Below are 57440 nucleotides of genomic sequence, written 5' to 3'. Positions count from 1 at the left end.
TACACAAATAGCCACATCTGCTTTTTCTACAATATACTGATGTAATTTCCCTAACATATGCATATAGCTATATGTGGGCTCCTCTAACACACCCGCTTCAAACAGTTCATTAGATACTAGCACGACCGTCTGAGACTGCGCAAACAGCTTATCGAGCGCTTTTATCATATGACGAAAAACCTCTTGTTTGCCTTCTTTTGTTTGCCACCTTTTTTCTGTTAAAAAAAGCTCATTGGCAAGCCAGTTCGTGACACAATCCAAAAGTACAGCATCATCACTTTGAAGATTTGGAAGAATTTGTTGTAAATCTACAGACTGTTCGATCGTTACCCAAGACGTATTCGCTGCCTGGCGTTCTTTTTGGTGAAGCTGAATGCGTTTTTGCATTTCATTATCTGTTTGCCGGCTTGTGGCAATATAAACAGCGCGCTTTGTACAAAAAGTTTGAACCATATTCTCCGCTGCACGTGATTTTCCGCTTCGAACGCCTCCGCTAATAAAGATGATCATATTTCATCGAGTCCTTGTTTGATTACTTTAAGTAAATAGTCATTTTCTTCTTTCGTTTTCACAGCCAAACGGATATAGCGTCCATTTAAAAATGGGAAGTTTTCAGTATGTCGGGCTACCACACCGTGGCTTGCTAAATAGCCAAGCCATTCACGCGTTTTAATAGGAGACGGAACGCTGCAAAGATAATAGTTTGTTTGAGAAGGAGAAACCAAAAGCCCCCATTCCTTGAGTTGACTCAAGATCCGTTTTCGTTCTTGTTTAATATAATGTACGGTGTTTTTCACAAAGTCTTTTTCATCTACACATATCATCCCTATTTGCTGCGACAATCCATTTACACTCCAAGGAGGCTGCTTTTTAGACATCTCGCTGATGACTTTTTCATTTGCCAAGATATAGCCAAGCCGAAGCCCGGCAATATTAAACATCTTTGTCATCGAACGCACAATAATGATATGTTCATAATCCAGAATAAGAGAATCAAATGAAGGCTGATGTTCGACAAAATCAATAAATGCCTCATCAATCATTAAGTATGTACCATGATGAGCAGCAGCTTTTACTACTTTCATCCACTCCTCATGATTATACATAACGCCCGTTGGATTATTCGGGTGACAAATCCACAGTACTTTTATGTCCGGTAGAATACTCATAACCAATTCTATATCCCAGCTCCAGCCACTTTCTTCAACCAAAGGAACGTACGTCACTTCACATCCATAAGCTTTACTTGCCTGTTCGTATTCAACGAAAGTCGGCTGTACAATCCCTGCTTTCTCTTCTGAAAATAAAGAAGCAATAAGGAAAAACGCTTCAGCAGCGCCATTTGTAGGCAGCACTTGAGCAGCTGAAACACGATGGTGAGCTGCAAGTTTATTTTTTAGCTCTATTACTTGAGGATCAGGATAACTAAACGCTGCATCCTTGAATTCGTTCCACTTTTCGTGAAGCACAAGGGGAGCCCCTAAAGGATTTGTGTTCACGCTAAAGTCTTTTAGATGCGACAAATTCTCTGCCCCTATTGCTTTTAAAAAGACATGAGGATTAGCTCCATGTGTAGGTAATAGCACTAATAATTCCTCCTAACAAAAGATATAATAACCACGTAGCATAGACCGTCCTTTTCATAATGAAAACAGCTTGTTCAATATGACCGGCTTGCAGGGGAATGAGTGGTTCACCCATTTTTGCACGATTAGATTCTATGCCTTTATATGTATTAAGCCCGCCGAGTTGAATACCTAAAAGAGCAGCCACTGCGCTTTCCCCGTATCCGCTATTTGGACTTGGATGCTTTTTAGCATCGCGCTTAATCAAACTCGTTACATGCCAAAGAGAATATTGGCTTTTTGCTACATTAACACCCGTCATCACTACTGCAGTTAACCGACTTGGAATATAGTTTAATACGTCATCGGTTTTTGCACTAAAGTAGCCGAACAGAAAGTAGCGGTCATTTTTGTACCCAACCATCGAATCACATGTGTTAATAGCTCGGTAAAAAAAGGCTAGGGCTCCTCCTCCTATAAATGCATAAAAAAGCGGAGCTGTAATACCATCACTTGTATTTTCAGCCACGGTCTCTACCGTCGCTCTGGCAATTTCTCCTTCTGACAAACGATCTGTATCTCGTCCCACAATCATGCTTACTTCATATCTAGCTTTCTCCATATTTCCTAGCTGAAGCGGCTTTTGCACCTTATAAGCAGCTTCGCTTAAGGAACGAGTGGATATGGTAGTTGCAATTATTACGCCCTCTACTAAAACACCTAGTATAAAATGAACTCCGTACAAAGCATCGAGGAGTAAGAAAGGAACAACTCCTGCGAGCACCACCATACTTATCACAAGAAGCAATCCTTTGAATCGTTTTCCTGCACCTTTATTTAATCTGGAATCCATCCAATAAATCCACTTGCCAAACCAGCGAACGGGATGCGGCCAATTTTCTGGGTCGCCTATGATTCGGTCAATGAGTAAAGCAATCGTCATGGCCGTCAGGTGTGCAATTATCGCTTGCATAATACTCATTTCTTCACCTCTTTCCCTTAAGTGCCTGCTCTAAGCTTATTTTTACCAGCTTGGCTACCGCTTGACCTAAAGCGGTCATAGAGCCTGCATATTCATATAATGGTCCTTGCTGAGACGCTGCAACTGAGATGCTGTCCGTAGATGTTCCCGTAGCAATCGTCTTTGTAGCTGGATCTATGACACCCAGCTGTGACAGCGTTTTTGTTTTGGCTTCTGTAGCCGCAATAAAAAGCTGTAAAAACGCAGCATCCGTAAGCGTGCCTTCCACGAAAAAAAACATATTAATTGTACCGGGAGAGGAATAGAACGGGACAGCTTCATCAGCTGTAATATCCACTGCGTTTCCTACGCCAGCCGTTATCACGGAAGCTACTCTTACTCCGTAGCCTTCATAACAGTAAATTGCTCTTTCTTTTAACCAAACGGCTGTCATCAACCCTACGATTTGCTCATGGCGAACATTTTCTTTCATCAAATATTGCTCATACTCTAAAGAAGGCGTATCTGAATAATAGTCTTTATGAACAAATCGATTGTAAAAGGTGTCCGTTTCCGTGATGCCTGTTCCTAAAACGCCTGAGCTGTATGTTTTATAAGAAGTCTCGGTTTTCATGATTAAAAGCTCAGGCCGTTCTTCAATTTTAAGATGTGAAAAGGGACCAATCCCCTTTTCAATTCGAACTGGAATATGGTCCCTCTTTTTATTTATTGTACACCTCAGGGTATACTGCTTTTGCTAAGTCCTCTAAGCCATCTACAATACGAGGTCCTAAGCGGTTGATTTTGTTTTGATCAACCTTCTCGATGTTACCCTCTTTTACAGCAGTCATGCTGCTCCAAGCGGGACGCTTCATAATCTCATTTTTGTCTGCATCATACGTTGCGATAATAACGTCAGGGTTTAACTTAACAACTTGCTCTTCAGAAAACTTAACCCAACCCTTTTCACTAGCAGCTACGTTATCAGCACCGATCATAGTAAGCATTTCGTTCATGAACGTACCTTTTCCTGTTGTATAAATCTCAGGAGCTCCTGATACCTCTATCCATACTTTTTTACGATCTTCTTTTGAAATCGTTTTTGCTTTTTTCTCAATTGAAGCTACTTTTTCTTTCATGTCTTTAATTGTTTGATTAGCTTCTTTTGTTTTACCCGTTAATTTACCGATTTGCGTAATAGAATCATAAACCGTATCAAACGTTGTTGAATCTTTTACAACAAATACCGGAATACCCGCACTTTCAATTTGTTTAAATACTTCATCCGAAACGCCCATACTTGAAGCGTGTGCCAGGACTAAATCAGGATTTAAAGCGATAACTTTTTCTGCATTAACGTTCATATCTCCCACCTGCGCTTTTTTCTTTACGCTTTTAGGATAGTCATCGTTGCTTGTGACACCGACTAATTCTTTTTCAAGGCCAAGGGCATATACAATCTCCGTATTACTTGGCATTAATGAAACAATTTTCTTAGGCTGTTTTTTCAACGTAATTTCTTTATCACGTGCGTCTTTTACCTTTACTGGAAACGCAGCTTGTGACGTTTGTGCTGTATCTTGCTTCGTTTTTTTATCACTGTTGCTTTGGCTGCCTGCACCGCATGCAGCAAGTACGATGACTAACAGTGCAATAATGGAATACGAAAGCCATTTTTTCATTTAAATACTCCCCCTATATATTGTTCATTGTGAATACGAAACCTCCACGTTAAAGAAAAAGCAAATGATCATGCAAAAAGCAGCGCTATCCCGTTTTTCCGCTTTGACTATGTATACTGCTCGCCGGCAGCTTCAAAATAAAAAAGCTTTACTTTCAATTGAAAGCAAAGCAGGTAACGTCAAGATAAGCAGGAAAAGAATCCGTTCACTATACTTGATATGTATGTTCATTACCCTGCTTCACCCTTCCTCGAAGGTTTCACAGCTAACAATAAGGCAGGTCTCCTGACTTACGCACAAAGCGCTTACAGTGGCGGGACCGCGCTGGTTTTTCACCAGACTTCCCTTTTCACTCAATCTTTAAATTGAGACCTTATTGCTTTACGATTATTCACTTGTCCTAGTATACCCCACTCATCGAAAAATGGAAATAGCCATTCTCATAAAAAAAAGCTGCGAGAATGCTCTCGCAGCTTAGGGAATTAAAGAGTTGCTAAAAATTCACGGACCGCTTCAGGCGTTTTAGCATTTGCACTGTGCAGGTGCGCAATTTTTTTACCGTTTTTATATACAAGAAGAGAAGGAATACCCATTACATTGTTTTCAGCAGAAAGTTCTTCAAACTCATCCTTGTCAATTTTAAACCATGCTTTATCTGTATTTTCGTCAACGATTTCATCAATGAACATATCCAAACGTTTGCAATCAGGACACCACGTTGTCGTAAAAATCCCAACGCTTAGTGTTTCGTTCTTAATTTGTTCGCGAAATTGTTTTTCTTCCGTAAATTGTTTCATTGTGTTACCTCCGGCATCTATTCGTTCCTTCTCACTATTCTATGGTAAGAAGTCTGACTTCATTATAAACGATTTTTTTATCGTTGTGCTAATGTTTCAGCTTATTTAGACCATAACGGTTTTAGACGCAAAAAAATGCTAGCTTAAAAAAAGCTAACATTTCGAAATCGTAGAATGTTGTGTCTATTATCAGCTAAACCATTTAGGCGGCATGTTTCGGTTCCAATAAATTTTCCCTAAATCATAATGCTTTTGAAAATTATCTGCAGCCGCATGATAGTGAAAATTAAACCAGTATCCATCTTTTGGAGGATTTTCGCGCCGTACATGAAACCGTATTAAGTCCTGACCGGTTTCCCGGTCATATACATGGAAAATCTTTTCACCGTAGCCAGCAGCAGGATGCTCGCTTATCTCGAGATTCTGAATTGACTGTTCACGTTCAGTGCCAATGTCGGTCAGCACTTCTTCAATTTTAGGTAACACTGCTTGACGAAATTCATCTTCAATGACAGGCCCAATTTTTGTTCCGAATTTTTCCACTGACTGTTTTTCAGCTGATTCCATTGCATACGTAACAAATGATGAAACGTCTTCATATTTTGGTTCTTCATATGGCAAATGAATATCTTCTATAACAGCTGTGACAGGAGTTGTTTCTCTTACATACCCTGCTTTATGTTGCTTGTCCGCTTTTGCATCATCAACGTATAAATATTCTGGTGGAGTGACAAGCCCAAATGTAAATACTGTAATAAATACAACTAGCATTCTTTTTATCCATCTAGGCATTCGTATCTTTCCTTTCTCATCTTTTCCCATATGGTCTTTTCATATCGTAAAATTCATTATCATAACTCACTAGGTATTGTAACATACTTATTAATTTTTTACCTATATTTGCTTATTCATTTATGCTGTCTACGGGCATTCGAAGACTTTTTAGTTAGCACCTTCCTTCTTCTGTTTGAGGTTGTCACACCGAGCGGAAACCTATACAAGATATTCCTTTTTTGCTGGATGCTTAAACACAAAAGTATTTTTATGTTCAAAAATATATCATACTTTTATGAACTTTAGATGAAATTCATAAAAAAAACTTCCAAAACTTTTTAATTCCTAAAAGGTTTTGGAAGTCTTTTCAATGAACGTTATCCATTTTACTTTTTTGTTTATTTTTGTATATCAATTGTCCCGTAATGAAATTTTGATGTTTTTCGTTTTTGCACGGTAAATCCGTGTTCTTCAAAACGACTGCTTTTCCAATGATCTTTGAGCACGACCTTTTGTTTGGCTACTCTTTTTGCTTCTTGTATAGCCATTGGTGTCAGCGCGGTATACAGTGCTATTGCTTTAATACCGTTAATTCCATTCGATCCATCAATTTGCTCTTGAAACATAGGGTCAAAGTAGACAACATCAAAAGAATTATCTTCACAACACGCCAAAAACGATTCAAAATTTTGATGAACCACGTTTATACGCTTCATTGCATCATTCAACTCTTGTACGTCACTTTCCCAATTTAAAAGTCCTTGTTTGACTAAATAAGCTACATAGCGGTTGCCTTCTAGTCCGACAACTTTTCCACTTTTCCCTACCGCTGCGCTCGCCATCATACTATCCGACGCAAGACCAAGTGTACAGTCAAGCACGCTCATTCCGTTTTCCAAACTAGCAGCTTCAATAAACGGATCACGTTCTCCGCGCAGCCATCTCTTCACTCTAAACATAGCGGAATTTGGATGAAAAAAAATAGGTTCTTCTTCATTTTGGACGTGCAATTCTACTCTATTTTTACCGACAACCAGCACGTCTGCAGCTTCAAGATTTTGAAGATCTGCGACAGATTTCTTCTCTCTTGTTACAAAAGGTATACTTAAATCAGCGGCTACCTGCTTGGCTTTTACAATCATCTGTTCATTTGTTCGACCAGCAGTCGTAACAATCACTTTCATAACTCCCCCCTACACTGTTTGGCTATTTACATAAAGAAAAAGGATGCCCATAGACATCCTTTTTCTTATAAAGTATATGCGATTTTTCTTTAAAAATCTATATACTAGATGTGACAAAAGCAGGACATTTTATGAACAGTGCTGCTTAAAGCCATTTAAAATGTTTTCAAAAATAACTTCTAACGGCTGACCTTCAATTTCGTGTCGAGGAATAAAATGAACGACTTCTTTTCCTTTTAAAAGCGCCATAGACGGTGATGAAGGCTCAATGTCTCCGAAATATTCACGCATTTTAGCTGTTGCTTCCTTATCTTGACCGGCAAAAACTGTTACCACTTGATTTGGTTTTTGCTCAGACTGTAAATACGCTTGCGTTGCTGCAGGACGTGCTAAACCAGCAGCACACCCACAAACTGAATTAACGACAACAAAAGTTGTTCCTTCAACATTTTCCATAAAATCAACTACGGCTTCTTCTGTTGTTAATTCTTCATAACCAGCTTGAGTTAATTCTTGACGCATTGGTTTAACTAACTGACGCATATATTCTTCATATGCCATTGACATATTAACATTCCTCCTAACAATCATTCACGCTAAAAGCATACTATAAAACCCAGGAAAAATCTAGCTACTCACCTTTCAAATCCTCATCGTTGTCCCATTCCCCTTTTCCATTTGACAAAAAAAGATTAAAACCGGGTCATATCATCTAATTTTTTTCCATAAAAATGTCGATTTTTACTATTAATATTCCATTTTTTGTACTATAGTAGTAAATAGTAGTTTAGTAGAAAGGATTTTCAAATTGAACCAACGATTTAAGCCAAACAAACGATTTTATGCATTCTTGTCTCTAGTGTTAGTGATCGTCGCTTCTTTGTTTTTTATTACAGAAGCCAAAGGAAGTGAATCCGCTGCATCTCAGCAAATCTTAGCATCTACTGCGTTGCCGCTGAAAGAAGCTGCATCTTCAGCACAGCCTGAGAAGCTGCTTAATACACTTCACCATAATATGTATGTAGCAAATACGGTCAACGATCAGAATCAAGCTCTTACAAAGCCTGTTTACCTTACGTTTGACGATGGTCCAACGCCCGATACTCTTCATATTTTAGATGCTTTGCGACAATATAACGTAAAAGCAACTTTCTTTATGTTAAAGTATCAAATTGACGCTCACCCTGAAATTGCTAAAAAAGTAGCACAAGAAGGACATGCCATCGGCTGTCACGGCGTCTCTCATGATATTCATGTCATGTATAGTGAAGACGGCGCTGCATTAAAAGAAATGCAGGAGTGTCAAGCGACAGTTAAGAAAGTAACCGGTGTTGACAGTAAGTTAATCCGCGTTCCTTACGGCAGCGTTCCTTATTTAAAAGAGCCGCACCGTACAGAGTTGCTAAGCCACTTTAAATTATGGGACTGGAATGTAGACAGTGAAGACTGGGCACTTCGTTCTGCACCTAGAATTATTCAGGGCCTTGAACCTCATATTCAAGGGGTTAACTCCAATGGAAGAACACCCGTCATTTTATTTCATGACAAATCCTTTACGGCACAGTCTCTGCCGACTATTTTGACTTACTTAAAACAGTCCGGTTATCAGCCTATTCAAATTGATAACACCATGCAGCCTATGCAGTTTCCAACTCCCGCTGCAAAACAGTCATAAAAAAAGATCATTCAAGTGAATGATCTTTTTTTATGCTTTTCTGCTTTCCGTCATTTGTTTCCAAACGGAACCTTTTGCTTCTTCTCCGCCTTCGATACGTTCAATTGCTAGCTTGATTTGTAAATCTACCTCAAATTCTTTATCATTCTCTGCTGCTTTTAATGCAGGAAGAGCCGTCTCGTCCCCTACCTCGTATAAATACATAGCTGCACGCCAGCGCACAAGCTTGTTTTTATCACCAAGAGCTTCACACATTGCCGGAATACCTTCTTCAAAACCTAAATCTGACATGCAGTCTCCAGCAGTACGGCGCACAGTGACTGATTTATCTTTTAATGCTTTGTATAAATAAGGCAGTACCGCTTTTGATTCAATCATTCCTAAGTAGACCGTAGCTAAGCGGCGAATAGATGCTTTTTCATCATCAAGCGCTTTATTTAAAACGTCTAAATCAGCTTCTGTTGGATCCATTTGTTCTAAATGGGCATAGCGCACTGACCAATCTTTGTCTTCTAGCATCTCTTCTGTAACTTTATAGGTTTTACGCGGCTGTACCGTTTTTCCGCCTTCTTTTTCTTCTTGTGCATTAGATACAAGGCGAGTTAATCTTTCTTGCGGATATGCCGCTGCTAATTCTTCCACTACTTCGTCTCCGATAGCCGCTAACTCTCCGTAACGAACGCCTTGTTCCTTCCATTTCCGTTCTAATACTACGTTATCTGAAAAGCTTTGAAGCTCTGCTACCGCTTTGGCGAATCGTTCGGGCAGACCAAAGCGCTTTTCTTCATTTCCGTCCGTTAGCTTAACTTGCATTGGTACGTTTTTGAACATTTGAACGGACACATTGACTTCACCAAAATGCTCATTCATTTTGTGCTGTTCACTGTCACTTTGCAAATCTTCACCAAATGCTGCACGAACTTGCGGCAAAATTTGCTTCCAATCATATTTAGCATTTCGCTCTACTGCTAAGAAGTCCGCTACATGGTAGACTCCTTTTACCCCTTCTACTTTTAAAATATCTTGAACAACTTCCGGGGCCGCTTCAGCATTCTTTTCCGTATAGTTATTGCTTTTTCCGCCTGATAATACTTCGTCTAAATTAATTTTCATTGTATTCGGACTTGGCGTTGGCTCAATTGATTTAATGTTCATGTCGTATCGTACTCCTCTCATTAAAATTGTAGCATGTGGCTTATACTCAGTCTAACGACTTGTTTACGCATTTTCAATTTCTTCAATCAGCTCTGAAAGCTCTGCCCAGCGATCAAGCAGTGCACTTAATTCTTCATTTGCTTTTTCTTGTTCTAACGATAGGTTATGCGCTTTTGTATAATCGCTGCCCACCTGTTCAATTTCACTTGTTAAGCGTTCAATTTCTTCTTCTTTTGCTGCAATATTATCTTCGATTTCTTCCCATTCTTTTTGTTCTTTATAAGTCAAGCGACGCTTTTTGGTTTTCTCCGGCTGTTTTGGCTTTTCTTCTTTCACTTTAGCCTGCTGAGCTATTGCCTGCTTCTTTTTCACCGCTTCTTCTAATTGATCTGTATAAGCGCCAAAATAAGTCGAAATGTTTCCTTCTCCTTCAAAGACAAGTAAGTAATCTGCTACTTTATCTAAGAAATAACGATCATGTGATACGGTGATAACGACACCTGGAAATTCTTCAAGGTAGTCTTCAAGCACCGTTAGCGTTTGAGTATCCAAATCATTAGTCGGCTCATCTAGCAGCAAAACATTTGGCGATGTCATCAACAATTTCAATAAATATAAACGACGGCGCTCTCCTCCGGACAACTTTTGAATCGGTGTTCCATGTGTATGTGAAGGAAATAGAAATCTCTCAAGCATTTGCGATGCAGAGATCATTTTTCCATCCGTCGTATGCACAACTTCTGCGGATTCTTTAATATAATCAAGCATGCGTTGATTCAAGTCCATATCGTCGCTTTCTTGAGTATAGTAAGCAACTTTAACCGTTTGTCCTCTGTCAATTTCACCGCTGTCCGGCTCGATTCTCCCTGCAATCATATTCAACAGGGTAGACTTTCCGCTTCCATTTTTTCCGACAATCCCAATTCGATCTTGTTTTTTAACGATGTGCGTAAAGTCTGAAAGAATGATTTTATTTTCATACGTCTTAGACACATCTTTTAATTCAAACACTTTTTTCCCAAGGCGGCTGCCTGCTAAACTTAAATCTAGTGATTCTTTTTCAGAAGAATCGAGTTTTCCTTCTAATTCATCAAATCGCTGAATACGCGCTTTTTGTTTAGTCGTACGCGCTTTTGCTCCTCGGCGAATCCAAGCCAATTCATTGCGATATAAGTTACTTAATTTTGCTTGAGTTGCTTTTTCCTGCTCTTCTCGAATCGCTTTTCCTTCTAAAAAAGCAGCATAGTTTCCTTTATAGCTGTATAAATTTCCACCGTCTAACTCAAAAATTCGGTTTGTAACAGCATCCAAGAAATAGCGATCATGAGTAACAAGCAATACGGCTCCTTGATATTTGGATAAATATTCTTCGAGCCATTTAACGGTCTCATAGTCCAAGTGGTTAGTCGGCTCATCTAAAATCAATAAATCAGGTGTTTGAATCAGACTTTGGGCAATGGATACCCGCTTTTTCTGTCCACCTGAAAGCTCACCAATTTTTGCACTCATATTTGAAATTCCAAGCTTCGTTAAGATCGACTGTGCGTTAGAATTGGCTTCCCACGCGTTCATCGCATCCATTTTCTGCTGTAAATCATACAGTGTTTGCTGGTTTTTTTCGTTTGCAGAATCTTGCTCTAACGCATACAGAGCCAGCTCATAGTTTTTTAGTAAGTTAAGAAGAGGCGTATCTCCGCTGAAAACTTGCTCTAAAACCGTTAAGCCTTCATCAAAATCCGGATGCTGCGGTAAATATGTCACGCTGTAGTCTTTAGCATGAACAATATCCCCTTCATCTCCAAGCTCTAGACCTGCGATAATTTTAAGAAGCGTCGATTTCCCTGTTCCATTTACACCAATTAAGCCGATTCGCTCGTTTTCTGTAATGGTAAACGTTAGCTGATGAAACAGCTCTTTTTCTCCGTATGTTTTTGTTAAGTTTTCAACAGTCAGCATTTTCATAATGATAATTCCACTCTTTCTTAAATTGAACTAAAAATTCTTTCATATATGTATGTCGCTCTTGCGCTAGAGACCGTGCTGTTTGAGTATTCATTAACGCAGTGAGCTTTAATAACTTTTCATAAAAATGTGCAATAGCCGTTGATTTCCCGTGTCTGTATTCTTCTTCCGTCATCTCACTTCGTACAGCAATGTTTTCATCATACAGGGCCGTGCCTTTAGCACCTGCATACATAAACGTACGTGCGATACCAATTGCACCGATCGCATCTAAACGATCTGCATCTTGAACAATTTGACCTTCAAGCGTAGCCATAGCCGGACGGTTTCCGCCTTTAAATGACATCGTTTGTAAAATGTGAACGATATGCTTGCAGTTCTCTTCTTCTACGCGCTGACTCTTCAGCCACTCCCGCACTTCTTCGTACGCCTTTTCAACATCTTCCACTAGCTTATCATCTACAACGTCGTGTAAAAGCGCGGCTAGTTCAATCACTTCCCGATTGCCGCCTTCTTTTTTATATAAAAGCACTGCATTTCGACGCACACGATCGATATGCTGCCAGTCATGTCCCGTCGTGTCATGTGCAAGCTTTGCTTGAACCCACTTTTCCGTCTTTTCTATTTTGTTCATTTGCTCACCTCAATTATATCCACCATTATTTTAGCACAAAGTAAGGCGCTCGTCTCACTGACAGCTGAGCACCCTTTGAAAACCCTGGCTGAAAAACAAAAAACAGATGGAGATCCACCTGCTTTTACAGCAATTCTTTTATATCTTTTTGAATATCTTTTGGTGCAGTTTGAGGTGCGTATCGCTTCACGACTTCACCTTGACGATTCACTAAAAACTTTGTGAAATTCCACTTTATCGCTTTAGAACCTAGTAGACCCGGTGCTTGTTCCGTTAAGTATGTAAATAACGGATGTGCATGCTCACCTTTTACATCTACTTTTGCAAACATTGGAAACGAAACGCCGTAGTTTAACTCGCAAAATTGTTCAATATCATTTGAACTTCCTGGCTCTTGACCACCGAACTGATTGCAAGGAAAACCTAGAACCGTTAGACCGTTTTCTTTTTCTTCTTCATACAGCGCCTGTAAATCTTTATATTGAGGGGTGAAGCCGCATTTGCTAGCTGTATTCACAATCAACAGTACGTCACCTTGATAGTTAGATAGTGATACGTCTTCGTCTTTAATTGTTTTTGCAGAGTATTCATACACGCTCATTAAAACGCCTCCTTTTCTCTATTGTAATTCACTTTATTTCTAGAGTACAACTGAAACGCTCTTATGATTTGTCGTAAAGAACCTTTAGCTGGTCAGTCGTTTGCAGCATATAATCAATCATTTCGATTAAATCTCCCACTTGATCTTCGTAAATAAATCGGTTAAAGGTCACCTCAATATTGTTTTCATATTCGTTTGCTCCGACTTCATGAGTAACACGCTGCTTAACAACTCTTGTTGTTCCCCAAATCCGCTCACACATCTCCTGGATGTTTTGAAACTCCGCTTCCTCAAACGGTTTTTGTTTTTTCAGCTGAAAATGAATATAAACTGTACAACCTGGTTTTTCTACACGGGAAGGCGTTAATTCCGCATGAATATTATCTAAGTCGGTTGATAAAGTTAGCGACGCGGTACAGCAAAAATGCTGTTGAAAAGAAATGCGGTACGTTCGAGTAAACTGAGCTAAGTCTACAAAATCTTCGCGATTCGTAACAGATACTTGCCCAGATAAGTCAAGATCATAGATCTCTCCTTCTACAACTGCTTTTAAATTATCAAATACAATTGGATCAAACATTTCAACTACTTCCTTTTTTATAAAATACGAACAGTCAACTCTTCTTCTTTCTTGCCAAATTAATTCATAACATACCTGTTATTTTGTTTTGTATCATAAGAAAAGCGATGCCAAGGCATCGCTTTTCTCTTAAAAAATACCTAGTGCATGTCCATTCTCGTCAATATCCATATTGAGCGCAGCAGGTTTTTTTGGAAGTCCAGGCATTGTCATAATTGAACCTGTTAGCGCCACGAGAAAACCAGCGCCGAGCGAAGGACGGAATTCCCTCACTGTAATCTTAAAATCAGTTGGTCGCCCCAGCTTCGTCTGATCATCACTTAACGAATACTGCGTTTTGGCCATACAGATCGGCAGGTGATCCCATCCGTTTGCTTCAAATTGCTGTATTTGCTTTAACGCTTTTGGAGCAAAATCTACGCCTTGTGCTCCGTATACGGTTTTAGCAATAGCTTCTACTTTTTCTGGAATCGAAGCTGACACATCGTAAAGAGGAGAAAACTGACTTTCCGTCTCGTTCATGACTTCAAGAATTTTTTCAGCAAGCATGACGCCGCCTTCTCCACCTTTTTCCCATACTTCTGTTAAAGCAACTGGAACATTCTTTGAAGCACACCAATTCATAAGCGCTTCTACTTCACCTTTTGAATCTGTTACAAAACGGTTCACGGCTACAACATAAGGAACACCGAATGCCTGAATCGTTTCAATATGTTTTTCAAGATTTTCAATTCCTGCTTCTAAAGCCTCAATGTTTTCTTCATTTAAACGCTCTTTAGGAACACCTCCATGCATTTTCAGAGCGCGAATTGTCGCAACGATTACCACCGTTTCTGGTTTAATATCTGCCATACGAGCTTTAATATTTAGGAATTTTTCTGCGCCTAAATCTGCTCCAAATCCCGCTTCTGTTACTACGTAGTCGCCTAGTTTTGCAGCCATTTTTGTTGCAATGACGCTATTGCAACCGTGGGCAATATTAGCAAAAGGACCTCCGTGAATGAGGGCTGGAGTATGTTCCAATGTCTGTACAAGGTTGGGCTTAATCGCGTCTTTTAAAAGAAGAGTAAGCGCTCCTTGTGCACCTAAGTCGGCAACCGTTACAGGCTCATTATCCATGTTGTAAGCTACAACAATAGACGCTAAGCGACGCTTTAAGTCTTGTAAATCTGACGCTAAGCAGAAAATAGCCATAATTTCTGACGCAACCGTAATATCAAAACCATCTTCTCGAGGAACACCTTGCATAGGGCCACCTAATCCAATGACAACCTGACGCAACGCGCGGTCGTTTAAATCAACCACTCGTTTCCACGTAATTTTACGTGTATCAATGCGCAGTTCATTGCCTTGATGTATATGGTTATCCAAAATAGCGGCCAGCGCGTTGTTAGCTGTTGTAATGGCATGCAGGTCTCCAGTAAAGTGCAAGTTAATATCCTCCATTGGAAGCACTTGAGCATAACCGCCTCCAGCGGCACCTCCTTTAATTCCCATTACCGGACCAAGAGATGGTTCACGCATGGCTACAATTGCTTTTTTACCTAATCTATGTAATGCCTGAGCTAAGCCAACCGTCACTGTCGACTTACCTTCTCCTGCTGGAGTTGGATTAATAGCTGTAACTAAAATCACTTTTCCATCTTGTTTTGTGTGTAAACGTTCCATAACGGATAAAGAAAGCTTGGCTTTATAATGTCCATACGGCTCTAACTCGGCCTCTAAAATATCTAGCTGCTCGGCAATCTCTTTAATCGGTTTAATCGTTGCCTCTTGTGCAATTTGCAAATCACTTTTTATTTGCTTCTTAGTTGTCATATAAAAACCCCTTTTCTGCTGAGAATTCTTTTTAAACACTTCATCAAAAAAGGATAAAATCCATTTTCTGGGGGAGATATGAAGTTTAATAAATACAGGAACGACTGTGCTATAAATTTTACTGAGTTTCAGTCAAGCTAAAAAAGCATAGCAACGCTCCAGTTTAACCTTATTGTACCATTTCATTTTAGCCATTACGCATATTAATGCTCTTTTTTTAAAAAATTCAATTGCTTAATATTCTGTATATTCCTATAATAGTATATTGTACATAAATGTTGAACCTCATCTTCACGTGAGAAAGAACATTTATACGTGTCATTACTTCGAAATCGAATAGGAGGAATTTTATTGCCTATTAATATTCCACGTGATCTTCCGGCAAAAGAAATTTTAGAAAAAGAGAGAATTTTCATCATGGACGACGTGCGCGCGGTTAACCAAGAAATTCGCCCGCTTAATATTGTTATCCTAAACTTAATGCCGGAAAAAGAAAAAGCTGAAACGCAATTATTACGTTTACTCGGGAATTCACCGCTGCAAGTGCATATTACACTTCTTTACACGGCAAGCCATAAAGCAAAAACAACGAGTAAAAATCACCTAGATCAGTTTTATAAAACGTTTGAACAAATTAAAGAACGAAAATATGACGGAATGATTATTACAGGAGCACCTGTAGAACATATACCATTTGAAGAAGTAAACTACTGGAAAGAACTTCAAGAAATTATGGATTGGTGTAAAACAAATGTGACTTCTACCCTTCATATCTGTTGGGGAGCTCAAGCCGGACTTTATCATCACTTTGGCATTGACAAGCGACCTCTTTCTGATAAATGCACGGGTGTATTTACACATGTTGTATCGAGTGAAGAACCCATTAAGCTGCTGCGAGGATTTGATGATGTCTTTTATTCTCCTCATTCGCGTCACACTGACGTCGACATGAATGAAGTACAAAATCATCCTGACCTTGAGCTTCTTTCCTACTCTGAAGAAGCTGGTGTTTATATGGCTATGTCTAAAGACGAAAAGTTTGTTTTCGTTACAGGTCACCCAGAGTACGACGTTCAAACACTGCAAGAAGAATTTCTTCGAGATACAGAAAAAGGGCTAGAACCAAAGCTTCCGGAACACTATTTCCCAAACAATGATCCTGACAAAAACCCTTTAAAAACATGGCGTTCTCATGCCAACCTGCTGTTTATGAATTGGTTAAACTATTATGTTTACCAAGAGACTCCATATCTGTGGGAATGAAAGAACCGCTCTATCCCAGTCCTTAATTAAATAACGCTTGCTCTTTTTCATATTGAAACTGCAGCGAACAAGAAACAAACTAAAAAACCTGCTACTCCAAACAAGTAGCAGGTTTTTTATTACTAATCCTTCTTTATTCCGTAATTAAAGCTTTCTTTCAGAAATTTCGCATCAACAACACTGACCTTAGAACCCAAAGGTTTTGCTCTCCTATTCACTCTCCCTTTTCATCTCCATTTAGGTTGGTACCCATCTCCTTCTTTTGTTCTTCTATCATTGTGTCCAGCCATTCAGGCGGCTTTTCACCTTGGTTTTCATTGTATACTTCTGAAGCATCTTTTTCCTCTAAAGAGGATAAGATGTCATGTATATCATTTTGATTGCCCAAAATATTGCCAAATCCCTGACTCACTTTTTTATGACTTCTAAAATTTGTCGGAAAGTTATTGCCAAAGTTTACAGCTGAAGCATCTTCGATTGTGCCAATATGAATGTCACCTATGCTAAAGGTTGATTCTAGAGCCTGATTAGACTCCCTCATTTCTTCTGTATGGATTAGTTTATAAGGGACACTTCTTTCATTAATTTTAACTGATATTTCAGAAGGACCCTTTTCTTTATTTTTTGCTTTATTATTCTGACTACCCGATTTCCGTTTGACATCAGAGTCATTTTTTGTTTTTTCACCTTTCTTTCTCGGCGCTTGATATTGATTCGTTTGCGCAGGAAAAGTATTACCAATATTCAACGTTCCACTAAGTTCCTTTACATCAATATGTTCTAAATAATAAGACAGTTCGTCCAAGTTCAGTGTTTCAACGTTCTTTATATCTAAATGAAAAGAGTGGACCTTTTCATTTGAAAGTTCATGCAGGTTTTTTTCTAAACTTGTGAGCCTTTTTTCAATGTTTTGGAGTATATTCAGCACCTTTTCATCCATAGAGTTTGACCCCTTATTTGATTTAACACTTTTAGCCCATCTACAACATATAATAGTGTATTAGATGACTTCTGTTAATGTCTCATATGTACAAGGAGGAATTATGAAAATAAATCTCCGTTCTCCACAAATCATTTTTGATGACCTCACCGTAAATACGGTTAAAAACAACGCAGGAGTGTTTATAGGAAAAAATACGCAAAAAAATTGGGAAACTACAATCAGCAGCAGCAATTCAGGTTTCGGCACAATTTCGGGAGATGATAATCAACTATCCTACAATACACATCTTGTTCTTGGTGAAGATGATGTAAATGACTCTTTTAAGCAGGCTGCAAAAGAAGCTTAACTCTACGATTTTACTCATCATTTTTTTTAGGGGTTTTCGCCACGGTGGTATTATTTAAAATTTTATTAGAATCACCAACTATTTTTCCGAAACCGTCAGAAATTCGACTTTTATGACTCCATTTATATTGAATATTAACGCCATAAAATAGGCCTGAACTGTTTTGGATTTTATTTACTTTGATGGAATGATAGTGAATATTAGACATAAAAACACCTCACAGACAGCAGTTTACTTCATCTGATTCAATATAAAACTGAAAATACATTATCTTATGTTTAAATTCTTATTTGTTCGTCTCAAATTGAACGTCTCTTTAATCATTTAAGCTTTTACGCCTTTTCTATGATACTTACTCCATTTACTATAAAAGTATTCCTCTCATTCCCCTTGCAGTGTATATTAATAGCTTTCCCTCTAAAATAAGCTAGCAAAAAAACCATCTGTATAAAAGATGGTTTAAGCCTGTTACTCATATATCCTCGCCACTCTGCCAAAACAACCGATTGATAGAATGCCTAGTTACTTTTACTTCTTTAACTTTGTGTAACAGGAGCATTGTTGAAATCTATGTGTTCAGAAAAATTGGAATCAACGACGTCATTATCGTTAATAACATTTACCATTTGAGAGGCAAAGTTATTATAGCCGATTATTTCACCAAACCCCGTATTACTTTTCCAATTCACTTCCCAATCTGATTGAGTATTTTCTCCTGTGAAAATACCAGAGTTATTAGAAATATACGTAACATTAAGATTAGTAAATTTTATAATCAACTTTTCTCAACTTCTTTCATCTTCTTTTTCCTAGAACTGAGAAACTGGCTGAGGATTAATATTTTCAGGCTGAGTAATTGGCGTATCACAAACATCCTGATCATTAATGATATTCGTGCTCCCCAATATAGCTGAATTTATAGCAAAACCGTTTCCTAAGTTAAATTTACCTTGGGAATTCCAATCTGGCTGGCTATTTTGACCTGAAGCAATTACTGAATTGGACACCATACTTACCACGTTTATTTGGTTGAAAATGACGGAAACAGGCATTAGTCCATTCCTCCGTTTTCTAAAATTTTAATGTAGTATATGCGTCCGTTTAAAGTATGGTTCAATTGATTTTCTGCAATTAAAAATGTTAGTTAAGTCTACCGTCACTAACTTTATATATTCTTCTCATAAACTCTTTGCATTACCTTTAATCACCAAGCTTAAAATGGGGCATTTCTCGATTATCTTTGATAAAGAAAAGTATTTAGGCCTTGCTTCTTTTTTGTAAGCAGCCATGTTTTCTTTTTAATTCGCATTTAGAACATAGTTTTATCAAATAAACAAAGAGATTGAGACATAACGAAATCAATCCAATCCCAGAACGAATGGGATAAATAATTGAGTATGAATCGCCTATGATACTGCTGTTGATTTCCGTGCAATACCTCACTTTTTATGGGATGATGATGAGCTTCCTCGCCGTTTGCGCTCCTTCGGCGAGTTCTTATCTATTTAGCTTTTCTACACCTTGTCCTTCAACCAACCGCTAGAATCAGCTACATACATAAGGTCTACGTTCAGCCTATCCATGAAAAAATCCGAACGATTCACCGCTCGGATTCTTCTTCAACAAATATACGTTTGTCTCAGCCTCTTTAAAGTTCTTTAATATATTCAATGACCGAATCTGGAAATTCGTTTCGAATTCCGCAATTCCCACAATAAAATCCGCTATATTCGTCTGTCGCAACGTACTGTCTTAAAAGAAACAATGTTAACCTGTTTGGGAGACCGCATTCTGTGCAAAACGCCAAGTACTTGCTGCGCTGTCTGTTTGCTGACATACGTTTCATCCTTTCGATTAACTATAGAAAGCGTTTTCTTATTTATATGGAGCTTTCTTATCAGTTTATGACAGCAATTACCGCCTATCTCCAATTGTTGTCGCGGCGAGAAGAGCGAAAAAAGCGCAGAATTAAATTAATGACAAGCACAATAGCCAAAATGTTAATTAATAACCCAAAAATCCCGCCCAGTGCCCCCATATGACCAAGCAAACCTCCAAATAAAAGTCCTGCTAGCCCTCCATACAGAAGTCCACGGGCGAATCCTCCCCGGTTTGAACGAGTAACACCTCGATTTACCGTTCCATTTCTGCGGTTTGAAAAATTAGATCTCGGCTCATTTTGTCTAACGCTTGGCTGTCTATTAAACGAACGCTTTCCCGAACGATACGACCTTGCACTTGCGTTATAGTCATCGTGATAGGAAATATATTCAGCTAAAGGAGATAAACTTAGCGAAAAGATTAATGCTACAGCGATCAGTATTTTTTTCATCTGTTTTTTCCTTTCTTGACCTAATAGTAACTGTTTATTATAGTGCGCTGTTTCATGCATATCATACGTTTTGGAACAAAAGGGCAATTCAGCTTCATACAAATTTTTTAATCGGGTATCATAACGTTATACTTTGTCCTAGAAAGGAGCGTGCATGTACATGATACGAAGAATTAGTATACTGCTTCTCACACTGTGCTTCTTATTTAATGGAGCCCTTCCTGCACTATGTAAAGCGGAACAAGTAAAAAATATAGCTGTGCGTGACCGTTTGCTTTATCAAGGTAATAACCACCTAAAGCAAACCGCCCTAACATTTGATGATGGACCGGATCCGCGCTTTACTCCACATGTATTGGATCAATTGAAAAAGCATGGTATTAAAGCAACCTTTTTTCTTATTGGGGCAAAAGCTCACGAACATCCTGAGCTGGTGAAGAGAATGGTAGCTGAAGGTCATGCTGTTGGGATTCATACCTATTGGCACCCCAATTTACTAAAAGAATCGACTGAAAAGTTTCACTGGGAAATTGCTAAAACTCAGGCTATTATTAAAAACATTACCGGTTTTGAAACACAGCTGTTTCGTCCTCCATATGGAAATTTAACGCAAGAAATGATCAGCGAGCTGCCAAATGAAAATGTCTATGCGATTAACTGGTCTTCTGATTCATTAGACTGGAAGCAAATCCCAGAAGCAGAAATCACCAAGAATGTATTTAAGAACATGCACGCCGGAACAATTGTTTTGATGCACGACGGAGGTCATTGGACCATGGACCTTTCCAACACCGCAAAGTCGCTGGATACCATCATTCCTAGACTTAAACAAGAAGGATATCATTTTGTGACCGTCCCAGAACTTTTGCACATCCCTTATCCAAAAAATTAAGCTCCAACGAGTTTCTGATATAGAAACTCGTTGGAGCTTTACGATTTCCCTTAATAGAAAGTAAATATGCCCCTCCTACAAAAAGAGCGTGTCAAAAGATCTAATTCAAATCCATCTTAAAACTCAAAGATATGCCTTATTTCTTCAAAACGTTATCATACTAAAGATACAAAATGAGGCATTCTTTTTTGTTCCATCGCTCTACAATAGAGGGAATTTAAGGATAACCTCTAAAATAGGTTTTAAGTTGCATGATTAGGAGTAAATATTACTATAACTACTCTCATATTTTTAGACAAGCTGCATATGTATAAAATGAGAGAGTCGAACGCATTCCACATATCCCTAAATTTCTTCTTCTCACAAAAAAATTGACGAACTTTTTTTGTCAACAGGTGCGTATAGATATGATAGAATTCCTATATAATGACCTGGATTCATTTCTAAACAAGGAGTTTTGACTATGATTAATGAACAAGAGACGTTGTTATTTATTAAAGAACTTGGCCGCTTGTTGAAAGACTATCAAAACTGTTCAAACGCCTCTGTAAAAAGTGAAATATATAAAGATATCGTGTTGTTGAGCAATGTTATCCAGTTAGATCACGTGAACGTTTCTTACGCTTAGAAAATCCTTTTTATTTCTTTATAAATTTCAGTTTTTCTACTATAACTACAGAAAAGGAAGAAAGGAGACAATTTCCATCCATCTCTTTTCTTCCTTTTCTCGTTATCGTTTTTTATGGTTATTCAGAACATAGTTTTATTAAAATTGCTATAAAGTTTTTCTAGTGTCTTCGGTCCAACTATTCCATCTACCTGCAGATAAAGTGCTTGTTGAAAAGCTTTTACCGCTTTGAGAGTGGCAGAACCGAATATACCGTCTGCGCCTCCAGAAAGAGAATAACCTAAGTGAATAAGCATACGCTGAATCAACTGTACGTGATTTCCTCGATCTCCGTATTCAATTAGCACTCTTGAAGCCTTTTCCGTCTGTTTCTCAGGTTTTTTTCCACTTCGAAGCTCCGACAAAGATAAACCGAATGTATATTGAAAATGAGGGTAATCTTTTAAGCTTGTCCAATCTCCTCCCCATTCCAACCCGATCCTTTTTCCTATCTCTCCCGCTTTGTTCCATCTTCGATTAATGGTCCAGTCAACTTTTCCGTTGTCATCAAGCAGCGCAATATCAAAAGCTAGTCCATAATTATGATAAGAATAGCCGCCTTTAGCATTAGTCACGATACTTCCTGGTGTTGTTCGGCCTTGTGAATATAGTTTATGCTGCTGCTCTATCGATCTAAATCCTTCAGTGATCACAACAAATATGCTTTCTTTATATGCTTGCCTAATGAGCTCGTACGATTTTTTTTGCACTATTTCATGTACATTCTGCAACTTATTTTCTGCTTTTTGTAACAGCTTGTCTAATGATAAATCACTCATACTCCCCACTCCTTAACTAGATGGCTTCTCCTTATATATACGTATAAGACAAACTCTAAGGGAGGCATCCAGTATCAGTTTATGCGGGAAGTAGTTAAGTTGTGCAACATGTAGAGCTGCTGTTATTTCAGTACCCAGTGGCTGATAGCCTTCGCTACTCCGTTATTGACATTTGTATCTGTCACCCAGTCCGCTGCTTCTTTTACAGCTTCCTGAGCATTTCCCATGGCGATTCCACAACCTGCCGCTTCAATCATAGCCATATCATTTAAGCTGTCTCCCATTGCAATAACTTCATCCATTGAAATGCCCAAACGTTCACATACAGTCATGATCCCTTTTGCTTTGTTAATACCAAGTGCATTAATTTCTAGATTCGTTAAACTAGAGTTGCTGATTTCAAAATCTGAAATGCCTGCTATTTGTTTCAGCACTTCTTCTCGTAAAGCATCATCTGGAATATCGTAGCCAAACTTCAGCCATTCCTGTGAAGCAATATCTTCTGGAAATTCATCTCTCCATACTTTATCCGTAGTCACAGCCCAAAAGTTAAGCTTATGCTCTTGCGTTAAATTCCACATTTTCTCAATGTGTGAAGCATCAATTAACTTTCGTTCTACAAGCTGTCCAGATTCATCCCAAATTTCACTTCCGTTTACTGTAATAAGGTAAGAAGACAGCTGAAGAGATTGCGCGTATTCACGGCATGTTAAAAGAGATCGCCCCGTGCTTAATACCACATGAACACCTTGTTCTTGAGCTTTAGCAATGGCCACACGATTTTCGTCAGAAATTTCTTGCTGATTGTTCAGCAGGGTTCCATCCATATCTAGTGCAATCAGTTTAAATTCTTTCTTTTCATTTGTTTGCATCTTTCTCTCTCCTTCTCATCAATAGTAAGTATGACATTACGCTGAGCATTTGGCTTATACTATGTAACTCTTACTATAACTGTAGCACAGGAGCATTTCACTCTGCATCAGATAAGCGCTAAAATGGTCAATTATTCTATGGGGAATAATTGAAGGAAAGCAGCATACCTTTGCCGTAATTTATATTTAACGCTTTTCATTTTTATTTATTTCAACTAGAATTTTGGTAAAAGGATGTGAATGTTATGAACACTATTATTTCACCGGCTGACTTACATACTGCATTACAGCAACCCCAACACTCCATTGTTTTGCTCGACTGCCGATTTACTCTTGGAAAGCCTGAGGCAGGCGCAGATGCTTATCAAAATGAGCACCTGCCGGATGCTCATTATTTGGATTTAGAAAAAGATTTGTCCTCTGTGGCTACTTCCCACGGAGGCAGACACCCGCTGCCCGATGTTCAAAAGCTAGCTCAGAAGCTCGGCAGCTTAGGAATTAATGCTGATTCCAGAGTCGTCGTTTATGATGAACAAAACGGGATGATGGCTTCAAGAGCATGGTGGCTACTGCGATATATAGGAATTGAATACGTACAAATTTTAAATGGAGGTTTTACTAACTGGAAACAATCGGGATATGAAACAACTAAGAGCGTTCCAGCAGCTTCTCCTCAAACTTTTGTACCTTTCGTTCAACAAGATTGGGGACTTGCAGGAGTTGAATACGTAAAAGAGAATCTTCATAACCCTAATGTTGTTCTTGTCGACTCTCGCGAAAAAAAGAGGTATCTCGGCTTAGAAGAACCCATTGATTTTCTAGCAGGACATATTCCAGGCGCCATTCATTCTTTTTGGCAAGATGTGTTAACTTCAGAAGGTTTATGGAAAACAGATAAAGAGTGGAAGGAGATGTTTTCTGCTATTGATTCTCACGCTGAAATCATTGTATACTGCGGATCGGGTGTATCTGCTTGCCCTAACGTTTTAGCTTTAAAATCAGCAGGTTTTCCAAATGTAAAATTATATGCCGGCAGCTGGAGCGATTGGATTAGCTATCGTGACAATCCAATCGAGAAAAACAGATAGACAAAGAAGGCTCAGTCTCACCAAAAGTATAGGGACTGAACCTTCTTTTTTTTATTCTTCTTATTAGCCGCATGTTATTTGCTGAGCCTTAACATAAAATCATGAAGCCGCTCTAAGGTAAGCAAATTTTGATTACATGCTTCGCTATCTTGACAAATATAATTTCCTCGTTGTGTAAATGTCCCTTGAACAGTTCCTTTGATTTCAGCAGTGAACATACCGACTTCCTCGTAGCTGTGGCAAAGTGTGCATATTCCCTTCTGGTTAATAGGTTTAAACGTTCCTTGAATACCTTTTAGCTTCTCGGTATACGGATCCTGCGCTACGATAAACTTTTTGTTTGAGCCTTTATCGATCCAGCTGACATATGAAATGCTCCCTAGATCAATGCTATCAGCAGAAGGGATCTTTAACTTCTTCACTTTTGGAAACAATTTTTTCACGCCCGCTTCTGTAAAAGATTTAAATGGAATCACGTAAGGCTTTATCGTTTCTAAAAACACCTCTGCTTGTTCTTTATTTTTAACTTCAGCAACTGACAGCAGTAATTTTTCCTGTTCCTTGCTAAGAACATCAAACACATTTAATACTTTTTCTTTTGCAAGAGCTTTTAAAGCCTGCAGCACATCTGAATTGTTTACTGTTCCATGCCCATTGATAAGGATTTGCGTTTGGCTTTTGATAAAGTTATATTGATCATTTCTTATAAACGCTTCCACGTTCTTCACTCCTTCTTCATTTAATCAGCTACTTTTTACTTTACCGTATGAATTCCTTTTACGAAATGTAAAAAATAAATCAGAATTAAACTATACCTAAAAAAGCGCGGGCATTCAGTCGCCAGCGCTTGATCTTTACCGTTGCTTTTTATATACAATTTTTTTGATGGTTTCGGTTGATAAAAAGTATTCACGGGCTAGTTCTTCAATTGACGTTCCTTTTTTAAACAAATTCTTTATCCGTTCGTTTCGCTCGTCAATCAACTTTCTTCCACCAGAGCAAGTTCCCCATTTCTTCCTTGCCTTCTGCGGCTTCGGAATATAAATGGTTTCTCCTTGAATGTATTTTTGAATTTCACTAATCAGCTCTTCAGGTAAAATATTTGTTGCTTTTACATACGTCATTTCTGCCAGCTCCTTATGTGGTTTTACTTATACAATAAGGGGCAAAGCCGTATATATTAGAAATGAGATATGCGCGGTTAGGCGATGTCTATTACTAAACCGTCCACCCCATGCAAAGTATCGCCTCTCTAATATCAGGCTTTGCATGAGACGCTGCAGTATCCGGTAAATATCTTTTATTCACCATTTATTACACCTCCGCTTTACATCGAATGTAAACCAAGCTTGTAGAAAATTACAATTATTGGCTCAGATTTTATTATAAGCTATCTATAATCTTGCACACAACACCTTCTTACTTATAAAGATGACACCATAAATAAAACGAACTTGCAGTGAGCTCGTTGTTCTCACTGCAAGTTCGTTTTATTTTTGTTATGAACGCTTCTGCTTTTTGTTAGCTGAACTGCTTTGAACACCTTGTTCAGAAGTGGTCGTCCCTTGTCCTTCTACATTTGGTGAACCTAGCTCTGATTTTGAGCGGTCTTTTTTAATTTTACTCATGTCACTCACCTCCAATTTGTAGTGTACCCTTTGTACAGCTACATATAAGGAGAGGTGTGCTGTTTTTATTGTTTCTTGAGCATAAATAGCCATAGAAACGTTAAGGCTTGCTTTAATTCATTTGGAAGCTGTCCAATCAACTTATCAGTAACATTTCGCTTATATACACCTTCGCCATCGATTACTTCCCATCCATTTTCTTTTGCAAGCTGTTCAAACTCCCATGGCATCATCGTATTGCAAATAACGTCTTCCCCATATAGTCTTTGATAACTATTGGCACGAGGCTGAGCAGTTGGCCCAAGAATACCTACGCATGCATATCCTCCTGGTTTTACAACTCGGTACAATTCCTTCAAAGCTAATCGAGGATGCTCTGTCCATTCTAACGCATTGATTACCATAACCCCTTCTACTGACTCAGAAGAAAGCGGCAGCTCCATTATGTCAGCTTGAGCGAACGACAAATTTTCACTTTTATGCAGCTGGGATGCTTTTTGAATCATTTCTTCCGATAAATCAAGACCGATTGCTTTGTATCCAGAAGCAGCTAGAAGAGATGTCCCAAACCCATCACCGCAGCCCACATCTGCCACCATACCACCTGATTTAAGATGTTTTTGAATAAATGGAATCACTGTTTTCCGGCTTCCGTTTTTCCACATTTCTTCACTTCGGCTATTCCAAAATGATACTTTTTGATTCCATTCTTCTTGAGCTTGATCATGCCAATTAAATGTTGTCATTTTTTATCCCCTTTGCACTCTTTTCTTTACCTTATCACTTTTTGCAATGAATAAAAACGACTATTTCAGCAACCATATAGATGTAAAGGAAGGTGTTTATGTGTATGAAAGAACGTTTCGTTGCGGTACGTAAAAATGCAGACGGTGACCTCTTAGAATTCCAAACAGCTTCAGGAGACGTTTTAACCTATGAAGAAGCCTTAAAGAAAGTAGAAGCAGGGGACGTTGAGCATGTTAGTACCTTTGTAGGGAAAGACGGGGGTACGTATATTCGCAGCATTCCTGATCATGACAAAACAAATAATCTCGATGCATTGCCATCGTTTTAAAGGAGAATGAAGATGACTAAAAAGAATAACAAAGGAAGCGCTAATCAAAGTAATCCAAAAACGCAGCACCACCTTGTAGAAATGGGTGAAGAAATTTCAAGCGGGGATAATTCAAAAGGAAACAAACGCAACAAAGATCAGTCAAGTAAAACACAATAAAAAAAGCCGTGCTTTTTAGCACGGCTTTTTTTATTAATGTTGGCTTGGAAGACCTAATGTTGAAAAATCTCCTGTTGCTACGCTTGTTCCAACTGAAGCAACACCTGCTACTAATGTAAACGCTAATGCCATACCGACTAATACTTTTTTCATAATTATTTCCTCCTCTTTCTTTGATTTGACTCTAGTGTATCACAGGATAAAAGTAGATGAATTCCTTTCTATCAGCATTTATCCCCTTAAAACCATGGATTTCCTCCATTTTGATAGAAATTTCTCAAAAATTATAATGATAGGAATATTTTAAACAAATAGAGCTTCAAGTTCTTTTTCTACTAGCTTGACGAATCGCTCGTTTCGCTGCAAGGTGAAAATGGTCATAGACTTTTCCATATATTCTTTACCTTGTTCAATTTTACCTAATTTAATTAAGCTCTCTCCTGCTTGGTAATGAAGTTCTCCAAATAAATACATTGATTCATTACTAATGCACAAATCGATTCCTCGGTTGCTATATATTAATGATTCGTCATAGTTACTCATATCTCCAAGCGTTTTGGCAAGTGCATTTAAAATTCTAATTTTTATATTTTCGTCTTTTGTTTGGGGCAGCTCATTTAAGCTTTTGAGTGCTGTTTGATATGTATCTAGAGCCTGTTCATACTCTTTCTCTTCATAAAGAATAATCCCAATGCTATTTAAAATTTCAATTTCTCTTTCTTTATAAAACGTTGCCGATTGCTTAGTAAGCTCGATCGCTTGGTACATTTTAGACAGCGCATCTTCTTTGTTGTGATGAATGTAATACACGCAAATACCTTCGTGCCACATTAAAAATTGCTTGTTCAGCGGATTTTGAAACAGGGGACTTTCTTTTTCTTTTACAATGATATTATGAATAGCATCATAATCTCTCTGACGAATATATTGACGAATTAACGATTGAACCGCATCTACGTAATCAAGTCGAGGTGATTCTACACTATCAAAAAAGTAGTTAACATCTACGCCAAGGCGCTTAGAAATTTTATAGAGGGTAATGCTTGATGGATATTCTTCACCGTTTTCAATTTTGCTGATTTGCGCTTGTGTACAAATGTCTCTTGATAATTCTTGTTGTGTCAACCCTGCCATTTTGCGAAGGTCTCTCATAACACTCCCAATTCTATACTCTCTCATCTCTTTTCTCACCCTTACTTTCACATAATATATTCTCTCTATAAACATATAGTGCTTTTATTTAGATAGTCAACTGTAAACACGTTAAAATTTTATACACTGTTTCGAAATCGACCATTCCCTATAATAGCAAATTAATCTATAAGAGTAAAATAGTGTATTATTTCTCTTTTCTAAAAAATCCCACAAAAAATGAGATTGAAATATAGCTACATCAATCCAATCTAAAGCCGAACAAATGAGATAAATGATCTGGACTACTTGCTACACCTCCAATCAACTGCTAAAAGCACCTGCATACATGAAAGCAATGTTCACAATAACAGCAAAAAATCCGAACGATAAATCGTTCGGATCTTCCTTCAACTAACATATTTTTGTTCCAGCCTCATTTACATTTTTTATTTATAAACAGGATATCCAACAAATTTAAAGTCTTTGCCGATTGAAGTGATAGAAAGACGCTCCACTTCCACTGCATCCCACATCTTTTCTACGCCTTTTCCTTCTAGGAAAGTAGGAGCTTCTTTTCCTCCTGAAAGCTTTGGTGCCATATACAGCACCAGTTTATCAATTAAACGGTTTTCTAGGAATGCGGCATTCACTTCGCCCCCTCCTTCAATTAAAAGAGACGACACAAATTTCTCACCTAGTATAGAAAGCATATCTTCAAGATTTACTTTGTCCTCACCGCTTGTGACAAATACTTCGACGCCTTGCTTTTCGAGCTGTTCTTTTTTTTCTTTTGAATGGCTCTGACTTGTAAATACCCACGTAGGGGCTAAAGAATCCGTTGCTAGCTTCGAATCAAGCGGCATGCGCAGCTTCGAATCCATTACAATGCGAACTGGACTTCGGCCACCTTCAATACGAGTTGTCAGCTCAGGGTTGTCCTTAATAACCGTGTTCACCCCTACTAAGATACCCGCTGTTTCATGACGCAGCTGATGTACATCCAAACGAGCTTCCTCAGACGTAATCCACTTGCTGTGAGAAGAAGCAGTGGCTATTTTACCATCTAACGTAATCGCTGACTTTAATAAAACAAACGGCTTCTTCGTTACAATATACTTATTGAAGACCTCATTCATTTGACGTGACTCTTCTTCACATACACCTGTTATAACCTCAATGCCTGCGTTTTCTAAAATGTTAACTCCATTACCTGCTACTAAAGGATTTGGGTCTAAAGTTGCTATGACCACTTTTTTCACACCGGCTTCAACCAGCGCTTCAGCACAAGGACCTGTACGTCCGTGGTGTGAACAAGGCTCTAACGTTACGTAAGCAGTCGCTCCTTTTGCTTGTTCACCAGCCATTCGCAGCGCATGAATTTCAGCGTGCGGCTCTCCCGCTTTTAAATGCGTACCGATTCCAACGATTCGATTATCGTTTACAATGACAGATCCTACAAGCGGATTTGGATCTGTTTGTCCTTTTGTTGCTTTTGCGTTTTGTAAAGCTATATTCATATAAAATTCGTGATTGATCAAAGAAGAACCTCCTCTTTTAAGTGTCCTGAACGTTTAACTTTGGTGTCTAGATACTTTTCATTAAACTGAGATACATCTCCCCAAAGTGGAACGCGCCCTGATAAAAGTGCGCCGTTTTTCTCAAGCGCGATTAGCTTTTTCGGATTATTCGTAATCAACGTAACAGGTTTTTGACGCAGCACTTTTAACACGCTGATGGCATCACTATAGCTGCGAGTATCATCTTCAAATCCTAACCCTTCATTCGCCTCTACCGTATCAAATCCGTTTTCTTGAAGAACGTATGCCATTGCTTTGCTGAATAGGCCAATGCCACGTCCTTCATGATTTGCTAAATAAAATAGCGCTCCGCTTCCATTTTCGACGATCATTTTCATCGATTGTTTTAATTGAAAACCGCAGTCGCAGCGTTTGCTTCCGAATATATCTCCCGTATGGCAGATACTGTGCATACGAATGAGTGCCTCATGCGATTCTTGAAAATCTCCGTACACAAGAACACTCGATTGCTGCATGTCAGCTAAATTAGCTCCTTGCATTTTTTCAATAAGCTCTTCCGTGCTTAAAGATCCTTCTTTTACATTATCAGAACGCAACCATGAATACCAACTAAATACTTGTGTCTCTCCATCAAGATTTACCGGAAGCGTGATAGGTCCTACTATATAAATAAAATGATCATCATTTTTTACTACGTTAATTTTATCTTTTAATATTGAAACAACTTTTTCGTTAATCACAGTTATTTCCTCCTCTTATGTGTCTTTCACTTATCTACTATTTTCACATTGTGTTCAATCTCTCACATGAACAAATATTTTTTCTAGCACTTCACTACATTTATCTTTTTTAATTGATGTATCAGCTTACTAAAAGTAAGTAACTTTACTTGCTTAAAGTATTATATGACGATACATTTATCTTGTAAAGCTTTTATGCTCTATTTGTTACTTTTAGTAATTAACTTCTTTAATTATATAAATTATATAATCAAAACATAAAAACGTAAAGTAATTTATATGCTTTAAGTAATTAAATTACATAACACTAGATAAAATGCTGACTTTGTTTTATAATATAGGAAGAGAATGGAGGTAATAACATGGACGGTTTAGCACTCTGCCCACGTTTTGAAAAGGCTGTTACTATACTAACGAAACGTTGGACGAGTTTGATCATTTTTCAGCTGCTTTCGGGCTCACAGCGGTTTTCTCAAATGCAAGAAGCACTTCCCGTAAGCGGAAGGCTCTTATCCGAGCGCTTAAAAGAATTGGAGCATGAAGGAATCGTCATTCGTACGGTTATTCCGGAAACTCCTGTTCGAATTGAGTATTCGCTATCCGACAAAGGATTAGCACTGGCGCCGGTAATTCAGGAAATTCAGACATGGTCCAGTGAGTGGATTACAAAAGAAGAAGTGGAATAAAAGAAATCTCTAAAGAAATCAGGAGGGCTTCTATATCGATATGCTCACAGCCGTTTTCTTTAGAGCTCCATAAATAAAAAAGGCATGCTCCCCTTGAGCACGCCTTTTTTTATTTATGTTATTTTCCTAATGATTCATTTTGAGAAATAATGCGCTGTTTCTGGTTTTTTCGGCCGTGCAATACAAGGTATACTGCTATAGCTAAAAGAGCAACAATGGAACAGAATACATACATTCCTTTATACCCGGCTACTGTGGATAAAATGCCTAATAAAAAGGACCCTAAGCCCATTCCAGAGTCAAAAAACACAAAAAACGTAGCTGTGGCGACACCTCGGCGATGAGGAGAAGCTTTTTTTACAGCAATGGATTGAAAACTTGATGTAATCGTTCCAAAGCCTAATCCAATCAATGCTCCAGCTAATAAAAATACCCAGCTTGTTGTCGCTTGGCTAAGCAAAAAGATACCGATAGCTAAAGATAAAATGGACGGATATACCACGCTGTTTTCTCCGTATTGATCAAACCATTTTCCAGTAAAAGGTCTAGAAGCTAATAAGCACACCGCGTATACAACAAAGAAAAAGCTTGAAGCTTGCGTAAAGCCCATTTCTTTTGCATAAATAGACACAAACGAAATAACACTTGCATATGAAAAAGCTACCACAAGGCCAGCAACAGAAATAGGCAGCGAACGGTATTCAAAAAACGCCGCAAGACCTTTAGCTGGCTGTATTTCATTTGTTGCAGAAGAAGCTTGCACCTCAGGTACACAAAGTACTAGACTGCATAATACTGCTAAAACAGAAGATACAACCGCAACGGTAAAAACCGCTGTATGACCCAAAGTATTTGTTAACGTTAAGCCTACAAACGGACCTACTACCATTGCTAAATTCATAAACGTCGCATAGTACCCCATCCCTTCTCCTTTTCTACGCTCTGGGATTACATTTGCAACAATTGCTCCTGTAGCAGTTGTGCTCATTCCAAAACCAATACCATGAAGCACACGCAGCAGCAGCAGCGCAGATAATGAGTGAATATTCATATATAAAATAGAACCAATTAAAAAGATAAAGACACCTATCAATAGGACTTTCTTTTGTCCTAATGTTGTCATCCACTTACCGGCTAGCGGTCTGAACACAATACCGGACACTAAAAAGATTGTCACAATTAGCCCTAGGCTTTGCTTACTTGCATGAAGTTCATCCGTTGCAAACAGCGGCAATGTGACAGTTAACATATAAAAAATGACAAAAACAAAAAAGCTAGTCAATGAGACCGCTAAAAAATCTTTTGTCCATAATTTCGATTTCTGCATTATTTTCCTCCTTTTATTTGTTTATTCGTATCAATTTATTAAAACAAACTAAATCATAGTCTAGAAATAATATGTATACGAATTATCTCAACTCAAACTATTATAGGGTTCATATATGTAAGTGTCAACATGTATTTATCGATTTTGATTTCCGTGCAAGGCTTCGCTTTTCACGCATGAATCTTCTCCTTTCCTCCAATCAACTGCTAGAAAGACCTACGCACATGAAACCTGCGTTTACCACAAAAAAACAAACCATGAATCGCACACTTTGATTCATAGTTCGTTTTTCACTTCGTTTAATATTCTTTTGTCCTAGCCTCTTTTAGAACCTTCACTTCTTTAAATGAGAAATAATTTGATCCGTTACTTCACTAGTAGTTGCGCTGCCTCCAACATCTGGTGTAATGATGCCCGATTCCGTGACTTGTTCAATAACCTCTAACAAATGACTGCCTAATTCCTGTTCACCAAAATGATCCAACATCATTTTTGCCGTCCAAATCTGTCCGATTGGGTTTGCAATTCCTTTTCCGACAATATCAGGAGCAGACCCGTGCACCGGTTCAAACATCGAAGGATATTTTCCGTTCACATTAATATTTGCAGCAGGAGCAACACCAATACTCCCCATAATAGCTGCTCCGATATCTGTTAAAATATCTCCAAATAAATTGCTTGCCACAATGACATCAAAACGACTTGGATTTGTGACGAAAAAAGCCGCCAGCGCATCGATGTGCTGTGAGTCTGTTTCAATATGAGGATAACTCTTTGCAACATCTTGAAACACTTCGTCCCAAAACGGCATGGAATGAACAATTCCATTTGACTTCGTTGCGCTTGTAACTTTTGCTTTTCTTTTAGAAGCTAATTCAAATGCATAGCGCATCGCTCGTTCTGTTCCTTTTCGAGAAAAAACCGCATTTTGAATCGAAATTTGATCTTCTCCTTGATAAATCCGGCCTCCTACTTCACTGTATTCCCCTTCACTATTTTCACGAACAACGATTAAATCAAAGTCTTTTGGGTTCGTTAGTGGAGATGCGATGCCTTTTAGCCTCTTGGCCGGACGAATATTAATTACCTGCTGAAATTCTCGACGAATCTTAATGAGCAAACCCCATAGCGACACGTGGTCTGGCACAAGATTTAAATTTCCTACGGCTCCTAAAAAAATCCCGTCAAAGTCTTGAAGCTGCTTTAGCCCATCTTCAGGCATCATTTGTCCATACTTCAAATAATAATCACAGCTCCAAGGAAATTCTGTAAATTCAAATTTTAATCCCCCGTGAATATCTGCAATCGTATGAAGAACTCTAACCGCCGCTGGAACAACTTCTTTCCCTACTCCATCTCCTGGTATATTCGCTATTTTTAACGTTTTCATCAAAAGTCCCCCTGCGTCTTTTTATATAGATCTATACACAATACCTCATGCATTATACTCTTTTGATTATACGCAGGGAAAATAACCATCTCAAGAAAATTCAGAATATATAAGCTATAAAAAAGACATCCCTCAAAGAGATGTCTTTTTCAAATCGGCAAAAACACTCCAGGCGCTTCCCCATGCTCATCGTCATCGAGCCACCATTTAAAGCCTTCTTGTGCAACTAATTTCCGCGCTTCTACAGGGCCTTGTGAACCGGATGGATATTCGTAAAGCGGCAGCATATCAGCTTCAAATGCATCTAATACAGGCTGCACCCACTGCCAAGATAGCTCTACTTCTTTCCAATGAGCGAAAAATGTAGAGTCGCCGATTAATGCATCATAAATGATTCGTTCATATGCTTCCGGCACACTTTCTTCTTCTCTTGAAAACGTAATACGAACCGGCTCAATAACACCATTTTTTAATGGGTTTTTGCTGTTAAGTTGCAAAGCGACGTTTTCGCTTGGGCTAATTTCAATAATAAATAAGTTTGGTGCTACTTGATCATAAGGAGTTTCATACAGACCTTTTAAAGAATCTTTAAATTCTACGACGATACGAGTTGATTTTTCTTTCATTCGTTTACCCGTTCGAATGTAAAAAGGAACTCCTTTCCAAAATGGATTATCAATCCACAAACGCGCTGCTACGAACGTGTCATTTTTAGAGTTTGCTTCTACGCCGGGCTCTTCTTTGTATCCTTTAACAGATTTGTGATCAATTTCTCCGCTTCCGTATTGTCCTCGTACAACATCGCGAGCTACTTCTTCCGCTGGAATTTTCCTCAGTGACTCCATTACTTTTTGCTTTTCTTCTAAAATGTTTTCTGAGCAAATTCTTTTTGGAAGATGCATGGCTGTCATCATGAGAACCTGTAGCATATGATTTTGAATCATGTCGCGTATGGCCCCCGTATGATCATAATACCCGGCACGATTTTCAACACCGACTGTTTCACTTGCCGTAATCTGGACATTTGCAATGTGTTTGTTATTCCACAGGGATTGCAGTACGGGGTTCGTAAATTCAAGCGCTTCTAAATTTTGCACCATCGGTTTACCTAAATAATGATCAATTCGATAAATTTCTTCTTCTTTAAACGTACTGCTTAGCTTTTCATTAAGCTCTCTTGCTGAAGCAAGATCATGTCCAAACGGCTTTTCAATCATAAGACGCTTCCAGCCGCCGGTTTGATCCAAGCCGCTTTTTTTTATATGCAGAGCAATTACATCAAAGTATTCTGGTGCTACAGACAAATAAAATAAGCGATTCCCTTCACTTCCTTGATTTGTTTCTTGCTCATCCACAACCTTTAATAGCTTTTTGTAATCTTCTGTTTTGCTTGCGTCTACTGCTTGATAATGAAACAGCGACAAAAAATCTTCCTCGTTACTTTCCATTTTCCGTCTCGAAAAATCGTTTATAGATTGCTTTACACGCTCTTTAAAATCCTCATGAGATAGCTGCTCGTACCCTGATCCAATAATAGAAATAGCATCAGGGAGCTTTTTGTCTGTAAATAAATTATAAAGAGCAGGAAAGATTTTTCTTTTTGCCAAATCACCCGTTGCGCCAAATAAAACAAAAGTTAAGGACTCCACGTTTTTTCCTCCCGTCAGGTTGTATGTATGATAGATTTTCTCTTCTCCTAGCTTACCTCCGTTTATTTGGGAATATCCTTTTTTCATCAAAAAGGACGCTCACAAATGCGAGCGTCCTTTGTTATTCACATTAAAATATTTGTCATTCCCCACAGTAGCAAAAAGCTCAGCAGAATCGTCATATTTGAAACGGTGCCGACAAATTTTTGATCGTATTTGAATTCTACTGCGTAAGGTAAAACGGATCCCGCTACGGGTAGAATGAAGCAAACTAAGATTGTATACCGGAACATATCTTCAAATGGTAGCAAGAAAAACAGCGCAATTCCTACGCCAAGTCCAATCACGTAGCGAATGCTTAAAAACATGATAATTTTTTTCAAGTAGCTTTTTTGGAACGAAAAATTTAAATATACGCCTAAAAGCAAAAGAGAAAGCGGCATATTCGCTTTGGAGATAATGCCTGAAACGTCTAATACGTATGATGGTAAATGAATGCCTATAATCGCAAGAAGACAAATGATTACATAGGTAAGAAGCGGCATTGATTTTAATACTTTATATAAAATCTTTTTAAATTCAATGTCAATATCATCCCCAGAGTAGTAGCTGCCAATTACATAGCATAAAACAAAAATAACAAAGGCATTCCCGACATCAAACATACCGAAGTATTTAAGCCCTTCTTTTCCCCAAATGCCTTCTACTAATGGATAAGCAAACATTCCAATATTAAACCCTGGAATCATCATCGTCAGCATGCCTTTCACTTTTCGCTCATCTTTTCGAAAAACAAAAATTCCGACAGCAGCTAACAGCAAGCCATAGACAATCCCAATAACTAATAGTAAAATAAGCGATCCATCAATTTTAATACTGCTGAATGTAACAATAATCAAGCAAGGCATTGTAATATTAAAAATAATTCTTGCTAAAGCTTCCCCGTCTTTTTGCTGAAGGAGGTTTGTTCGTTTTAGTATGTATCCTAATAGAATAATTGTAATGGAATACAAAAACTGACTGTTAAAGCTGCTCATAGACCTACTCCCTTAACCTCTTTTATACTTATTTAATCGATTGTTTTACCCTGTCTTTTTTAATCCTTGTTTCATTATAATATAAGCAGCTTAAAAAGAAACTAGAGAATTGGATGCAGTTTACCTGCTTTTCGGGCAACAACAGCTTAGAAACAAGCGCAAAAATTTTCTTCTAAATTGATTTTAAAACAGGACATTTTTCTTTTTTATGGAATTTACTTAAAAGGTATGAGTATTTTCATGAGGAGGAAGAAACGTGAAACGAAAAATGATAGCGCTTACTTTTTCTGCTGCTCTTTGTTTTTCAGCTTCAGGATCTCTTGCTGAAGCTGCTAACAAAACAGATGTCATTCCAAATGCTGATCAGTCAGCAGAAACCTATTTTGACGGAGCGAACGGGAATTGGCTGACGACTAAAAACCCGGCTCAATATCAGCAGGCTACGCTCTATGGAAACATCGGGCTTACTCCTTATAACTGGGGAAAAGCTGAAAGTGAATCAGGCTGGTATCGAATCAATCAGCCCGCTGCGGTTAAAGGAACGCAAGTAAATGGAATTTTTGAAGACGCTCAGTTCGTCATCCGTGTTCCTGATAACTGGAATGGAAAACTTGTGGTAGCCGGCATTCCTGCTACGCGCAACGAAACGTCCACCGATTTATTGTTCAGCGATTACGTTCTTAAAAAAGGCTATGCGTTTGCCGCGATTGATAAAGGAACGCAAGGGGAAAGTGACCCTAACGATCCTTTTGCTAAAGTAAAAAATGCGCTTGCTAGCGATGACGACAGCGTAGCAGAATGGAATATGCGCTATCGTCAAATGACAAAAGCAGCACAGCAATATCTGACTACTCATTACTCAGACAAACTAATCAGTCCGTCTAATCGAAAAAACCCTGCAAGCGATTTGATTCGCAACGATCATAAAGTACCCACGTATGCAATTGGGATTTCAAACGGCGGATACGTTGTCAGATATGCACTTGAACACGACGATCCAAAACAAACCAAAGAGCCTCGTTTATTTGATGGAGGTGTTGATTGGGAAGGCGTATTGTGGAGTGCAAAAGCGCCAAATTTAATCAGCTCACTAACACCTGTTGTAAACAACGCAGAAGAAGCGCTGTACGGAACGGGAAAAGAGCAGAAAAAAGCTATGAAACAAATGTATAAAGCCGGCCTTCCGAAAGGATCAGAAAAATTGTGGAGTTATCATGATCAAGTGTACTGGGCGGTCACTTTAAACATTTACCGTGACCATTTTGATCCGACAGCTCCAGGAAGAACAAACTGGCACAACTATTTAAACTTTACTTCATCAGGCCTACGAGACCGTTCATGGGACTACATCTTTGCAAATTATCGCTATCAAACCCGTCCAAAAAGCGTAAAAGAAAATGTAGCGAAAGTAGAAAATACAGGTGATATTGATGTGCCTCTTATTAGTATGACCGGCTCTCTCGACTCACTTATCTTCCCGTCTATTCACGCCGACGGCTATGAAAAACTCGTTAAAAAAGCTGGCAAGGCAAATCTTCATCGCCTTTATACTGTGAAAAACGGAAATCACGTTGACAGCTTAGTATGGAATAAACAAACCGACCCAAATCAAGAGCTTCAGCCCCTGCTTCCATATGCTCATCAATCTTTTGATTTGTTAGTAGACTGGGTAGAAAATAAAAAAGCAGCGCCTGCAAGTAAAGATATTAAAGCACCTCAAAATAACCTTAAAGTAATCGACATAAAATCCGGGGAAGAAGTAGATCCTCGCTGAGGTTGAGATATAACGAAGTGAATCCAGCCTAAAGACGAACAAATGAGATACATGAGCTGGACTGCTTGTGACACCGCAGTTGATTTCCGTACAAGGCTTCGCTTTCCGCGGGCGGCCGCTGAACCTCCTCGTCGCTTGCGCTCCTGCGGGGTCTCACCTAATCCGCTTTTCTCGCAGGAGTCTTCACCTTGCCCTCAATCAACTGCTAAAAGGAACGAAACGGATAAAACTATATTTACCATCACAAAAAAATGAACCACTAATCAAACATGTTGATTAGTGGTTGGTTTTTCACTTGGGCTAAAATACGTTTGTCCTAGCCTCAGTCTTCATAATAATCAAGATACAGATGACCAGCTGAGTCCGCTTGCCCTAAAAATACCTTATCGACTGCGGCACCTTTCTTTTCAAGCTGTTCTTTAACCCACGCTACGCTATACCCTAGCTCATGAACGGCTTCTTTCATTATATTTCCGTCCATAATAATTGTTTGAGGTAATTTTGTATGTTCTCCTTTCAACGATAAATCTTCCCGCTTAACGTTCTGCTTTTCTTTTTTTAACAGCACGCTTAATTCGCCGTTTGTTTCCAGCATAGCAAAAGCGACGTCTTCCACATAAAAGATGTCTTTTTTGCGAAGCTGCTCCATGAGCTCATCTACTGTATATTTTTCTTTTTTCACATTTTCCTCAAGGATTTTTCCTTCTTTAATGAGGATCGTTGTCGTCCCTTCCACCGCTTTTCGAAAGCTTATACTTTTTAACGATACGTTTGACACAACAATAAGAAATGATGCCCAAACCAAAATTGCTACTACCCCGTGACTTGCCTGTAAATCTACATCCATTGAAATTGTTCCTGCAATATCTCCAATTGTAATGCCAACGATATATTCAAAAAAAGAAAGTTTGGATAACTGTTTTTTCCCTAACAGCTTTGTAATAAAAAACAAGCCAAGTAAAATCAGCACTGAACGAAGTACTACTTCCATCCAATGATTCAACGCATGCACCTTCTTTACTAAAATTGATGTATCTTTTATTTTGTGCATATTTGTATGTATCAAAGCAGATTTTCATCTTCCATTATTTACATACCTTTCACGGCAGGTTAGAGTAGAAAGAAGTAGGAAACAAATTGGGGGACTTATGATGAACGATGAAGTGTTAACCATATTTAACAACCAACAGGAGCGCATAGGAAAAGCGTCTCGCAAAGAAGTTCACGAAAAAGGCTATTGGCACGAAGCGTTTCACTGCTGGTTTGTCAGCCGCGAAAATGATATAGACTATATTTATTTCCAAATTCGCAGCGAGCAAAAACAAGATTACCCCGGTGCGCTGGATATCACAGCTGCCGGACATTTGCTTCATACAGAAACCGCTGAGGACGGAGTAAGAGAAATTCACGAAGAGCTCGGCGTCAACATTTCATTTGATGAATTGCTTCCTTTAGATGTCTTTAAATACGAAGTATCTCAGCCACACTATATTGATAAAGAATTCGCACACGTATTTTTATACTACAGCTCTCACCCTCTTAGTGCTTTTATTTTGCAGCAAGAAGAAGTATCAGGACTTGTAAAAGCGCCGTTTTCTCACTTTTGCGAACTGTGGCTTGGAAATCAAACAGAACTGATCATTGAAGGGATAACAAATAAAAAAGAGCCAATTCACCGTACAGCACATAAAAGTGAATTCGCTCCCCATCCCGAAGATTACTATAAAACGATTATTGCATGTATTAGTCAGCAGCTGCATTCAGCAGAAAAAGCTTAGAACTCTAAGCTTTTTCTGCTGAGAAAACCATGTATGTTGCACTGCCAAGCGCAACAAGCTTGCCGCTGCTGTCTTCAATTTTCACTTCTCCAACAGCGAGCGTTTTGCCGCGGTGAGACAGTGTAGACTTTGCAACTAAATAATCGCCTATTCCTGGTCTTGTGTAGTTTACTTTTAACTCAACTGTACTGGCACTTTCCTCCTCAGAAAGAGAAGACCGCACAGCTGAACCAACCGCCGCGTCGATAAGCGTGGCAATAACGCCTCCATGAACCGTTCCTCTTCCCTGCAGAAGCTGCGGCTGAATCGTGATTTTTAACTCCGCATATCCTTTTTCAAGCAGCGTTTCTTCAATGCCAATATAATCCCAAAACGGAATCATCCCTTTACTCGTTCGTTTCATCAATCTCATCCTTTACATAAATAAGCTATGTAAGAAATTCTAGAAAAGCTGGAGAAATCCTGTTTCTTCACATGCAAAAAGCGCTTGCTCTTTAGCAAACGCTTTTTATCCCTCTACTTTTCAAATAAAAACTGCACTTTGTTTTCTTTCCATTCTAACTTGGCATTAAAGGTCTTATCGCCTTTTTTAAAGCCTTCAATCAAGTCTGTCTGCCCTTCGCTTAACAGTTTTTTTAAATTAGCCTGCGTGACTGTTTTACCTAAAATCTTTTTCGATACGGTAAATGTACATTTTGTTTTTGCATAGTTTGAGCATCCGTAAAATGAACCTTTATCGACTACTTTTCCGTCGCAAAGCTTACATGAACCAAACGATTTAGAAGAAAAGCTTTTACCTTTGCCCTTGCCTTTTCGCTGAATGGATTCAGTGTCATATCCACTGAAGTTCCACTTGCTTTCTGCTTCGACAGCGTCTTCGATAATTTTAGCTGACAGCTTCTTTGTTTGTTCCATAAAGGCAGCAGCTGATGCTGCTCCTTCTCCAATTTCAGCTAAACGCTGCTCCCACTTAGCCGTCATTTCTGGAGAAGCTAAAATTTTATCGCCAATCGCGTCAATCAATACCTTTCCTTTATCAGTCGCAAATACTTGGTTTTTTTTCACATCAATATATTTACGGTCTTTAAGCATTGTAATGATTCCAGCGCGCGTAGCTTCCGTCCCTAACCCTTCTGATTTTGCTAAAATTTTCTCCAGCTCATCATTATCTAAATGCTTACCAGCTGTCTTCATCAGTGTAATCAACTGACCTTCGGTGTAGCGTTTTGGAGGCTGTGTTTTACCTTCTTTTACGTCTACCTTAATAACTTTTCCTTCTTCGCCTTCTTGAACATTAGGAAGAATAACGTCGTCATCTTTCTCATTTTGAAAAATTACTTTGCGCCAGCCTTCTTGAATTTGCTGCTTTCCTTTTGAAATAAAAGCTGCTCGCTTTTCCACAAGTGTCGTAATCGTTGTGTAGTCGAAAATCGCTTTTTCGTAGTGTGCGGCAATTAGCCGTCTTACGACTAAGTCGTAAATTTTCTGTTCATCTCCTGACAGTTTACTAGGGTCCTTCACTTGTTCCGTCGGAATAATCGCATAGTGATCGCTTACTTTTTTTGCATTTACATAGCGTTTATTTCCTAGAATTGAAGAGTAAGGAAGCGGAAATAAATGTTCGTATTCAGAAAAAGCACTCAGCTTTTCTAAAATCTCAGGAAACGTTTCTGCTTCACCTTCTGTTACGTAGTTTGAGTCTGATCTCGGATAAGAAACAATTCCCTTCTGGTACAGCCCTTGCAGCACATCAAGCGTCTTTTTAGGAGAAAACTTAAACGCTTTATTCGCGGTTGCTTGAAGTGATGATAGGTTAAATAACAAAGGCGGCTGGAACTCTTTTCGCTCCGTTACGAGTTCATGAACTTCCGCGTCTTTTCCTTCGCAAAATTGAGCAATTTTATACGCCATTTCTTTTTCTTTAAGACGCGACTCTCCGTCTTGATGCCATTTGCCTTCATACTTCTTTCCTTCAATATCAAACTTAGCAAGGACTTCCCAAAAAGGCTCTGATTTAAAGTTATCAATTTCTTTTTCACGCTTTACGATCAAAGCAAGCGTTGGTGTCTGCACGCGTCCTGCTGAAAAAACATCTGACATGCCATGCTTTTTTAACAAGATGCTATACACGCGTGAAGCATTCATCCCAACGACCCAATCCGCACATGCTCTTGTATATGCTTCATAATAAAGGTTGCGCGTGTCGCTTTCGTCTTTTAACTGTTGAAATCCATCATAAATGGCTTTTGGTGTTAAAGAAGAAATCCACAACCGTTTCATCGGCTTATGCACACCTGAGAGCTGGATGATATTACGGACGATTAATTCTCCTTCCCGCCCCGCATCTCCCGCATGTATAATTTCTGTGACCGTCGGCTTTTTAAGCAGCTTTTTTACCACTTGAAACTGCTTCGCTTTTGAGCGCGTCACTTCATATTGAAAACGGTCTGGAATCATCGGCAGCGTGTCAATTGACCACTTTTTCCACTCCGGCTTATAATCTTCCGGACTTACAAGCTGACATAAATGCCCTACTGCCCACGTTACATATGCTCCGTCTGTAAACACTTCATTCGGTGGAATCTCTAAATAGCCGTCGTGACGCTTCGGCTTAAACTGTGAAGCGAGCGTCGATCCTTGATCCGGCTTTTCTGCAATAATTAACTTCATGTATTTAATCACCTTACATTTCAAATTTCCATGTGAAACTTAGTCAGTTTTTTTATTTTATCATAGAAAGAGCTGTTGGAGTATGAATGAGGAGAAAAGTAGCTTAGATGAGAAATACGTATCTCATTTTAAAAACGTGTCGCTGTCCGTTATACCTTTTCAAAAAAAAAGCTGTAGATCATTTTCTACAGCTTCGATACACACCTGAATTTTTCTGGCAACAGCCATTATCATATCGACTAAAACAAATCTCCTTTAGCACGCGTTATGAAATAATCACCAACCAAATATACAAACCAACAAGCGTAATAAACAAGGTCGGAATCGTTAAAATAATACCCGTTTTAAGATACGTTCCCCAAGAAATTTTCACGCCTTTTGTTGACAGAACATGAAGCCATAAAAGCGTCGCTAAAGAGCCTATTGGGGTAATCTTCGGGCCTAAATCTGATCCAATAACATTTGCATAAATGAGCGCTTCCTTGATCGTTCCGGCTGCGTGTGTTGCATCGATTGCCAGTGCATCAATCATAACGGTTGGCATATTGTTCATAATCGATGAAAGAATAGCCGCAGTGAATCCCATACCAATTGTTGCTGCAAACAGTCCATGGCTGGCTGTTGCTTGGATCACGTCAGCCAGAATTTCTGTTAAACCAGCATTACGCAAGCCGTATACAACGACATACATGCCGATAGAGAAAAAGACAATCGCCCATGGAGCTCCCTTTAGCACTTTTTTTGTATGAACCGCTCGGCTTTTTTTTGCCATCATCAAAAACAGGATAGCGATAATACCTGCGATGATCGAAACAGGGACGCTAAAGAATTCTCCAATTAAATAGCCTAGTACTAACAAAACTAAGACAATTCCAGATAGCCGGAACATCTTTTCATCTTTGATGGCATCCACTGGCTTCTGCAAATTTGCTACATTGTATTTCTTAGGGATTCTTTTGCGGAAATACACATACAAGACCATAATACTCGCAAACAGAGAAACCAAATCTGGAACAATCATGCGGGATGCAAATTCAGAAAAGCTAATACCAAAGAAGTCGGCCGATACGATATTCACTAAGTTACTAACAACAAGCGGCAGCGAAGTTGTATCCGCAATAAATCCACTTGCGATAATAAACGGAAAAACCATTTTTTCGTCGAACTTTAATGCTCGAACCATGGCTAAAACAATGGGTGTTAAAATCAACGCTGCTCCGTCATTAGCAAATAGCGCTGCTACAACGGCTCCAAGAAGAGATACGTAGACAAACATACGCACGCCATTCCCTCCTGCAGCTCTAGCCATATGAAGCGCTGCCCATTCAAAGAAACCAATTTCATCTAAAATTAAAGAAATAATAATAATAGCAATAAATGTAAGAGTCGCATTCCACACAATGCTCGTTACCTCAAGCACGTCTTGAAAATCAACAACGCCTGCCAGTAAAGCAAGAATAGCTCCCCCGCAAGCCGACCAGCCGATTGATAAATTCTTCGGCTGCCAAATGACAAAAATTAATGTTACTAAAAAAATCAATGATGCTAGTACAACTGATGCCACTTTTTAAACCTCCAATTATTCACAACAACTAATACGCAGTCCTTGTTTTTCTAGCTCTTTTAAACGTTCGTCCTGACTTGGTACAGATTCAAGTATACCCAGAACAAATTTATAGTACTGGCTTTCCTTATTAAGAGAATAAAAAACCCATTGCCCTTTTCTTCTTTCCTTCACAAGCTCAGCATCTCTTAATTTTCGTAAATGTTGACTAATTGAAGGTTGGCTAGCTTGATAGATATCTACGAACTCACACACACAGCATTCATTGTTCTCTATTAATTTCACCATCGAAAGCCTTGTTTTATCTCCCAGTAATTTTAAGATTTGGGCTGCCTTTTCAGTACTATCTATAGATTTTGTTCTCATTACTGAATACCTCCTACTCCCTTTCAGTTGATAGATAATAATGTGCTTATGTATTAATGCTTCATTACTATAATTGATTTCTAACTGATTTACAATTTTTTAGTGAACTAAAAGTGATTTAGTAGTTGTTTCAGGATTTGATTTAAAAAAATTATTTTTCCCTACTAATTTAAGTCAAATCTAGCATACGATAATATAGATGTGTTTTCTCGTAAAAATGCTACTAATGTCCTTGGACAAACATACATACTTATTTTGTCTATCTGAATAAAATATAGAGAAAAATAAGAAAGGATGATTACGATTAAAAAACATTATTCCTATTATAATCCGCAAGATGGTAAATATTATGTAGACAAGCCTTACTCTCTTAGAGACAATAAAGTATCCCCCTCTGCTTCCCCTAAAATCCCTTTAAAAAATACAGCCGATAGAGCTTATAAAATCCCTGTATTCCTCAGCCATCCTTCTATGCTTAATACTACTCAAACAAGATTTCTTAATCGTTTAATTGATGAAATTGAACGTGCTCTTCTTTTCCCTCGTACGCTGCCTGATACGGAGCAATATCCTAATAAAACGATTACAAGCGTTCGCAGAATGATTCTCTCTAGCTATGGGTTGATTGCGGTAAATATGCAACAAGTCTTCGCCAATTATACCATGACAAATATTCCCGGCGGTACACCTCCACCACCATCATGGGAAGGTGCTCCGTTTTTACAAATAGAGCCAAGCATGGGTTACCAACGAGGCCTGCCTTTACTTCTTATCAAAGAATCAGGTGTCAATAGTATAGGCGTATGGAATCCATCAGTAGTTCCGTTCTTTATCATTGAATGGGATTCTTCAAAGCCGCTTGATGAGTTTTTTAACCGTGTTGAATGGAGAGAAATATTTCAAAACTGGATAGCTCAAGTGCGAAATGGCTACTTTATTCAAACACAGCCTTCCTATCGATACGGCCCGGATGATCTATAGAAAGAGTCTCAACCGAAAAGCACTTTCGAAAGCTATTTCTATAAAACAAGTTGGAATGCGAGGTGAATATAATTGACTTTAATTAATAGTGGAACATGCGTAGGAGTTCTATATCGAGCTAATGCCGGTGCCTCTTGCAGAAACGGGTACTGTGTTCATAATGGAAGATTAGTAGGGGGCGTCATAAGCTCAAATGCCGGTACCTTAACGGTTACAAGAAGCATCGATAACACAAAGTTACAGACTTATAACGGTATTCTACTTAGCCACCGAGCCGTAAACCGAACGACAGGGCAAGTCACGCAGCAATATTTGTATTTTAGAAAAAATCAATTGGAAAAAGTAGAAGTTACGCCTTATACGCAATATAGTGACCCTAGTTGTCAAAGAGAGAATCATTATAACATCCCTGATGTTATCTATCCCGGTGAATGTGTAGGAATCAGATACCGGGCAGGTGATGAATGGCATATAGGAAACGGGCGATATCTATATTGGACAGGCCAAGTGAATCACTGTATATTTAATGAACGTCCGCAAAGTACAAATAGACAATTTTTACGGCAGATTTGGTACGTACACTGGATACTTGACCCAAACAATGAGCGAAATATTATACCTCAAAAGACCTCCAGAGGACCTGGATCTCCAAGAGGTGAACGTAGAATTTATGCTTTTAAAAATGTAATTCCAGCTAACGGTGAGACCGTCCTTGTAAAAGCTGCTTCTCCTGTAAATTCTGCTTCTTGGCCTTTTCGTATTATCTATCAGTGAGAAAAATAGAGAATAATGCTTCGTTCAACTATAACTTCCAGCCTCCATCAAGTTTCTTTTCAACATTCCACAAATAATGTGAATGCCCATCCAAATATTACTGACTACCAGTTAAATGGGCATTTTCTTATGATTTTTCTGTTTTTTATTTGTACATATGGTTCGCTTTTTCTCTTTTTTGTAAAAAAATAGAGGCACTAATCCAAGAAGTAATTGGAATAATAATGGCTACACCAATACCTCCGCTTAAGATAGAAATGACTTCTGCACAAAAGGTTTTTGAATTGATAATATCTCCAAACGAATACGACAATCTCTTAAACCATATAATTAAAGTCAAATATCCCCCTACAAATGCAAAATACAGTGTATTGGTTGTGGTGCCTAAAATATCTCTTCCAATTTTCAGTCCTGAATTAAAGAGACTTTTTTTAGTTACGGACGGATCATGAACAAATAATTCATTCATAGAAGATGAAATAGATAGCGAAATATCAATAATCGCTCCTATGGCTCCCATAATAATTGTACAAATGGCTATTTTAGCAAAGTCAATTCCCACGTAAAGTGAAAAAGCGTTAATCTCTTCTTCTTGTTCTTCGCCGAACCCTTGAATCATGGCATGATGTTCAATGATAAAAATAAAGAGTACTAAAACGGCCAAGGTAATAATCGTTGAAACAAACGCAGCAAGCGTTTTATGATTGAATTTATTAATATAAAATAAATTAATGCAGCTAATGATTGTACAAGCAATTAACGTAACAATAATCGTGTTTTTTATAGACAACATAAAAAGAATGGTTAGAAAAATAACGCCAAAATTCAAGAACAGCGCAAGGAACGATCGGATTCCTTTTTTCCCTCCCACAATACTCATCAGAATAAATAAAATAAGAGCTAGCAACAGTAAAACGTTCACTTTTTGTTCCCCTTCCTAAAAATAAAAAGAATCGAAAGATAGAGTGTAATTGGAATCGTTAGCACAATGCCAATGCTTCCAGTAAGAGCACGGATTAACTCTAACGAGAAATTCATCGAAAATGTGTATCCTAAAGGAGAACCGTTTTTTAAATAAAGAAGAACCATTGGAATTGTTCCGCTTAGATATGAAAAAAATAAAATATTCGTCATCGCTCCCATGATGTCTCCGCCAATTTCCTTGCCCGATTTTAGTAAGTCTTTGTGCGCGATCTCTTTATTCTTTTCATATAGTTCATAGACAGAAGAAGTAATCGTAATCGCTACATCCATGACAGCTCCTAAAGATCCTATTAGTACCTCACTCATAAATATTTTTTGAGGAGGAATGGTCACAAACTCCATTCCTTCATAATGAAGACCATTAGAATCTGTTAGCTGCATGACGATGTATGCAATTAACAGAGAAACAAACGTACCTATTAAAGTTGAAATAATTGCTACATGCGTTTTTTCTTGATTACCGCTTACTAATAATAAGGAAATAACCGTAAAAAGAACGACCGCAACAATACATACAGCTAGCAAGCTCACATTCCCTAGTGCTAAATATACATTGAGAGCCCCGATTAAAAGGACAATATTAATAAATAAGCTAATGATTGAATAAAAACCTTGTTTTTTTCCAATCGCCAGCAAAATCAGCATAAATAAGCCCGCGACAGCGGTAACCTGCGTGTCCCGCTTCACTCCTTCAATCGTTCCATTTAGAGCATGCTGTGAATTCTTTTCTAAGGAGACAAAAAGATCTGTTCCGACAGTATACTTTTGATCATAAGCACCTGAGTATGAGTACGTATTCTCTAAATGAATAAGCCTTCCTTTATATTTTCCGTTCATTATTTTAGCAACAATTTCCTGAGAATATACGGTATCTTTATTATGATTTAAATCAGCAGATTTGTTTTTTTCTACAACATTCGTCTTCACTACCTCAGCTATTGGTTTTTTATAAAGAGAATAATTGTGGTTTGTTACCATTAGCGCTATACACAAACAGCAAATTCCTAGTATATAGAGAAAGATTTGTTTCCGTGATGATTTATTGGACTTTACTTTCGAAAAAAGGTTCCTTATGTACTGAGAATACAAAGTAGACATAAATACTTTCCTTTCTGGTTATCAATTGAACGCAGAGCTTTTCAACATGAAGAGACTGCAAAGAGATCTAAATTCCCTTTGCAGTCTCTTCATTCGTTTATTGTGAGTGCTATACGGCAAGACTACTGTAGGTATAAAAGACCCTCAAACCTACCGTTTTCCCTTCCGTACTGTACCAGATAAAAATGAAATTATAGTGAAAACATAGAGCGATTTATCTACTTCACTAGTTTTTTGTGACTATTTTATATAATCATAGGAATATAAAAACAAATAGAAAACTGCCTGCGCTATAATAAGTTGACTTTATAGCTACTAATTAGTTATAAAGCTCATGAAAAGCGACAAATAGTTGCTAAAAACAAGGAGGTTATTTCATGTTAACGAAAAAAACACTTGTCATGCTTTCTACTCTTACACTTGCAACAACATGCGTAGCATTCAGCACTTCAACTACTGAAGCAGCTGCTAAAGATACCTACTCAAAAAAAATTGAAGCTAAAGCAGAAACGAGACCTACGCTTCGTAAAGGTTCTCACTCTAGCTACGTAAGAGACTTACAGCAAAGCTTAAAAGATGTGAAGTATAACACATCAGTTGATGGAATTTTCGGTGCGCAAACGCAAAATGTAGTAAAAGAATTTCAAAGCGATCACCGCTTGTCTCCAGATGGTATTGTTGGCCCCTTAACATGGGCAGCTTTAGATGAGAACAAGGTAGAAAGAAAGCAATTTCCTGTCAGCACGGCTATTACATTCGGTAAAAAAGAACTCGGTGACAACATTGTTTTCAGTACAGACGACCGCTTACGGAAAGATAACAACGATAAAGCTTACTATAGATTCGTAGCAAAAAATAAAGACTGGATGGATCAAGGGGGATCAGGTACCATAGGCTGGTATCATATTTACAAAAGTGGAGATGTGATTGAAGAATCCAATTAAATCTATTTGCAGATAACGGTTCGAAAAAAACCTTTATAATCACTCTTTTGAGTGATTTACTGCCCGCCTTACAGAATGCTAAAATTTAAAAGAATCATTCCGTAGGTACTTTACTTGAACAAGAACCGCTAGTTTACTCCCCACAGCTGTTCTTGTTATTTTTTAGGTGAAAATACAAAAAGCAGCATGTGAACATTCCACGCGCTGCTTTTTGCAATTACATGACTACTCTGCGGGCCGAGGTCCTGCTTCACGCCCCGAGCTCTCTACCGTTAGTATTGGTCGAACGGTGACATCTTCATTTACACGAATTTGGCAAGATAAGCGCAAATGATCTTCAATCGAACTTTCTGAGTATGCATTTTTCTCTGCGTTTGTTAAATCACAATATTCACCTTCGAGCACTTCTACCCTGCAAGTTGTGCATTTGGCTTTTCCGCCGCACCGATGAAGAATATTTATACCATTGTCTTCAAGTGCCAAGACAAGCTTTTTTCCTTTTTCCACTTCAAAACTTCCGTGTCCTAAAACGGTTACTCTTGGCATGTATCTCCCTCTTTCCCTCTACTGTGTACAAGCGATTTAAATTACACTATATGCAGTTTCTTTTTATTGCATGCCTAGATCCAATTAAGAAGACCATCATTTTGTAATACGGCAACTAAAACGACAATCCCAAGTATAATAACAGGTATTAGTGCTTTTAAAATTTGATACTTAGATAGTTCTACGCGTTGAGGCTCCTTTAATGAGCGGCTTTGATTTAACTCAGTGTTGTTTTCACTTTCTTTGTGATCCATGTTCCTCTGCCTTTCTATTTTTTATAGTGCGGTTCATATCTACTTTTGCTGACATAACAAAAATAGACACAGAATGTCTTCATAAAAACCATCTTAACCTTTTTAAGAACATGCTATACTAACAATTCTATTTTAAAATACGCACCTATCTTAAATTTCAGACAAACAAATTCACCATGATCATAAAAAACACGAACTATTCATCCATTCATGATAAATAGTTCGTGTCTGACTTTACCTGCACTGCTTTTGTCTCGAGCTTTTTACTTTATATGTTGGTTTTTTGGAATTTTAATTTGTTTAATATCTCCCAGCACGTAAATATAAAAAATTAACCCTAGCAACAATACAATTCCCGCTACAATAAAGCTTAGATTAAAAGAACCAGTTTTATCCAAAAGATATCCCGTTAAAGCTGTAGCTATAATTCCACCAAACAAATTATTAGCTAAATTAACAATAGAACTGAGAAGAGAAATAGATCCTGCAGGCGCAATTTCAGCGGAAATAGACCAGCCGATTGGTGCCGTTGCAGATATACCTGCCAGTCCAATCGAAATACAAATCATCGCTACGACGACATTATCGGTGAAAATAGAGCCTAAAAACACAAACCCTAAGCATAACCCTACTACAATGATCGTACGATATACGTTTTGACTGTTATACCCTTTTTTTATAAGGTAATCAACAAGCCATCCGCCAACTAAAATGCCAGCAAATGTAGCAATTAGCCAAGGTACTGCCGTAAGCAGGCCCGATGACATGATATCCATACCGTATTTTTCTTTTAAAAAAGTTGGCAGCCACGTTAACAGTAAATTAAACGTATATCCATAGCCTGTAAACCCAATCATTAGCCCCCAAACTTTCCGATTCGTAAATAATACTTTTAAGGTATGTAAAAATTTTGATGTTTGCTCATCGTTTGCATTTAGATTATTTTCTTGAATATACTTCAACTCATCATCTGATATGCGTCTATGCTTTTCTGGCTTTTCGTAATAAAACCAAAACAGCAGCGTAAACAGCACGTTTATAATTCCAATGGATAAAAATGCTGTGCGCCAATCAAATTTGGTGATGAGAAATGCTACAAGAGGCGCGCCAAGTACATTTGAAAATTTGGCCGCTGAATCAAACAAAGAATTTGGTAAGCTTCTTTCATTTGGAGGAAACCATAGCGACGTAGCTTTTGATGCTGCCGGAAATGCAGAAGCACTCATTATTCCTATTAAAAACCGGACAATATAGAGAAGAAGTTTTCCTTGCAAAAAAGCCATCGACATCGTTAATAAACTCCAAATCACCATACCGACTCTTGTCACCCATGCTACTCCGAACCGATCAAGTAAGCTTCCGGCAGGTATTTGCATGATCGTATAAGAATACGTATAAATAGAAAAGACAATTCCGAGCTCTGTTCCCGTTAAGTGAAATGCATCTTGTATTGCAGGAGCGGCCACTGACACCGCTACACGATCAAAATAGTTTAAAATAATCATACTGCTTAACAAAGATGAAATGAACCATCGTGTGCGTCCTGTTCGCTTTACTGTATGTTCACTCATAGCTAGCTCCTTTCATCAGTAGTTTGTTCGTTTTATTACCGTAGCATTCTACTTAATACCGCAACTTCTTTTGAAAGAAACATGAGTTTTCTTCATACATCATGTCAGAAATTCATCATTATAAAACATAAAACAAGAAGCAAACAAAAAAAGCCTAAGAATACATCTATTCTTAGGCTTTTCTCGCTAACAGTCTATTTGGTTGAAAGTTCACTTTCGGTTACCCACTTATGATTTTTCACTTTCTCTCCGCCTGTAGTCGGCGTGTAGTCTACCATATATACCGTTGTTTTTTCGGCTGAATCAATCGTTGCTTTTGCCCCTTTCATACCTTTCATATGATCTGCTTCAAGCGTCACTTCGCTACCTGGCCTTAACTGTTCGTTACCCGCATCTTTTATTTCTTCTTGAATAACCCACTTATGATTTTTTACTTTTTTTCCGCCAGTCTTTGGCGTATACGAAACGGTATAGGCCGTAGTGGCGTAAGCACCAACAATTGTTGCTTCAGCCCCGTTCATGCCTTTCATATGATCTGCTTTTATAACGGCTTTATCTCCAACTTTATATGTTGGATTCTCAGCTTGCTTTAATCCTTTTGGAACCTCTCCTGAACTAGAGTGATTCATCTCTGAGTGATCGTGCATGGATTCGTTTTTGTCAGTTGAAGGCTTTTCATGACTAGAATCGTTTCCGCATCCGCTTAGTCCAATAATGACGGATGCACCAAGAATAAATAGCTGTTTTTTCATAACAGTCCCTCTTTTCCACATAATAAATTTTAAAATAAAAATCATTTAATCCTTAAAAACAACTTATCTTTGCCTACTCTTCTACTTTTCTTTATTGTAGCCAGACTTTGTGCAGATTTTGTGAAGATGAAGGTAATTGGGTACAAAAAATTCCTGTGCCTAAAAAAGGCCTTCGTATGAAACACTTACCACAAGGAAAAAGTATAAAAATAAAAGGAGGAAAGAAACATGCTAAAAATACGCTTTGCTCTATCCTCACTCTTACTTGCGTTTAGCTTGGTGATGGGAGCCCCCTTTGCTTCTGCACACTCCACGCTCTCATCTAGCGTACAAAAGATAGAAGTAACGTCCATTAAAATGAAAACGCTCAAAACATTTATCGATGAACAAGATATGAATGCATTCACCAATAGTATAAAAAAGGCACAGCATATGAACATTCTCTTAGATGAAGAATCTGCTGGGAGTATTGATTGCAAAATGACCATTACCTATGGAGATGGTTCTAGCCGTCATTATTTCATTTGGATTATGGATGATGGACGCGATGTGTTAATTGCTCATCAAAAGTATCCCGAGGACCTTCATCTTAAAGGGTATGAATTAAGCCAAAAAAATTCCTTGCACCTAACAAAGCTGCTAAAGAATATTCTTTAGCAGCTTTGCTTTTGGATCACTTTCACCGAGAGTGGCTCGATGACTCCAATATTTTTTAGTTTATATTGCCCACATAGCATATACTGCTATGACTGCGAGCACGTACAAAATAGCTGAGATGATCCACTTTTTCATATCTTATAGCCTCACTCTCTGCAATCGCAGTGCATTTAATACAACCGATACAGAACTAAAGGCCATCGCGGCTCCAGCGACCCAAGGAGCTAACAGCCCAACTGCTGCAATTGGAATACCAAGCGTGTTGTAGCCCATTGCCCAGAATAAATTTTGCTTAATATTAGAAATCGTTTTTCTACTCATTTCAATCGCATCTGCAATGCTCATCAAGTCTCCTCGCATCAGCGTAATATCAGCGGCTTCCATCGCTACATCCGTTCCTGTTCCGATGGCCATTCCAATATCAGCTAACGCAAGTGCAGGAGCATCGTTAATACCGTCTCCTACCATTGCGACTTTTTTACCTTGCTGCTGAAGCTTTTTCACTTCTTCTGCTTTTCCTTCTGGCAACACTTCTGCTATAACATGCTCAATACCCGCTTGCATCGCAATAGCCTGAGCTGTTTGACAATTATCACCTGTAATCATCATCACTTCTAAGCCCATTTCTTTTAACTTGGAAACTGCTTCTTTAGAAGTTGCTTTAATGGTATCTGCAACAGCAAGCATGCCGGCATATTTTCCGTCCAGAGCAACGAGCATGGCCGTTTTTCCTTCTCGTTCTAAATTTGTCATTTCTTCTAAGGCTGTATCAATATTCACTTTATACTGGTTCATAAGCTTTCTTGTTCCCACTAACAGCTCTCGCTCTTGTACAGTTGCTTTTACTCCATATCCTGGAATAGCTTCAAAAGATAATGGGTCTTGAATCTCTATACCTTTATTTTTTATACCTGCTACGAGTGCTTGAGCTAGAGGGTGCTCTGATAAACGCTCAGCCGATGCAACTAACTGTAATAGCTCATTTTCTTTGTATCCTTGTGCAATACGCACATCGGTTAACTCGGGGGTTCCATTTGTCACAGTTCCCGTTTTATCTAAAAGAATCGTATCGATTTTATGCGTTGCTTCTAAATGCTCGCCGCCTTTGAATAAAATACCAAATTCTGCTGCACGGCCCGACCCCGCCATAATGGAAGTTGGAGTAGCTAAGCCTAACGCGCATGGACATGCAATCACTAGTACAGCAATAAGTTTCTCTAAAGCCGGCGCAAATTCGCCAGGCGCAATCCAAATATACCAAACAAAGAAAGTAAGAAGAGCAATTCCGACTACAATTGGCACGAATATACCCGAAATATAGTCAGCTAATCGCTGAATAGGCGCTTTAGACCCTTGCGCTTCTTCTACTACTTTAATAATTTGCGCAAGCGCCGTCTCTTTTCCAATGTTCGTAGCTTTTATTTTTAGAAAACCATTTTTATTGAGTGTAGCTCCGATTACTTTATCTCCAATGTTTTTATCTACCGGTACGCTTTCACCTGTCAGCATAGACTCATCTAAAGCTGATTGCCCTTCAATAATCTCTCCGTCTACTGGTACTTTTTCACCAGGTTTAATAAAAATAACTTCGCCTTTTTGCACTTCTTCCACTGGTATTTCAACTTCCGCTCCGTCTCTTACTACAACGGCCGTTTTAGCTTGTAAGCCCATCATTTTTTTTATCGCTTCTGAAGAACGGCCTTTGGCATTTGCTTCAAACAATTTCCCTAAAAGAATCAGCGTAATTAATATAGCGCTCGTTTCATAATAAAGCTGAGCTGTATGAGTAGATGACCCAAGCGATTTAAGAGAAGAGTATAAACTGTAGAAATAAGCTGCGCTTGTGCCTAGTGCTACTAAAACATCCATGTTGGCGCTTTTGTTACGCAGAGCTTTAAATGCGCCTACATAAAATTGCTTCCCTACCACGAACTGAACAGGCGTAGCTAAAGCGAGCTGAACCCATGGATTCATCAGCATATGAGGCAAAGGAATAAACGATGTAAACGTAAAATGGCTAACCATTGCCCATAATAGCGGTACGCTTAAAATCAACGAAAACCAAAACTTCCCTTTTTGTTTACTGAGTTCTTTTTCTCTGTAGCTTTGCTCTTCTTCTTTTTCTTCTGACTTTAGCTTTGCTCCGTATCCAAGTTTTTCAACTCGCTGCGTTATATCTTGCGGAGCTATTTGAGAAGGGCTGTATTCAACAGAAGCCGTTTCTAAAGCAAGGTTAACGCTTGCCTTTGTCACGCCTTCTAATTTGTTTAACCCTTTTTCAATCCGAGTCGAACAAGCGGCGCACGTCATGCCCGTAATAGCAAATTCGGCTTTTTCACTTACAACTCCATACCCAAGCTTTTCGATTTTTTCTTCAAAGGCCTGTGGACTTGTTTTAGACGGATCGAATATGATAGTAGATCTTTCCAAAGCCAAATTCACGTTTGCTTCTTTTACACCTTCTATTTTTTTTAATCCTTTTTCAATTCGGTTAGAGCACGCTGCACATGTCATACCTGTAATTTGCAAGGTGGCTTCTTTTTGTTTATCACCCATCACGTTTCGCCTCCCGTTATATACCTATAAGGGGTATATATTTTTCCTAAATCAAGCGTGCGAAGGTATTCGCACGCGATGCTGTTTATGCTACGTCATAACCTTGGTCATCAATAGCCTCTTTAATATCTTCGACCGTTACTTGACTTGGATCAAATGCAACCGTTACTTTTGCATCTTCTAAGCTTACTTCTACGCTTTTAACGCCATTAAGTTCCCCTACGCCGCCTTCAACAGCTTTGACACAATGACCGCAAGACATTCCTTTTACTGATAATGTTACGTTTTCCATTTCTAGCATCTCCTTTATTTCATTAATCGTTTAATGGTTGTTAATAATTCATCCACTACTTCTTCATCACCAGCTTGCACACGTTCTACAATGCAATGCTTCAAGTGACCTTCAAGCAAAATTTTACTTACACTATTTAAAGCAGACTGCGCAGCTGCGATTTGAGTAATCACGTCGTCACAATACGTATCTTTTTCAATTAATCCTTTAATTCCTCGAATTTGTCCTTCAATTCGATTTAATCGGCTTGTTAGATTTTTTTTCACTTCTGGAGAATGGTGACTTTTTCTTTCACTATTTATCGTACAACATTTTTCTTCACTATTCATGTGATTCGCTTCGACCATCTAACATCCTCCCTTCATAACTTCATCATACTATACCCCCCTACCCTATGTAAAGAGAAAAGCTCGCTTCTGCTTACTTTATCTTTTCACCAATTTCGATAGCTATGCTTATATCATTTTCAACTAACATCAACCCACTTATAGCCTATTCCCCATACGGTTTGCAGGTATTCGTCTACAGGAAAACCCGCTTTTCTAAGCTTATCCCGAACATTTCGTACATGGGAGTCAATAGTACGATCTCCAATCTCCGCCTCATATCCCCACACTAACACAAGCAAGTCGTCCCGGCTGAACACACGATTTAAATGCTGAAGAAGTAACCCCACCAATTCAAACTCTTTAGGCGTCACTTGAATGTGCTGATTTTTATATTGTAATACGTGGTCTTCCTTGCTCCATACTAACCCTTTGTAGGTGACTTCATGTTTTTCTTTTAACGAACGTCTAAGAACCGCGCTGATGCGTGCAACCAATTCTTCTTCGCTAAACGGTTTAGTAATATAGTCGTCTGCCCCTATATTTAATCCCTTTACTATATCTAACGTTTGGCTGCGAGCTGTGAGCATAATGACCGGTAGATCAGACATCTTCCTTAC

General features: G+C 38.5%; 63 protein-coding genes, 1 pseudogene and 1 riboswitch (2 of these 65 running past the window's edge). Of the genes and pseudogenes, 15 read left to right on the top strand and 49 right to left on the bottom strand.

Annotated elements, in window-relative coordinates; all coding sequences use genetic code 11:
• From U9R83_RS09695 to U9R83_RS09655, 9 genes are all read right to left on the bottom strand, one after another.
• Positions 1-510, bottom strand: partial view of a bifunctional adenosylcobinamide kinase/adenosylcobinamide-phosphate guanylyltransferase gene (locus U9R83_RS09695; protein ID WP_328575206.1) — the 5' portion only. It extends 51 nt beyond the left edge of the window; only the first 510 of its 561 coding nucleotides appear in the window; it begins with the start codon at positions 508-510; the stop codon falls past the left edge of the window.
• Positions 507-1586 (bottom strand): threonine-phosphate decarboxylase CobD, encoded by a 1080-nt coding sequence (gene cobD, locus U9R83_RS09690; RefSeq protein WP_014460461.1) that lies wholly within the window; start codon positions 1584-1586, stop codon positions 507-509. The genes U9R83_RS09695 and cobD overlap by 4 nt, the downstream gene beginning before the upstream one ends.
• Positions 1561-2547, bottom strand: coding sequence for an adenosylcobinamide-phosphate synthase CbiB (cbiB, locus tag U9R83_RS09685; RefSeq protein WP_328575205.1), 987 nt, complete (start codon positions 2545-2547; stop codon positions 1561-1563). Before cbiB ends, cobD begins: the two co-directional genes overlap by 26 nt.
• A gap of 4 nt (positions 2548-2551) precedes the next feature.
• Complete coding sequence (locus tag U9R83_RS09680; protein WP_098112521.1) at positions 2552-3160, bottom strand: adenosylcobinamide amidohydrolase; 609 nt, start codon at positions 3158-3160, stop codon at positions 2552-2554.
• A gap of 88 nt (positions 3161-3248) precedes the next feature.
• Entirely contained in the window at positions 3249-4208 is a 960-nt protein-coding gene (locus tag U9R83_RS09675; RefSeq protein ID WP_014460464.1) for an ABC transporter substrate-binding protein, read from the bottom strand.
• Positions 4209-4466: 258 nt separating this feature from the next.
• Positions 4467-4599: riboswitch (cobalamin riboswitch) on the bottom strand.
• A gap of 91 nt (positions 4600-4690) precedes the next feature.
• A complete protein-coding gene (locus U9R83_RS09670) occupies positions 4691-5005 on the bottom strand; it encodes a thioredoxin family protein (protein WP_014460465.1) in 315 nt (104 codons plus the stop codon).
• A gap of 189 nt (positions 5006-5194) precedes the next feature.
• The gene (locus U9R83_RS09665; protein ID WP_025752035.1) at positions 5195-5797 is read right to left on the bottom strand and encodes a YpjP family protein; all 603 of its coding nucleotides are present in this window, start codon (positions 5795-5797) and stop codon (positions 5195-5197) included.
• A gap of 380 nt (positions 5798-6177) precedes the next feature.
• Complete coding sequence (locus U9R83_RS09660) at positions 6178-6957, bottom strand: class I SAM-dependent methyltransferase (RefSeq protein ID WP_181903763.1); 780 nt, start codon at positions 6955-6957, stop codon at positions 6178-6180.
• A 135-nt stretch (positions 6958-7092) separates the two neighbouring features.
• A complete protein-coding gene (locus tag U9R83_RS09655) occupies positions 7093-7530 on the bottom strand; it encodes a BrxA/BrxB family bacilliredoxin (protein WP_014460467.1) in 438 nt (145 codons plus the stop codon).
• A gap of 241 nt (positions 7531-7771) precedes the next feature.
• On the opposite strand from U9R83_RS09655, the gene U9R83_RS09650 reads away from it, so the two are divergent.
• Entirely contained in the window at positions 7772-8638 is an 867-nt protein-coding gene (locus tag U9R83_RS09650; protein WP_328575204.1) for a polysaccharide deacetylase family protein, read from the top strand.
• Positions 8639-8668: 30 nt separating this feature from the next.
• Here U9R83_RS09650 and U9R83_RS09645 read toward each other — a convergent pair whose 3' ends face one another.
• The 6 genes from U9R83_RS09645 to U9R83_RS09620 form a co-directional block, all read right to left on the bottom strand.
• Positions 8669-9793: a conserved virulence factor C family protein gene (locus tag U9R83_RS09645; RefSeq protein WP_014460469.1), complete on the bottom strand. Its 1125-nt coding sequence runs from the start codon at positions 9791-9793 to the stop codon at positions 8669-8671.
• Between the two features lie 63 nt (positions 9794-9856).
• The gene (locus U9R83_RS09640) at positions 9857-11755 is read right to left on the bottom strand and encodes an ABC-F family ATP-binding cassette domain-containing protein (RefSeq protein WP_014460470.1); all 1899 of its coding nucleotides are present in this window, start codon (positions 11753-11755) and stop codon (positions 9857-9859) included.
• A complete protein-coding gene (locus U9R83_RS09635) occupies positions 11736-12389 on the bottom strand; it encodes an HD domain-containing protein (protein WP_115653681.1) in 654 nt (217 codons plus the stop codon). The genes U9R83_RS09640 and U9R83_RS09635 overlap by 20 nt, the downstream gene beginning before the upstream one ends.
• A gap of 124 nt (positions 12390-12513) precedes the next feature.
• Positions 12514-12990, bottom strand: coding sequence for a glutathione peroxidase (locus U9R83_RS09630; protein WP_014460472.1), 477 nt, complete (start codon positions 12988-12990; stop codon positions 12514-12516).
• A 61-nt stretch (positions 12991-13051) separates the two neighbouring features.
• Positions 13052-13570, bottom strand: a complete 519-nt coding sequence (locus U9R83_RS09625; RefSeq protein ID WP_243549170.1) for a hypothetical protein — start codon at positions 13568-13570, stop codon at positions 13052-13054.
• 129 nt (positions 13571-13699) lie between these two features.
• Positions 13700-15388 (bottom strand): formate--tetrahydrofolate ligase, encoded by a 1689-nt coding sequence (locus U9R83_RS09620; protein ID WP_014460474.1) that lies wholly within the window; start codon positions 15386-15388, stop codon positions 13700-13702.
• 351 nt (positions 15389-15739) lie between these two features.
• On the opposite strand from U9R83_RS09620, the gene metA reads away from it, so the two are divergent.
• A complete protein-coding gene (gene metA, locus U9R83_RS09615; RefSeq protein WP_014460475.1) occupies positions 15740-16651 on the top strand; it encodes a homoserine O-acetyltransferase MetA in 912 nt (303 codons plus the stop codon).
• A 214-nt stretch (positions 16652-16865) separates the two neighbouring features.
• Here metA and U9R83_RS09610 read toward each other — a convergent pair whose 3' ends face one another.
• The gene (locus tag U9R83_RS09610) at positions 16866-17591 is read right to left on the bottom strand and encodes a hypothetical protein (RefSeq protein WP_115653680.1); all 726 of its coding nucleotides are present in this window, start codon (positions 17589-17591) and stop codon (positions 16866-16868) included.
• Positions 17592-17694: 103 nt separating this feature from the next.
• On the opposite strand from U9R83_RS09610, the gene U9R83_RS09605 reads away from it, so the two are divergent.
• Complete coding sequence (locus U9R83_RS09605) at positions 17695-17940, top strand: hypothetical protein (RefSeq protein ID WP_115653679.1); 246 nt, start codon at positions 17695-17697, stop codon at positions 17938-17940.
• 10 nt (positions 17941-17950) lie between these two features.
• Here U9R83_RS09605 and U9R83_RS09600 read toward each other — a convergent pair whose 3' ends face one another.
• The 4 genes from U9R83_RS09600 to U9R83_RS09585 form a co-directional block, all read right to left on the bottom strand.
• On the bottom strand, positions 17951-18148 hold the full coding sequence (locus U9R83_RS09600) for a hypothetical protein (RefSeq protein WP_014460478.1): 198 nt from the start codon (positions 18146-18148) through the stop codon (positions 17951-17953).
• Between the two features lie 601 nt (positions 18149-18749).
• Positions 18750-18992 carry a hypothetical protein gene (locus U9R83_RS09595; RefSeq protein ID WP_014460479.1) on the bottom strand — a complete coding sequence of 81 codons (243 nt, stop codon included), beginning with the start codon at positions 18990-18992 and terminating at the stop codon, positions 18750-18752.
• A gap of 596 nt (positions 18993-19588) precedes the next feature.
• Complete coding sequence (locus tag U9R83_RS09590; RefSeq protein WP_014460480.1) at positions 19589-19777, bottom strand: hypothetical protein; 189 nt, start codon at positions 19775-19777, stop codon at positions 19589-19591.
• An 84-nt stretch (positions 19778-19861) separates the two neighbouring features.
• Positions 19862-20272, bottom strand: a complete 411-nt coding sequence (locus tag U9R83_RS09585) for a hypothetical protein (RefSeq protein ID WP_029321326.1) — start codon at positions 20270-20272, stop codon at positions 19862-19864.
• Positions 20273-20432: 160 nt separating this feature from the next.
• On the opposite strand from U9R83_RS09585, the gene U9R83_RS09580 reads away from it, so the two are divergent.
• On the top strand, positions 20433-21164 hold the full coding sequence (locus tag U9R83_RS09580) for a polysaccharide deacetylase family protein (protein WP_014460482.1): 732 nt from the start codon (positions 20433-20435) through the stop codon (positions 21162-21164).
• A 463-nt stretch (positions 21165-21627) separates the two neighbouring features.
• A complete protein-coding gene (locus U9R83_RS09575; RefSeq protein WP_013056680.1) occupies positions 21628-21792 on the top strand; it encodes a hypothetical protein in 165 nt (54 codons plus the stop codon).
• Between the two features lie 122 nt (positions 21793-21914).
• Here the strand turns inward: U9R83_RS09575 and U9R83_RS09570 are convergent, their stop codons facing one another.
• Both U9R83_RS09570 and U9R83_RS09565 read right to left on the bottom strand, forming a co-directional pair.
• Positions 21915-22610: a peptidoglycan-binding protein gene (locus U9R83_RS09570; protein ID WP_115653678.1), complete on the bottom strand. Its 696-nt coding sequence runs from the start codon at positions 22608-22610 to the stop codon at positions 21915-21917.
• A gap of 122 nt (positions 22611-22732) precedes the next feature.
• Positions 22733-23482, bottom strand: coding sequence for a Cof-type HAD-IIB family hydrolase (locus U9R83_RS09565; RefSeq protein WP_115653677.1), 750 nt, complete (start codon positions 23480-23482; stop codon positions 22733-22735).
• A gap of 245 nt (positions 23483-23727) precedes the next feature.
• Here U9R83_RS09565 and U9R83_RS09560 point away from each other — a divergent pair, with 245 nt between their 5' ends.
• Positions 23728-24570: a sulfurtransferase gene (locus tag U9R83_RS09560; RefSeq protein WP_014460485.1), complete on the top strand. Its 843-nt coding sequence runs from the start codon at positions 23728-23730 to the stop codon at positions 24568-24570.
• A gap of 74 nt (positions 24571-24644) precedes the next feature.
• On the opposite strand, the gene U9R83_RS09555 is transcribed toward U9R83_RS09560, so the two are convergent.
• The 4 genes from U9R83_RS09555 to U9R83_RS09540 form a co-directional block, all read right to left on the bottom strand.
• Positions 24645-25289, bottom strand: coding sequence for a FusB/FusC family EF-G-binding protein (locus U9R83_RS09555; RefSeq protein WP_042992164.1), 645 nt, complete (start codon positions 25287-25289; stop codon positions 24645-24647).
• 135 nt (positions 25290-25424) lie between these two features.
• Positions 25425-25694 (bottom strand): CD3324 family protein, encoded by a 270-nt coding sequence (locus tag U9R83_RS09550; protein ID WP_116738454.1) that lies wholly within the window; start codon positions 25692-25694, stop codon positions 25425-25427.
• A 375-nt stretch (positions 25695-26069) separates the two neighbouring features.
• Positions 26070-26198: a YuzL family protein gene (locus U9R83_RS09545; protein WP_013056674.1), complete on the bottom strand. Its 129-nt coding sequence runs from the start codon at positions 26196-26198 to the stop codon at positions 26070-26072.
• A gap of 65 nt (positions 26199-26263) precedes the next feature.
• Positions 26264-26944 carry a class I SAM-dependent methyltransferase gene (locus U9R83_RS09540; RefSeq protein ID WP_182420691.1) on the bottom strand — a complete coding sequence of 227 codons (681 nt, stop codon included), beginning with the start codon at positions 26942-26944 and terminating at the stop codon, positions 26264-26266.
• 104 nt (positions 26945-27048) lie between these two features.
• Here U9R83_RS09540 and U9R83_RS09535 point away from each other — a divergent pair, with 104 nt between their 5' ends.
• Positions 27049-27273 (top strand): DUF3892 domain-containing protein, encoded by a 225-nt coding sequence (locus U9R83_RS09535; RefSeq protein WP_013056672.1) that lies wholly within the window; start codon positions 27049-27051, stop codon positions 27271-27273.
• A gap of 12 nt (positions 27274-27285) precedes the next feature.
• The gene (locus U9R83_RS09530; RefSeq protein ID WP_013056671.1) at positions 27286-27432 is read left to right on the top strand and encodes a hypothetical protein; all 147 of its coding nucleotides are present in this window, start codon (positions 27286-27288) and stop codon (positions 27430-27432) included.
• A 303-nt stretch (positions 27433-27735) separates the two neighbouring features.
• Here the strand turns inward: U9R83_RS09530 and U9R83_RS09525 are convergent, their stop codons facing one another.
• The 3 genes from U9R83_RS09525 to U9R83_RS09515 form a co-directional block, all read right to left on the bottom strand.
• On the bottom strand, positions 27736-28611 hold the full coding sequence (locus U9R83_RS09525; protein ID WP_014460489.1) for a helix-turn-helix domain-containing protein: 876 nt from the start codon (positions 28609-28611) through the stop codon (positions 27736-27738).
• 401 nt (positions 28612-29012) lie between these two features.
• A complete protein-coding gene (gene ribD / locus U9R83_RS09520) occupies positions 29013-30104 on the bottom strand; it encodes a bifunctional diaminohydroxyphosphoribosylaminopyrimidine deaminase/5-amino-6-(5-phosphoribosylamino)uracil reductase RibD (RefSeq protein ID WP_116738458.1) in 1092 nt (363 codons plus the stop codon).
• Complete coding sequence (locus U9R83_RS09515) at positions 30101-30844, bottom strand: GTP cyclohydrolase II (RefSeq protein ID WP_013056667.1); 744 nt, start codon at positions 30842-30844, stop codon at positions 30101-30103. The genes ribD and U9R83_RS09515 overlap by 4 nt, the downstream gene beginning before the upstream one ends.
• A 362-nt stretch (positions 30845-31206) precedes the next feature.
• On the opposite strand from U9R83_RS09515, the gene U9R83_RS09510 reads away from it, so the two are divergent.
• Positions 31207-31530, top strand: coding sequence for a winged helix-turn-helix transcriptional regulator (locus U9R83_RS09510; RefSeq protein WP_014460492.1), 324 nt, complete (start codon positions 31207-31209; stop codon positions 31528-31530).
• Between the two features lie 118 nt (positions 31531-31648).
• On the opposite strand, the gene U9R83_RS09505 is transcribed toward U9R83_RS09510, so the two are convergent.
• The 4 genes from U9R83_RS09505 to U9R83_RS09490 all read right to left on the bottom strand — a co-directional run bounded on the left by U9R83_RS09505 (position 31649) and on the right by U9R83_RS09490 (position 36933).
• Positions 31649-32857, bottom strand: coding sequence for an MFS transporter (locus U9R83_RS09505; protein ID WP_115653672.1), 1209 nt, complete (start codon positions 32855-32857; stop codon positions 31649-31651).
• A gap of 334 nt (positions 32858-33191) precedes the next feature.
• Positions 33192-34247 carry a tartrate dehydrogenase gene (locus tag U9R83_RS09500; protein WP_140450742.1) on the bottom strand — a complete coding sequence of 352 codons (1056 nt, stop codon included), beginning with the start codon at positions 34245-34247 and terminating at the stop codon, positions 33192-33194.
• A gap of 149 nt (positions 34248-34396) precedes the next feature.
• Entirely contained in the window at positions 34397-35896 is a 1500-nt protein-coding gene (gene zwf, locus U9R83_RS09495; RefSeq protein ID WP_042992538.1) for a glucose-6-phosphate dehydrogenase, read from the bottom strand.
• Positions 35897-36021: 125 nt separating this feature from the next.
• Complete coding sequence (locus U9R83_RS09490; RefSeq protein ID WP_014460496.1) at positions 36022-36933, bottom strand: AEC family transporter; 912 nt, start codon at positions 36931-36933, stop codon at positions 36022-36024.
• 256 nt (positions 36934-37189) lie between these two features.
• Here U9R83_RS09490 and U9R83_RS09485 point away from each other — a divergent pair, with 256 nt between their 5' ends.
• Positions 37190-38707 carry a peptide chain release factor 2 gene (locus U9R83_RS09485; RefSeq protein ID WP_014460497.1) on the top strand — a complete coding sequence of 506 codons (1518 nt, stop codon included), beginning with the start codon at positions 37190-37192 and terminating at the stop codon, positions 38705-38707.
• On the opposite strand, the pseudogene U9R83_RS27685 reads toward U9R83_RS09485, so the two are convergent.
• Together U9R83_RS27685 and U9R83_RS09480 are read right to left on the bottom strand one after the other, a co-directional pair.
• A pseudogene (locus U9R83_RS27685) lies at positions 38650-38901 on the bottom strand (hypothetical protein); the annotation flags it as partial. The gene U9R83_RS09485 and the pseudogene U9R83_RS27685 overlap by 58 nt on opposite strands.
• Before the next feature lie 128 nt (positions 38902-39029).
• Positions 39030-39719, bottom strand: a complete 690-nt coding sequence (locus U9R83_RS09480; protein WP_226701515.1) for a DUF421 domain-containing protein — start codon at positions 39717-39719, stop codon at positions 39030-39032.
• 136 nt (positions 39720-39855) lie between these two features.
• Here U9R83_RS09480 and U9R83_RS09475 point away from each other — a divergent pair, with 136 nt between their 5' ends.
• Positions 39856-40485 carry an NUDIX hydrolase gene (locus U9R83_RS09475; RefSeq protein ID WP_140450741.1) on the top strand — a complete coding sequence of 210 codons (630 nt, stop codon included), beginning with the start codon at positions 39856-39858 and terminating at the stop codon, positions 40483-40485.
• Between the two features lie 4 nt (positions 40486-40489).
• Here the strand turns inward: U9R83_RS09475 and U9R83_RS09470 are convergent, their stop codons facing one another.
• From U9R83_RS09470 to U9R83_RS09455, 4 genes are all read right to left on the bottom strand, one after another.
• Entirely contained in the window at positions 40490-40888 is a 399-nt protein-coding gene (locus tag U9R83_RS09470; protein WP_057273022.1) for a PaaI family thioesterase, read from the bottom strand.
• Between the two features lie 113 nt (positions 40889-41001).
• On the bottom strand, positions 41002-43155 hold the full coding sequence (locus U9R83_RS09465; RefSeq protein WP_115653666.1) for a DNA topoisomerase III: 2154 nt from the start codon (positions 43153-43155) through the stop codon (positions 41002-41004).
• Positions 43156-43420: 265 nt separating this feature from the next.
• Entirely contained in the window at positions 43421-44719 is a 1299-nt protein-coding gene (locus U9R83_RS09460; protein WP_014460502.1) for an arsenical efflux pump membrane protein ArsB, read from the bottom strand.
• Positions 44720-44734: 15 nt separating this feature from the next.
• Complete coding sequence (locus tag U9R83_RS09455; protein WP_014460503.1) at positions 44735-45085, bottom strand: ArsR/SmtB family transcription factor; 351 nt, start codon at positions 45083-45085, stop codon at positions 44735-44737.
• Positions 45086-45379: 294 nt separating this feature from the next.
• Between U9R83_RS09455 and U9R83_RS09450 the strand changes: the two genes are divergently transcribed.
• Both U9R83_RS09450 and U9R83_RS09445 read left to right on the top strand, forming a co-directional pair.
• A complete protein-coding gene (locus U9R83_RS09450; RefSeq protein WP_182420693.1) occupies positions 45380-46066 on the top strand; it encodes a hypothetical protein in 687 nt (228 codons plus the stop codon).
• Between the two features lie 72 nt (positions 46067-46138).
• A complete protein-coding gene (locus U9R83_RS09445; RefSeq protein WP_014460505.1) occupies positions 46139-46840 on the top strand; it encodes a hypothetical protein in 702 nt (233 codons plus the stop codon).
• A gap of 145 nt (positions 46841-46985) precedes the next feature.
• On the opposite strand, the gene U9R83_RS09440 is transcribed toward U9R83_RS09445, so the two are convergent.
• Both U9R83_RS09440 and U9R83_RS09435 read right to left on the bottom strand, forming a co-directional pair.
• Positions 46986-47762, bottom strand: a complete 777-nt coding sequence (locus tag U9R83_RS09440; protein ID WP_014460506.1) for a YibE/F family protein — start codon at positions 47760-47762, stop codon at positions 46986-46988.
• Positions 47759-48751, bottom strand: a complete 993-nt coding sequence (locus U9R83_RS09435; RefSeq protein WP_116738630.1) for a YibE/F family protein — start codon at positions 48749-48751, stop codon at positions 47759-47761. The genes U9R83_RS09440 and U9R83_RS09435 overlap by 4 nt, the downstream gene beginning before the upstream one ends.
• 548 nt (positions 48752-49299) lie before the next feature.
• Here U9R83_RS09435 and U9R83_RS09430 point away from each other — a divergent pair.
• Positions 49300-49866, top strand: a complete 567-nt coding sequence (locus U9R83_RS09430) for a peptidoglycan-binding domain-containing protein (RefSeq protein ID WP_243549166.1) — start codon at positions 49300-49302, stop codon at positions 49864-49866.
• 225 nt (positions 49867-50091) lie between these two features.
• Here U9R83_RS09430 and U9R83_RS09425 read toward each other — a convergent pair whose 3' ends face one another.
• From U9R83_RS09425 to U9R83_RS09410, 4 genes are all read right to left on the bottom strand, one after another.
• On the bottom strand, positions 50092-50412 hold the full coding sequence (locus U9R83_RS09425) for a 2Fe-2S iron-sulfur cluster-binding protein (RefSeq protein ID WP_014460509.1): 321 nt from the start codon (positions 50410-50412) through the stop codon (positions 50092-50094).
• A gap of 74 nt (positions 50413-50486) precedes the next feature.
• Positions 50487-50666 (bottom strand): hypothetical protein, encoded by a 180-nt coding sequence (locus U9R83_RS09420; protein WP_014460510.1) that lies wholly within the window; start codon positions 50664-50666, stop codon positions 50487-50489.
• Positions 50667-50929: 263 nt separating this feature from the next.
• On the bottom strand, positions 50930-52237 hold the full coding sequence (locus U9R83_RS09415) for an MFS transporter (RefSeq protein WP_014460511.1): 1308 nt from the start codon (positions 52235-52237) through the stop codon (positions 50930-50932).
• Positions 52238-52431: 194 nt separating this feature from the next.
• A complete protein-coding gene (locus U9R83_RS09410) occupies positions 52432-52989 on the bottom strand; it encodes a YdhK family protein (protein ID WP_014460512.1) in 558 nt (185 codons plus the stop codon).
• 228 nt (positions 52990-53217) lie between these two features.
• Between U9R83_RS09410 and U9R83_RS09405 the strand changes: the two genes are divergently transcribed.
• On the top strand, positions 53218-53646 hold the full coding sequence (locus U9R83_RS09405; RefSeq protein ID WP_155010201.1) for a hypothetical protein: 429 nt from the start codon (positions 53218-53220) through the stop codon (positions 53644-53646).
• A gap of 138 nt (positions 53647-53784) precedes the next feature.
• On the opposite strand, the gene U9R83_RS09400 is transcribed toward U9R83_RS09405, so the two are convergent.
• The 4 genes from U9R83_RS09400 to U9R83_RS09385 form a co-directional block, all read right to left on the bottom strand.
• Entirely contained in the window at positions 53785-56202 is a 2418-nt protein-coding gene (locus U9R83_RS09400; RefSeq protein ID WP_014460514.1) for a heavy metal translocating P-type ATPase, read from the bottom strand.
• Between the two features lie 85 nt (positions 56203-56287).
• Positions 56288-56494, bottom strand: a complete 207-nt coding sequence (copZ, locus tag U9R83_RS09395; protein WP_013056613.1) for a copper chaperone CopZ — start codon at positions 56492-56494, stop codon at positions 56288-56290.
• A 14-nt stretch (positions 56495-56508) separates the two neighbouring features.
• The gene (locus tag U9R83_RS09390; RefSeq protein ID WP_014460516.1) at positions 56509-56841 is read right to left on the bottom strand and encodes a metal-sensitive transcriptional regulator; all 333 of its coding nucleotides are present in this window, start codon (positions 56839-56841) and stop codon (positions 56509-56511) included.
• 119 nt (positions 56842-56960) lie between these two features.
• Positions 56961-57440, bottom strand: the 3' portion of a protein-coding gene (locus U9R83_RS09385) for a response regulator transcription factor (protein WP_014460517.1). 201 nt of this gene lie beyond the right edge of the window; only the last 480 of its 681 coding nucleotides appear in the window; the start codon falls outside the window, past its right edge; its stop codon occupies positions 56961-56963.

The sequence above is a fragment of the Priestia sp. LL-8 genome (assembly GCF_036227845.1).
GTDB lineage: Bacteria > Bacillota > Bacilli > Bacillales > Bacillaceae_H > Priestia > Priestia zanthoxyli.
This window is presented reverse-complemented; position numbering and strand designations above follow the sequence as displayed.

Coding starts and splice junctions, on each gene's coding strand:
- U9R83_RS09560 (WP_014460485.1), top strand. CDS start 23,728: ATGAACACTATTATTTCACCGGCTGACTTACATACTGCATTACAGCAA.
- U9R83_RS09465 (WP_115653666.1), bottom strand. CDS start 43,155: ATGAAGTTAATTATTGCAGAAAAGCCGGATCAAGGATCGACGCTCGCT.
- U9R83_RS09510 (WP_014460492.1), top strand. CDS start 31,207: ATGGACGGTTTAGCACTCTGCCCACGTTTTGAAAAGGCTGTTACTATA.
- U9R83_RS09610 (WP_115653680.1), bottom strand. CDS start 17,591: ATGGATGAAAAGGTGCTGAATATACTCCAAAACATTGAAAAAAGGCTC.
- U9R83_RS09605 (WP_115653679.1), top strand. CDS start 17,695: ATGAAAATAAATCTCCGTTCTCCACAAATCATTTTTGATGACCTCACC.
- U9R83_RS09475 (WP_140450741.1), top strand. CDS start 39,856: ATGATGAACGATGAAGTGTTAACCATATTTAACAACCAACAGGAGCGC.
- U9R83_RS09640 (WP_014460470.1), bottom strand. CDS start 11,755: ATGAAAATGCTGACTGTTGAAAACTTAACAAAAACATACGGAGAAAAA.
- U9R83_RS09680 (WP_098112521.1), bottom strand. CDS start 3,160: ATGAAAACCGAGACTTCTTATAAAACATACAGCTCAGGCGTTTTAGGA.
- U9R83_RS09390 (WP_014460516.1), bottom strand. CDS start 56,841: ATGGTCGAAGCGAATCACATGAATAGTGAAGAAAAATGTTGTACGATA.
- U9R83_RS09410 (WP_014460512.1), bottom strand. CDS start 52,989: ATGAAAAAACAGCTATTTATTCTTGGTGCATCCGTCATTATTGGACTA.
- U9R83_RS09670 (WP_014460465.1), bottom strand. CDS start 5,005: ATGAAACAATTTACGGAAGAAAAACAATTTCGCGAACAAATTAAGAAC.
- U9R83_RS09565 (WP_115653677.1), bottom strand. CDS start 23,482: ATGCAAACAAATGAAAAGAAAGAATTTAAACTGATTGCACTAGATATG.
- U9R83_RS09450 (WP_182420693.1), top strand. CDS start 45,380: ATGATTACGATTAAAAAACATTATTCCTATTATAATCCGCAAGATGGT.
- copZ (WP_013056613.1), bottom strand. CDS start 56,494: ATGGAAAACGTAACATTATCAGTAAAAGGAATGTCTTGCGGTCATTGT.
- U9R83_RS09535 (WP_013056672.1), top strand. CDS start 27,049: ATGAAAGAACGTTTCGTTGCGGTACGTAAAAATGCAGACGGTGACCTC.
- U9R83_RS09490 (WP_014460496.1), bottom strand. CDS start 36,933: ATGAGCAGCTTTAACAGTCAGTTTTTGTATTCCATTACAATTATTCTA.
- U9R83_RS09600 (WP_014460478.1), bottom strand. CDS start 18,148: ATGTCTAATATTCACTATCATTCCATCAAAGTAAATAAAATCCAAAAC.
- U9R83_RS09635 (WP_115653681.1), bottom strand. CDS start 12,389: ATGAACAAAATAGAAAAGACGGAAAAGTGGGTTCAAGCAAAGCTTGCA.
- U9R83_RS09425 (WP_014460509.1), bottom strand. CDS start 50,412: ATGCCAAGAGTAACCGTTTTAGGACACGGAAGTTTTGAAGTGGAAAAA.
- U9R83_RS09455 (WP_014460503.1), bottom strand. CDS start 45,085: ATGAGAACAAAATCTATAGATAGTACTGAAAAGGCAGCCCAAATCTTA.
- U9R83_RS09470 (WP_057273022.1), bottom strand. CDS start 40,888: ATGAAACGAACGAGTAAAGGGATGATTCCGTTTTGGGATTATATTGGC.
- U9R83_RS09420 (WP_014460510.1), bottom strand. CDS start 50,666: ATGGATCACAAAGAAAGTGAAAACAACACTGAGTTAAATCAAAGCCGC.
- U9R83_RS09550 (WP_116738454.1), bottom strand. CDS start 25,694: ATGACGTATGTAAAAGCAACAAATATTTTACCTGAAGAGCTGATTAGT.
- U9R83_RS09430 (WP_243549166.1), top strand. CDS start 49,300: ATGTTAACGAAAAAAACACTTGTCATGCTTTCTACTCTTACACTTGCA.
- U9R83_RS09400 (WP_014460514.1), bottom strand. CDS start 56,202: ATGGGTGATAAACAAAAAGAAGCCACCTTGCAAATTACAGGTATGACA.
- U9R83_RS09675 (WP_014460464.1), bottom strand. CDS start 4,208: ATGAAAAAATGGCTTTCGTATTCCATTATTGCACTGTTAGTCATCGTA.
- U9R83_RS09415 (WP_014460511.1), bottom strand. CDS start 52,237: ATGAGTGAACATACAGTAAAGCGAACAGGACGCACACGATGGTTCATT.
- cbiB (WP_328575205.1), bottom strand. CDS start 2,547: ATGAGTATTATGCAAGCGATAATTGCACACCTGACGGCCATGACGATT.
- U9R83_RS09580 (WP_014460482.1), top strand. CDS start 20,433: ATGATACGAAGAATTAGTATACTGCTTCTCACACTGTGCTTCTTATTT.
- U9R83_RS09545 (WP_013056674.1), bottom strand. CDS start 26,198: ATGAGTAAAATTAAAAAAGACCGCTCAAAATCAGAGCTAGGTTCACCA.
- U9R83_RS09620 (WP_014460474.1), bottom strand. CDS start 15,388: ATGACAACTAAGAAGCAAATAAAAAGTGATTTGCAAATTGCACAAGAG.
- U9R83_RS09585 (WP_029321326.1), bottom strand. CDS start 20,272: ATGAAAAAAATACTGATCGCTGTAGCATTAATCTTTTCGCTAAGTTTA.
- U9R83_RS09500 (WP_140450742.1), bottom strand. CDS start 34,247: ATGAAAACGTTAAAAATAGCGAATATACCAGGAGATGGAGTAGGGAAA.
- U9R83_RS09655 (WP_014460467.1), bottom strand. CDS start 7,530: ATGTCAATGGCATATGAAGAATATATGCGTCAGTTAGTTAAACCAATG.
- U9R83_RS09530 (WP_013056671.1), top strand. CDS start 27,286: ATGACTAAAAAGAATAACAAAGGAAGCGCTAATCAAAGTAATCCAAAA.
- U9R83_RS09625 (WP_243549170.1), bottom strand. CDS start 13,570: ATGTTTGATCCAATTGTATTTGATAATTTAAAAGCAGTTGTAGAAGGA.
- U9R83_RS09525 (WP_014460489.1), bottom strand. CDS start 28,611: ATGAGAGAGTATAGAATTGGGAGTGTTATGAGAGACCTTCGCAAAATG.
- U9R83_RS09540 (WP_182420691.1), bottom strand. CDS start 26,944: ATGACAACATTTAATTGGCATGATCAAGCTCAAGAAGAATGGAATCAA.
- U9R83_RS09405 (WP_155010201.1), top strand. CDS start 53,218: ATGCTAAAAATACGCTTTGCTCTATCCTCACTCTTACTTGCGTTTAGC.
- U9R83_RS09570 (WP_115653678.1), bottom strand. CDS start 22,610: ATGAGTGATTTATCATTAGACAAGCTGTTACAAAAAGCAGAAAATAAG.
- U9R83_RS09665 (WP_025752035.1), bottom strand. CDS start 5,797: ATGCCTAGATGGATAAAAAGAATGCTAGTTGTATTTATTACAGTATTT.
- U9R83_RS09505 (WP_115653672.1), bottom strand. CDS start 32,857: ATGCAGAAATCGAAATTATGGACAAAAGATTTTTTAGCGGTCTCATTG.
- U9R83_RS09630 (WP_014460472.1), bottom strand. CDS start 12,990: ATGAGCGTGTATGAATACTCTGCAAAAACAATTAAAGACGAAGACGTA.
- U9R83_RS09645 (WP_014460469.1), bottom strand. CDS start 9,793: ATGAACATTAAATCAATTGAGCCAACGCCAAGTCCGAATACAATGAAA.
- U9R83_RS09590 (WP_014460480.1), bottom strand. CDS start 19,777: ATGTCAGCAAACAGACAGCGCAGCAAGTACTTGGCGTTTTGCACAGAA.
- U9R83_RS09595 (WP_014460479.1), bottom strand. CDS start 18,992: ATGCCTGTTTCCGTCATTTTCAACCAAATAAACGTGGTAAGTATGGTG.
- U9R83_RS09575 (WP_013056680.1), top strand. CDS start 21,628: ATGATTAATGAACAAGAGACGTTGTTATTTATTAAAGAACTTGGCCGC.